At 53.1% G+C, this 57,361-nt stretch carries 54 protein-coding genes and 1 riboswitch (2 of these 55 running past the window's edge); of the genes, 30 read left to right on the top strand and 24 right to left on the bottom strand.

Annotated features, from left to right (window positions below):
• Positions 1-98: the 3' portion of a molybdopterin-synthase adenylyltransferase MoeB gene (gene moeB / locus BZK40_RS11435; protein WP_057067348.1), read on the top strand. 652 nt of this gene lie to the left of the window's left edge; 98 of the gene's 750 nt are visible here — the last part of the coding sequence; its start codon lies off the left edge, out of view; its stop codon occupies positions 96-98.
• Between the two features lie 86 nt (positions 99-184).
• Here the strand turns inward: moeB and fsa are convergent, their stop codons facing one another.
• Positions 185-847: a fructose-6-phosphate aldolase gene (gene fsa / locus BZK40_RS11430; RefSeq protein WP_032942786.1), complete on the bottom strand. Its 663-nt coding sequence runs from the start codon at positions 845-847 to the stop codon at positions 185-187.
• A 132-nt stretch (positions 848-979) separates the two neighbouring features.
• Between fsa and BZK40_RS11425 the strand changes: the two genes are divergently transcribed.
• The 4 genes from BZK40_RS11425 (at position 980) to BZK40_RS11410 (ending at position 6,772) form a co-directional block, all read left to right on the top strand.
• Positions 980-1,879: a glycyl-radical enzyme activating protein gene (locus BZK40_RS11425; protein ID WP_079934654.1), complete on the top strand. Its 900-nt coding sequence runs from the start codon at positions 980-982 to the stop codon at positions 1,877-1,879.
• A gap of 5 nt (positions 1,880-1,884) precedes the next feature.
• Positions 1,885-4,317 (top strand): glycyl radical protein, encoded by a 2,433-nt coding sequence (locus tag BZK40_RS11420; protein WP_079934653.1) that lies wholly within the window; start codon positions 1,885-1,887, stop codon positions 4,315-4,317.
• 224 nt (positions 4,318-4,541) lie between these two features.
• Entirely contained in the window at positions 4,542-5,357 is an 816-nt protein-coding gene (locus tag BZK40_RS11415) for a Cof-type HAD-IIB family hydrolase (RefSeq protein ID WP_079934652.1), read from the top strand.
• 152 nt (positions 5,358-5,509) lie between these two features.
• Entirely contained in the window at positions 5,510-6,772 is a 1,263-nt protein-coding gene (locus BZK40_RS11410; protein WP_079934651.1) for a DUF1479 domain-containing protein, read from the top strand.
• Positions 6,773-6,850: 78 nt separating this feature from the next.
• Here the strand turns inward: BZK40_RS11410 and BZK40_RS11405 are convergent, their stop codons facing one another.
• A complete protein-coding gene (locus BZK40_RS11405) occupies positions 6,851-8,443 on the bottom strand; it encodes an ABC-F family ATPase (protein ID WP_008784214.1) in 1,593 nt (530 codons plus the stop codon).
• A 232-nt stretch (positions 8,444-8,675) separates the two neighbouring features.
• On the opposite strand from BZK40_RS11405, the gene ldtB reads away from it, so the two are divergent.
• On the top strand, positions 8,676-9,596 hold the full coding sequence (ldtB, locus tag BZK40_RS11400) for a L,D-transpeptidase (RefSeq protein ID WP_008784213.1): 921 nt from the start codon (positions 8,676-8,678) through the stop codon (positions 9,594-9,596).
• Between the two features lie 94 nt (positions 9,597-9,690).
• Here the strand turns inward: ldtB and BZK40_RS11395 are convergent, their stop codons facing one another.
• Together BZK40_RS11395 and mntR are read right to left on the bottom strand one after the other, a co-directional pair.
• Entirely contained in the window at positions 9,691-10,800 is a 1,110-nt protein-coding gene (locus BZK40_RS11395; RefSeq protein WP_079934650.1) for an anion transporter, read from the bottom strand.
• Positions 10,797-11,270, bottom strand: a complete 474-nt coding sequence (gene mntR / locus BZK40_RS11390; RefSeq protein WP_003831586.1) for a manganese-binding transcriptional regulator MntR — start codon at positions 11,268-11,270, stop codon at positions 10,797-10,799. Before mntR ends, BZK40_RS11395 begins: the two co-directional genes overlap by 4 nt.
• Before the next feature lie 186 nt (positions 11,271-11,456).
• Here mntR and mntS point away from each other — a divergent pair, with 186 nt between their 5' ends.
• Both mntS and BZK40_RS11380 read left to right on the top strand, forming a co-directional pair.
• Entirely contained in the window at positions 11,457-11,585 is a 129-nt protein-coding gene (gene mntS / locus BZK40_RS11385) for a manganase accumulation protein MntS (protein ID WP_003831584.1), read from the top strand.
• Positions 11,586-11,861: 276 nt separating this feature from the next.
• Positions 11,862-13,442, top strand: coding sequence for a phosphoethanolamine transferase (locus tag BZK40_RS11380; RefSeq protein WP_048235776.1), 1,581 nt, complete (start codon positions 11,862-11,864; stop codon positions 13,440-13,442).
• A gap of 139 nt (positions 13,443-13,581) precedes the next feature.
• Here the strand turns inward: BZK40_RS11380 and ompX are convergent, their stop codons facing one another.
• Complete coding sequence (gene ompX, locus BZK40_RS11375; RefSeq protein WP_048214619.1) at positions 13,582-14,097, bottom strand: outer membrane protein OmpX; 516 nt, start codon at positions 14,095-14,097, stop codon at positions 13,582-13,584.
• Between the two features lie 411 nt (positions 14,098-14,508).
• Here ompX and rhtA point away from each other — a divergent pair, with 411 nt between their 5' ends.
• From rhtA to ybiO, 6 genes are all read left to right on the top strand, one after another.
• Positions 14,509-15,396, top strand: coding sequence for a threonine/homoserine exporter RhtA (gene rhtA, locus BZK40_RS11370; protein ID WP_008784209.1), 888 nt, complete (start codon positions 14,509-14,511; stop codon positions 15,394-15,396).
• 303 nt (positions 15,397-15,699) lie between these two features.
• The gene (gene dps / locus BZK40_RS11365) at positions 15,700-16,203 is read left to right on the top strand and encodes a DNA starvation/stationary phase protection protein Dps (RefSeq protein ID WP_003035253.1); all 504 of its coding nucleotides are present in this window, start codon (positions 15,700-15,702) and stop codon (positions 16,201-16,203) included.
• Between the two features lie 365 nt (positions 16,204-16,568).
• Positions 16,569-17,315, top strand: coding sequence for a glutamine ABC transporter substrate-binding protein GlnH (gene glnH, locus BZK40_RS11360; protein WP_003035251.1), 747 nt, complete (start codon positions 16,569-16,571; stop codon positions 17,313-17,315).
• Positions 17,316-17,452: 137 nt separating this feature from the next.
• Positions 17,453-18,112: a glutamine ABC transporter permease GlnP gene (glnP, locus tag BZK40_RS11355; RefSeq protein ID WP_003035248.1), complete on the top strand. Its 660-nt coding sequence runs from the start codon at positions 17,453-17,455 to the stop codon at positions 18,110-18,112.
• Positions 18,109-18,831, top strand: coding sequence for a glutamine ABC transporter ATP-binding protein GlnQ (glnQ, locus tag BZK40_RS11350; RefSeq protein ID WP_048226011.1), 723 nt, complete (start codon positions 18,109-18,111; stop codon positions 18,829-18,831). Before glnP ends, glnQ begins: the two co-directional genes overlap by 4 nt.
• 118 nt (positions 18,832-18,949) lie before the next feature.
• Complete coding sequence (gene ybiO / locus BZK40_RS11345; RefSeq protein WP_079934649.1) at positions 18,950-21,187, top strand: mechanosensitive channel protein; 2,238 nt, start codon at positions 18,950-18,952, stop codon at positions 21,185-21,187.
• On the opposite strand, the gene rlmF is transcribed toward ybiO, so the two are convergent.
• Complete coding sequence (gene rlmF, locus BZK40_RS11340) at positions 21,184-22,110, bottom strand: 23S rRNA (adenine(1618)-N(6))-methyltransferase RlmF (protein ID WP_016152368.1); 927 nt, start codon at positions 22,108-22,110, stop codon at positions 21,184-21,186. The two genes, ybiO and rlmF, sit on opposite strands and share 4 nt — an antisense overlap.
• 211 nt (positions 22,111-22,321) lie before the next feature.
• Between rlmF and mcbA the strand changes: the two genes are divergently transcribed.
• The 5 genes from mcbA (at position 22,322) to ybiJ (ending at position 26,784) form a co-directional block, all read left to right on the top strand.
• Positions 22,322-22,582: a DUF1471 family periplasmic protein McbA gene (mcbA, locus tag BZK40_RS11330; protein WP_079934648.1), complete on the top strand. Its 261-nt coding sequence runs from the start codon at positions 22,322-22,324 to the stop codon at positions 22,580-22,582.
• Positions 22,583-22,874: 292 nt separating this feature from the next.
• The gene (locus BZK40_RS11325) at positions 22,875-25,160 is read left to right on the top strand and encodes a catecholate siderophore receptor Fiu (protein ID WP_079934679.1); all 2,286 of its coding nucleotides are present in this window, start codon (positions 22,875-22,877) and stop codon (positions 25,158-25,160) included.
• Between the two features lie 43 nt (positions 25,161-25,203).
• On the top strand, positions 25,204-25,881 hold the full coding sequence (ybiX, locus tag BZK40_RS11320; protein ID WP_079934647.1) for a PKHD-type hydroxylase YbiX: 678 nt from the start codon (positions 25,204-25,206) through the stop codon (positions 25,879-25,881).
• Positions 25,882-25,956: 75 nt separating this feature from the next.
• On the top strand, positions 25,957-26,223 hold the full coding sequence (locus BZK40_RS11315) for a DksA/TraR family C4-type zinc finger protein (protein WP_079934646.1): 267 nt from the start codon (positions 25,957-25,959) through the stop codon (positions 26,221-26,223).
• Positions 26,224-26,523: 300 nt separating this feature from the next.
• Positions 26,524-26,784, top strand: coding sequence for a DUF1471 family protein YbiJ (gene ybiJ / locus BZK40_RS11310; RefSeq protein WP_003831561.1), 261 nt, complete (start codon positions 26,524-26,526; stop codon positions 26,782-26,784).
• A 97-nt stretch (positions 26,785-26,881) separates the two neighbouring features.
• Here ybiJ and BZK40_RS11305 read toward each other — a convergent pair whose 3' ends face one another.
• The 5 genes from BZK40_RS11305 to BZK40_RS11285 all read right to left on the bottom strand — a co-directional run bounded on the left by BZK40_RS11305 (position 26,882) and on the right by BZK40_RS11285 (position 34,263).
• Positions 26,882-27,967, bottom strand: coding sequence for a malate/lactate/ureidoglycolate dehydrogenase (locus BZK40_RS11305; protein ID WP_079934645.1), 1,086 nt, complete (start codon positions 27,965-27,967; stop codon positions 26,882-26,884).
• Positions 27,968-28,129: 162 nt separating this feature from the next.
• Positions 28,130-29,098 carry a DNA-binding protein YbiB gene (gene ybiB / locus BZK40_RS11300; protein ID WP_048214626.1) on the bottom strand — a complete coding sequence of 323 codons (969 nt, stop codon included), beginning with the start codon at positions 29,096-29,098 and terminating at the stop codon, positions 28,130-28,132.
• 29 nt (positions 29,099-29,127) lie between these two features.
• Positions 29,128-31,278, bottom strand: coding sequence for an ATP-dependent DNA helicase DinG (gene dinG, locus BZK40_RS11295; RefSeq protein ID WP_079934644.1), 2,151 nt, complete (start codon positions 31,276-31,278; stop codon positions 29,128-29,130).
• A 177-nt stretch (positions 31,279-31,455) separates the two neighbouring features.
• Entirely contained in the window at positions 31,456-32,877 is a 1,422-nt protein-coding gene (locus BZK40_RS11290) for a DASS family sodium-coupled anion symporter (protein ID WP_079934643.1), read from the bottom strand.
• A 33-nt stretch (positions 32,878-32,910) separates the two neighbouring features.
• Positions 32,911-34,263, bottom strand: a complete 1,353-nt coding sequence (locus BZK40_RS11285) for a class-II fumarase/aspartase family protein (RefSeq protein WP_008784199.1) — start codon at positions 34,261-34,263, stop codon at positions 32,911-32,913.
• A gap of 202 nt (positions 34,264-34,465) precedes the next feature.
• On the opposite strand from BZK40_RS11285, the gene BZK40_RS11280 reads away from it, so the two are divergent.
• Positions 34,466-35,200 carry a GntR family transcriptional regulator gene (locus tag BZK40_RS11280; protein ID WP_008784198.1) on the top strand — a complete coding sequence of 245 codons (735 nt, stop codon included), beginning with the start codon at positions 34,466-34,468 and terminating at the stop codon, positions 35,198-35,200.
• 67 nt (positions 35,201-35,267) lie between these two features.
• On the opposite strand, the gene rhlE is transcribed toward BZK40_RS11280, so the two are convergent.
• Positions 35,268-36,614 carry an ATP-dependent RNA helicase RhlE gene (rhlE, locus tag BZK40_RS11275; RefSeq protein ID WP_003845409.1) on the bottom strand — a complete coding sequence of 449 codons (1,347 nt, stop codon included), beginning with the start codon at positions 36,612-36,614 and terminating at the stop codon, positions 35,268-35,270.
• 221 nt (positions 36,615-36,835) lie between these two features.
• Between rhlE and cecR the strand changes: the two genes are divergently transcribed.
• From cecR to BZK40_RS11250, 5 genes are all read left to right on the top strand, one after another.
• Complete coding sequence (gene cecR / locus BZK40_RS11270) at positions 36,836-37,513, top strand: transcriptional regulator CecR (RefSeq protein WP_003831550.1); 678 nt, start codon at positions 36,836-36,838, stop codon at positions 37,511-37,513.
• Complete coding sequence (gene hlyD / locus BZK40_RS11265) at positions 37,510-38,505, top strand: secretion protein HlyD (RefSeq protein ID WP_003831548.1); 996 nt, start codon at positions 37,510-37,512, stop codon at positions 38,503-38,505. Before cecR ends, hlyD begins: the two co-directional genes overlap by 4 nt.
• Positions 38,498-40,234, top strand: coding sequence for an ATP-binding cassette domain-containing protein (locus BZK40_RS11260; RefSeq protein WP_003831546.1), 1,737 nt, complete (start codon positions 38,498-38,500; stop codon positions 40,232-40,234). Before hlyD ends, BZK40_RS11260 begins: the two co-directional genes overlap by 8 nt.
• Positions 40,227-41,360 (top strand): ABC transporter permease, encoded by a 1,134-nt coding sequence (locus BZK40_RS11255; RefSeq protein WP_003831545.1) that lies wholly within the window; start codon positions 40,227-40,229, stop codon positions 41,358-41,360. The genes BZK40_RS11260 and BZK40_RS11255 overlap by 8 nt, the downstream gene beginning before the upstream one ends.
• A 115-nt stretch (positions 41,361-41,475) precedes the next feature.
• On the top strand, positions 41,476-42,582 hold the full coding sequence (locus BZK40_RS11250; protein WP_008784194.1) for an ABC transporter permease: 1,107 nt from the start codon (positions 41,476-41,478) through the stop codon (positions 42,580-42,582).
• On the opposite strand, the gene BZK40_RS11245 is transcribed toward BZK40_RS11250, so the two are convergent.
• Positions 42,544-42,954, bottom strand: a complete 411-nt coding sequence (locus tag BZK40_RS11245; protein ID WP_003831542.1) for a YbhQ family protein — start codon at positions 42,952-42,954, stop codon at positions 42,544-42,546. The genes BZK40_RS11250 and BZK40_RS11245 overlap by 39 nt on opposite strands.
• Before the next feature lie 132 nt (positions 42,955-43,086).
• Here BZK40_RS11245 and BZK40_RS11240 point away from each other — a divergent pair, with 132 nt between their 5' ends.
• From BZK40_RS11240 to BZK40_RS11230, 3 genes are read left to right on the top strand one after another with little or no spacing between them, the layout of a single operon-like run.
• Positions 43,087-43,848: an endonuclease/exonuclease/phosphatase family protein gene (locus BZK40_RS11240; RefSeq protein ID WP_079934642.1), complete on the top strand. Its 762-nt coding sequence runs from the start codon at positions 43,087-43,089 to the stop codon at positions 43,846-43,848.
• On the top strand, positions 43,845-45,086 hold the full coding sequence (gene clsB, locus BZK40_RS11235; protein WP_008784192.1) for a cardiolipin synthase ClsB: 1,242 nt from the start codon (positions 43,845-43,847) through the stop codon (positions 45,084-45,086). Before BZK40_RS11240 ends, clsB begins: the two co-directional genes overlap by 4 nt.
• A complete protein-coding gene (locus BZK40_RS11230; RefSeq protein ID WP_079934641.1) occupies positions 45,086-46,048 on the top strand; it encodes a lysylphosphatidylglycerol synthase domain-containing protein in 963 nt (320 codons plus the stop codon). Before clsB ends, BZK40_RS11230 begins: the two co-directional genes overlap by 1 nt.
• A gap of 100 nt (positions 46,049-46,148) precedes the next feature.
• Here BZK40_RS11230 and BZK40_RS11225 read toward each other — a convergent pair whose 3' ends face one another.
• From BZK40_RS11225 to moaA, 6 genes are all read right to left on the bottom strand, one after another.
• Positions 46,149-46,853: a Bax inhibitor-1/YccA family protein gene (locus BZK40_RS11225; protein WP_003831536.1), complete on the bottom strand. Its 705-nt coding sequence runs from the start codon at positions 46,851-46,853 to the stop codon at positions 46,149-46,151.
• A 41-nt stretch (positions 46,854-46,894) separates the two neighbouring features.
• Positions 46,895-47,347, bottom strand: a complete 453-nt coding sequence (gene moaE / locus BZK40_RS11220; RefSeq protein ID WP_008784190.1) for a molybdopterin synthase catalytic subunit MoaE — start codon at positions 47,345-47,347, stop codon at positions 46,895-46,897.
• Position 47,348: 1 nt separating this feature from the next.
• The gene (gene moaD, locus BZK40_RS11215; RefSeq protein ID WP_003831530.1) at positions 47,349-47,594 is read right to left on the bottom strand and encodes a molybdopterin synthase sulfur carrier subunit; all 246 of its coding nucleotides are present in this window, start codon (positions 47,592-47,594) and stop codon (positions 47,349-47,351) included.
• Entirely contained in the window at positions 47,587-48,072 is a 486-nt protein-coding gene (gene moaC / locus BZK40_RS11210; RefSeq protein WP_003035188.1) for a cyclic pyranopterin monophosphate synthase MoaC, read from the bottom strand. Before moaC ends, moaD begins: the two co-directional genes overlap by 8 nt.
• Before the next feature lie 2 nt (positions 48,073-48,074).
• Positions 48,075-48,587, bottom strand: a complete 513-nt coding sequence (moaB, locus tag BZK40_RS11205) for a molybdenum cofactor biosynthesis protein B (RefSeq protein ID WP_003035187.1) — start codon at positions 48,585-48,587, stop codon at positions 48,075-48,077.
• 19 nt (positions 48,588-48,606) lie between these two features.
• Complete coding sequence (gene moaA, locus BZK40_RS11200) at positions 48,607-49,596, bottom strand: GTP 3',8-cyclase MoaA (RefSeq protein WP_032934386.1); 990 nt, start codon at positions 49,594-49,596, stop codon at positions 48,607-48,609.
• Positions 49,584-49,729: riboswitch (molybdenum cofactor riboswitch) on the bottom strand. Its footprint overlaps the gene before it by 13 nt.
• Positions 49,730-50,058: 329 nt before the next feature.
• Here moaA and yvcK point away from each other — a divergent pair.
• Positions 50,059-50,967, top strand: coding sequence for a uridine diphosphate-N-acetylglucosamine-binding protein YvcK (gene yvcK, locus BZK40_RS11195; protein WP_003831525.1), 909 nt, complete (start codon positions 50,059-50,061; stop codon positions 50,965-50,967).
• A 121-nt stretch (positions 50,968-51,088) separates the two neighbouring features.
• On the opposite strand, the gene uvrB is transcribed toward yvcK, so the two are convergent.
• A complete protein-coding gene (gene uvrB / locus BZK40_RS11190) occupies positions 51,089-53,110 on the bottom strand; it encodes an excinuclease ABC subunit UvrB (RefSeq protein WP_079934640.1) in 2,022 nt (673 codons plus the stop codon).
• A 768-nt stretch (positions 53,111-53,878) separates the two neighbouring features.
• Between uvrB and BZK40_RS11175 the strand changes: the two genes are divergently transcribed.
• A complete protein-coding gene (locus BZK40_RS11175) occupies positions 53,879-54,601 on the top strand; it encodes an ABC transporter ATP-binding protein (RefSeq protein ID WP_079934639.1) in 723 nt (240 codons plus the stop codon).
• Here BZK40_RS11175 and bioD read toward each other — a convergent pair.
• The 4 genes in view from bioD to bioB are tightly spaced (each overlapping or abutting the next) and all read right to left on the bottom strand, a layout consistent with a single transcriptional unit that may run on beyond the window.
• Positions 54,567-55,265 (bottom strand): dethiobiotin synthase, encoded by a 699-nt coding sequence (gene bioD, locus BZK40_RS11170; protein WP_079934638.1) that lies wholly within the window; start codon positions 55,263-55,265, stop codon positions 54,567-54,569. The genes BZK40_RS11175 and bioD overlap by 35 nt on opposite strands.
• On the bottom strand, positions 55,258-56,013 hold the full coding sequence (bioC, locus tag BZK40_RS11165) for a malonyl-ACP O-methyltransferase BioC (RefSeq protein ID WP_071445159.1): 756 nt from the start codon (positions 56,011-56,013) through the stop codon (positions 55,258-55,260). The genes bioD and bioC overlap by 8 nt, the downstream gene beginning before the upstream one ends.
• Complete coding sequence (gene bioF / locus BZK40_RS11160) at positions 55,997-57,154, bottom strand: 8-amino-7-oxononanoate synthase (RefSeq protein ID WP_079934637.1); 1,158 nt, start codon at positions 57,152-57,154, stop codon at positions 55,997-55,999. The genes bioC and bioF overlap by 17 nt, the downstream gene beginning before the upstream one ends.
• Positions 57,151-57,361: the end of a biotin synthase BioB gene (gene bioB, locus BZK40_RS11155; RefSeq protein WP_008784180.1), read on the bottom strand. It continues 830 nt past the right edge of the window; only the last 211 of its 1,041 coding nucleotides appear in the window; its start codon lies off the right edge, out of view — the gene reads right to left on this strand; it ends in the stop codon at positions 57,151-57,153. The genes bioF and bioB overlap by 4 nt, the downstream gene beginning before the upstream one ends.

Here is a 57,361-nt window from a genome sequence, read left to right as displayed (position 1 = left end):
CGGCATCCGGAAAAATCGTCATGTACGATGCCATGACCTGCCAGTTTCGCGAAATGAAGCTGATGCGCAACCCGGGGTGTGAGGTTTGCGGGCAGTAAAAAAGTCGGGTGGCGGCTTCGCCTTACCCGACCTACAACGGCTCCAACGTAGGCCGGGTAAGCGTTAGCGCCACCCGGCAACAGCATCAGATCGACGTGCGTCCAAATGCACTCTGCCAGTCGTGCTCAAACTTCGCGACGGCAGCATCAACCGCCGGAGAGCTAATCATCTGCTGAGCAACGTCCAGCGGTAGCGTGATGGACTCGCAGCCCGCCAGCAGACAATCCAGTGCCTGACGCGGTGTTTTAAAACTGGCTGCCAGTACTTTGGCGTGCGGGGCATGCATTTTCAGTAACGTCTGCAGGTCGGCCACCGTCTGAATGCCATCCCCTCCTTGCGCATCCACGCGGTTAACGTATGGCGCAACGTATTCCGCACCCGCCAGAGCAGCCAATAACCCTTGAGCTGCACCGTATACCGCAGTACCTAACGTCGGGATCCCTTCTTCTTTCAGCAATTTTATAGCCGCCAGACCTTCTGCTGTCACCGGCACTTTGACCACGATATCAGCAATGATTGCCCGTAGCTTACGCGCATCGCTGACCATCCCTTCGGCGGTGGTCGCCATCACCTGAGCAAACAGACGCCCTTGCCCTCCCATCGCTTCCTGCAGTTGCGGCAGTAGTACTTCCAGCGTCTGGTTCCCTGCCGCCACAATGCTCGGGTTAGTGGTCACCCCTGCCAGCGGGAAAATGCGCGCCAGAGCTTTTACCGCATCAACATCAGACGTATCTAAATAGAGTTCCATAACCTTTCCTCAAACGAATAATTAGCATGAATAAAAGGTAGCACGGCGAAACCTCACGGTTAGTTGACGCATGTCAATATAACTTTCATTCGAAAGTAATTTAATCTTTATACGAAAGAAGAGAGGTCGCTTATGATTTTTAATATCCAGCGCTACTCCACGCATGATGGTCCCGGTATTCGTACGGTGGTGTTCCTTAAGGGATGCTCCCTGGGCTGTCGGTGGTGCCAGAATCCGGAAAGCCGCGCCCGCACGCAGGACCTGCTTTATGACGCGCGTTTGTGCCTCGACGGTTGCGATCTCTGTGCTCAGGCTGCACCCGCGGTGATTGAACGGGCGCTGGGCGGATTACTTATTCATCGCGAAAAACTGACCGATGACGCTCTCACCGTACTGACCGACTGCTGTCCGACTCAGGCGTTAACCGTCTGCGGAGAGGTAAAAAGCGTGGACGATATCATGGCGACCGTATTGCGAGATAAACCGTTTTACGACCGCAGTGGCGGAGGCCTCACCCTGTCCGGCGGTGAACCGTTTATGCAGCCAGAGCTGGCAGCTGCTTTGCTCAAAGCCAGCCACGACGCAGGCATTCATACCGCGGTGGAAACCTGTCTGCATGTCCCGTGGAAGTATATTGAACCATCATTAGCTGACGTCGATTTGTTTCTCGCCGATCTAAAACACGTGGCGGATGCGCCGTTTAAACAATGGACCGATGGGCGTGCCTCTCGCGTACTGGAAAATCTAAAAAAACTGGCTGCCGCCGGTAAAAAAATGATTATCCGCGTACCGCTGATTCAGGGATTCAACGCAGACGAAGCCGCTATTCAGGCCATTACCGATTTTGCCGCCGATGAGCTTCACGTCGGTGAGATCCATTTTTTGCCCTACCACACCCTTGGCATCAACAAATACCACTTACTCAGTCAACCCTACAACGCACCGGATAAACCGCTTGATGCGCCAGCACTGCTCGAATTTGCCCAGCAGTACGCCAGCCTTAAAGGTTTAACCGCGACCCTACGAGGATAATCGCCATGACCACTCTGAAACTGGACACACTCAGCGACCGTATCAAAGCGCATAAAACGGCCCTGATCCACATCGTGAAACCACCGGTTTGTACCGAGCGCGCCCAGCACTATACCGAGATGTATCAGCAACACCTGGATAAGCCTATCCCGGTACGTCGTGCACTGGCACTAGCTCATCATCTGGCGGAACGCACCATCTGGATCAAACATGACGAACTGATCATTGGTAACCAGGCAAGCGAAGTGCGTGCCGCGCCTATTTTCCCGGAATACACCGTCTCCTGGATTGAAAAAGAGATCGACGACCTCGCCGACAGACCGGGCGCAGGCTTTGCGGTAAGCGAAGAGAACAAACGTGTATTGCATGAGGTGTGCCCATGGTGGCGTGGTCAGACCGTGCAGGATCGCTGCTACGGGATGTTCACTGATGAGCAGAAAGGGCTGCTGGAAACCGGCATTATCAAAGCCGAAGGTAACATGACCTCCGGCGACGCACACCTGGCGGTAAACTTCCCGCTGCTGCTGGAAAAAGGTCTCGACGGCCTGCGTCACAAAGTCGATGAACGTCGCTCCCGCATCAATCTGACATGTCTGGAAGACCTCCATGGCGATCAGTTCCTGAAAGCGATTGATATCGTGCTGGAAGCCGTCAGCCTTCACATTGAGCGCTTTGCCGCGCTGGCGCGTAAAATGGCGTCCACGGAAACCCGCACCAGCCGTCGAGATGAACTGCTGACCATGGCGGAAAACTGCGATGTGATCGCCCATGAGCCGCCAAAAACGTTCTGGCAGGCATTGCAGTTGTGCTATTTCATCCAGCTGATCCTGCAAATTGAATCAAACGGTCACTCGGTGTCGTTTGGTCGTATGGATCAATACCTCTACCCGTTCTATCGTCGCGACGTCGAGTTGAACCAGAGTCTGGATCGTGAGCACGCCATTGAACTGTTGCACAGCTGCTGGCTGAAACTGCTGGAAGTGAACAAAATCCGTTCCGGCTCCCATTCGAAAGCCTCGGCGGGCAGTCCGCTGTATCAGAACGTGACCATTGGTGGTCAAAACCTGATCAACGGCCAGCCGATGGATGCCGTCAACCCGCTCTCCTACGCGATTCTGGAGTCCTGCGGCCGTCTGCGTTCTACGCAGCCAAACCTGAGCGTGCGTTATCACGCGGGGATGAGTAATGACTTCCTTGATGCCTGCGTGCAGGTGATCCGCTGCGGTTTCGGGATGCCAGCCTTTAATAACGATGAAATCGTCATACCGGAATTCATTAAGTTGGGCATTGAACCGCAGGATGCCTATGACTATGCGGCCATTGGGTGTATCGAAACCGCAGTCGGCGGGAAATGGGGCTACCGTTGCACCGGCATGAGCTTTATTAACTTTGCCCGCGTGATGCTGGCGGCACTGGAAGGTGGGCGTGATGCCACCAGTGGCAAAGTCTTTCTGCCACAGGAAAAAGCGCTCTCGGCTGGTAACTTCAACAATTTCGACGAAGTGATGGATGCCTGGGATACGCAAATCCGCTACTACACGCGTAAATCCATAGAAATTGAGTATGTCGTCGACACCATGCTGGAAGAGAACGTGCACGATATTCTGTGTTCCGCGCTGGTAGACGACTGCATTGAACGGGCGAAAAGCATTAAGCAAGGCGGCGCGAAGTATGACTGGGTATCGGGTTTGCAGGTGGGTATTGCCAACCTCGGTAATAGCCTGGCAGCAGTGAAGAAACTGGTCTTTGAACAGGGCGCTATTGGTCAACAACAGCTGGCCGCCGCGCTGGCCGATGATTTTGACGGTCTGACCCATGAGCAGTTACGCCAACGACTGATCAACGGCGCGCCGAAATACGGCAACGATGACGATAGCGTTGATACGCTGCTGGCCCGCGCTTATCAGACCTATATCGATGAACTGAAACAGTATCATAATCCGCGTTACGGACGTGGCCCGGTTGGCGGCAATTACTACGCCGGGACCTCATCTATTTCGGCAAACGTGCCGTTCGGCGCAGCAACGATGGCAACGCCGGATGGCCGTAAAGCACACACTCCGCTGGCAGAAGGCGCAAGCCCGGCCTCCGGTACGGACCATCTCGGCCCAACGGCGGTAATTGGTTCGGTGGGTAAACTGCCGACCGGTTCGATTCTCGGCGGCGTGCTGTTAAATCAGAAGCTCAACCCGGCCACGCTGGAAAATGAATCCGATAAGCAAAAGCTGATGATCCTGCTGCGTACCTTCTTCGAAGAGCACAAAGGCTGGCATATTCAGTACAACATTGTCTCCCGTGAAACGCTGCTGGAAGCCAAAAAACACCCGGATCAATATCGTGACCTGGTGGTGCGTGTCGCAGGCTATTCCGCCTTCTTCACCGCCCTGTCTCCGGATGCGCAAGACGACATCATCGCGCGTACTGAACATATGCTGTAAACAATATTGTCGGCCGGATGAGATTCCACACCGCCATCCGGCACGCCACCCTCCCCATTGCCGGATACGCTGACGCTTATCCGGCCTACAACGACTCTCCCCGTAGCCGGGTAAGGCAAAGCTACCATCCGGCTTTTTACTTTCATTCGAAATTAAATTTGTGCTACAGGTCACATTGTTATTAGAATGTTTCTGGTTGCAGTAATCGCCAGGAGCCTATCTTTATGACCATCAAAGTTATCGTCACCGATATGGACGGAACTTTTCTCGACGACGCCAAGAAATACGATCGTGCACGTTTTATGGCGCAGTATCTGGAACTGAAAAAACGAAATATCGAATTTGTCGTGGCCAGCGGTAACCAGTATTACCAGCTGATCTCCTTTTTCCCGGAGCTCAAAGAGGAAATTTCTTTTGTCGCTGAGAACGGGGCTTTGGTCTTTGAACATGGCAAACAGCTGTTTCACGGCGAGCTTACCCGCCACGAATCCCGTATTGTCATTGGTGAACTGCTAAAAGATAAGCAGCTCAACTTTGTGGCTTGTGGGCTGCAAAGCGCTTACGTTAGCGAAAATGCGCCGGAGTCCTTTGTCGCATTGATGTCAAAACACTACCATCGCCTGAAACTCGTAAAGGATTATCAGGATATCGATGATGTGCTGTTCAAGTTCTCGCTAAATTTACCGGACCAACAAATCCCATTGGTTATCGATCACCTGCATGCTGCGCTGGACGGCATTATGAAGCCAGTCACCAGCGGCTTCGGGTTTATCGATCTGATCATTCCGGGCCTACATAAAGCCAACGGGATCAGCCGCCTGCTTAAACGCTGGAACCTGTCACCGCAAAACGTAGTCGCCATTGGCGATAGCGGAAACGACGCGGAAATGCTGAAAATGGCGCACTACTCTTTCGCCATGGCCAACGCGGCAGAGAATATCAAAGCGATTGCTCGCTATCAGACCGACGACAATAACCATCAGGGCGCGCTGAACGTAATTCAGGCTGTGCTGGATAACACCTCCCCTTTTAACGTCTAATCCTGCCAACCGGGGTATCCCTCATCCCGGTTTTCACTCTTTTTCTATTTTGCTCACTCCATCAAGTTTTAAACTTGCGTTAACTAAATTTTAACTTATATTATCATCTGTAAGTTAGTTAAGTTTCGAATGAAAGTTAATGCGAGGTGGATATGGCTTTTACTTTTACCAGCGACACGCTGCCTGCCGATCACAAAGCGGCAATCCGGCAGATGAAACAGCAACTGCGGGCACAGCTTGGGGATGTTCAGTTAATCTTCAATCAGTTGAGCGATGCTATCGCCACCCGCGTGGCGGAAATCAACGCCCTCAAAGCGCAAGGTGCCCCAGTGTGGCCAGTGATATCTTATGCAGATATCAAAGCGGGCCACGTAAGTGCAGAGCAGCGTGAAGATATTAAGCGTCGCGGATGCGCAGTCATTAAAGGTCATTTCCCTCGCGAACAGGCTCTCGGATGGGACAGCTCAATGCTGGACTATCTGGACCGCAACCACTTTGACGACGTCTATAAAGGACCCGGCGATAATTTCTTCGGTACTCTGAGCGCATCACGGCCTGAAATCTACCCCATCTACTGGTCCCAGGCGCAGATGCAGGCCCGCCAGAGTGAAGAAATGGCCAATGCACAGTCGTTCCTCAATCGTTTGTGGACCTTTACAAGCGAAGGTAAACAATGGTTTAACCCGGATATCAGCGTTATTTACCCTGACCGCATTCGCCGTCGACCGCCGGGAACCACGTCTAAAGGGCTGGGCGCGCATACGGATTCCGGCGCGCTGGAACGCTGGCTTCTTCCGGCATATCAGCAGGTCTTTGCTCATGTTTTCAATGGCAAGCTGGAAGATTACAATCCGTGGCAGGCGGCGCATCGCACTGAGGTAGAAGAGTACACGGTGGATAACACCACCAAATGTTCGGTATTCCGTACCTTCCAGGGCTGGACTGCACTGTCCGATATGCTGCCAGGTCAGGGATTGTTGCATGTGGTCCCGATCCCTGAAGCGATGGCGTATGTGCTGTTACGCCCATTGCTTGACGATGTGCCGGAAGATGAACTTTGCGGCGTCGCGCCCGGCCGGGTGCTGCCGATTTCCACGCAATGGCATCCTCTGCTGATTGAAGCGTTAACCAGCATTCCACAACTGGACGCCGGAGACTCCGTCTGGTGGCATTGTGATGTGATTCACTCCGTCGCACCGGTGGAAAATCAGCAGGGTTGGGGTAACGTGATGTACATTCCTGCCGCACCGATGTGCGAAAAGAATCTGGCCTACGCCCACAAAGTGAAGGCCGCGCTGGAAAAAGGTGCATCACCGGGTGATTTTCCACGGGAGGATTATGAAACTAACTGGGAAGGACGCTTCACGCTGGAGGATTTGAATATCCACGGTAAACGCGCGCTGGGGATTGTTTAATTTTATATCCCCTTATCCCTAAGTATCTCGTGTTACAGGTGCAACCATCACACCTGTAACACGAGAACGACGGGAGACTTATTCGACGCCTTTACTACGCAGGTAATCTTCGTAGTTACCGGTGAAGTCGATTACGCGTTCCGGCGTAATTTCAATCACGCGGGTTGCCAGCGAGCTGACGAACTCACGGTCATGAGAAACGAAGATCAGCGTGCCCTGGTACATTTCCAGCGCCATGTTCAGCGACTCGATAGACTCCATATCCAGGTGGTTGGTCGGTTCATCCATAACCAGGATATTCGGTTTCTGCATCATCAGCTTACCGAACAGCATGCGTCCTTTTTCACCACCGGAGAGGACTTTTGCAGGTTTCTTGATATCGTCCTGGCTGAACAGCAGACGACCAAGGAAGCTACGTACTACCTGCTCATCATCGCCTTCCTGCTTCCACTGACTCATCCATTCGAAAACGGTCAGATCGTTTTCGAACTCGTATTCATGATCCTGCGCGTAGTAACCGACCTGGGCGTTTTCAGACCACTTAACGGTACCGTTGTCCGGCTGTAAGTCGCCAACCAACGTTTTCAGCATAGTGGATTTACCCACGCCGTTGGCACCAATGATGGCAACCTTCTCCCCTACTTCCAGCAGCAGGTTGAAGTTTTTAAACAGCGGGCCTTCATCAAAACCTTTCGCCAGCGCTTCCACTTCCAGCGCGTTACGGAACAGTTTCTTATCCTGTTCGAAGCGGATGAACGGGTTCTGACGGCTGGACGCTTTCACTTCGTCGAGCTTAATCTTATCAATCTGACGCGCACGAGAAGTCGCCTGTCGAGATTTAGACGCGTTGGCGCTAAAGCGGCTGACGAAGGATTGCAGATCGGCAATCTGTGCTTTCTTCTTGGCGTTATCGGCCAGCAGACGTTCACGCGCCTGGGTTGCCGCCGTCATGTATTCGTCGTAGTTACCCGGATAAACACGCAGTTCGCCGTAGTCCAGATCCGCCATGTGCGTACAGACCATGTTCAGGAAGTGACGGTCGTGTGAAATGATGATCATGGTGCTGTCACGCTCGTTCAGCGTCTGCTCCAGCCAACGGATGGTGTCGATATCCAGGTTGTTCGTTGGTTCGTCGAGCAGGAGAATGTCCGGGTTAGAGAACAGCGCCTGCGCCAGAAGCACACGCAGCTTCCAGCCGGGTGCGACTTCGCTCATCGGGCCGTAATGCTGTTCTACCGGAATACCTACGCCCAGCAGCAGTTCACCCGCACGCGCTTCCGCAGAGTAGCCGTCCATTTCGCCATACTGAACTTCGAGGTCAGCAACTTTATAGCCGTCTTCTTCGCTCATCTCGGCCAGGGCGTAAATGCGATCGCGCTCCTGCTTCACTTCCCACAGTTCAGCGTGACCCATGATCACGGTGTCGAGCACGGTGAACTCTTCAAAGGCGAACTGATCCTGGCGCAGCTTACCAATGCGCTCGTTAGGATCGAGGGAAACGTTGCCCAGCGTCGGTTCGAGATCGCCGCCGAGAATTTTCATAAAAGTGGATTTACCGCTACCGTTCGCGCCAATCAGGCCGTAACGGTTGCCGCCGCCAAATTTGACGGAAATATTTTCAAACAGCGGCTTACTGCCGAACTGCATGGTGACGTTGCTGGAAACTAACACTGGCGTATCCTGAAAGAGAAAGAAATATGTGACAAACCGCTTATTATGCCATAAGTCTGCAAGAAGATCGCGTCTTCATGCGGAAGGGAAAAAGTGAAACCAAAAGGAAAAAAATGTGATTTAGTACACATCCGAATTCCTTGTTGCTCAGATTGCACATATAATGCGTGCCCAACACTACATAAATCTCAACCCACTAGCCTGCCTGGCACTGAATCTCGCATACATGAATATGAATATGAAATTAACAACGCTTTTCGCGGCGGCACTCGCAATAGTTGGTTTTTGTAATACCGCTTCAGCCGTCACGTACCCGCTGCCGACTGATGGTAGCCGTTTGATTGGCCAAAACCAGGTCATTACTATTCCTGAAGGCAACACCCAACCGCTGGAGTATTTTGCGGCAGAGTATCAGATGGGTCTGTCTAACATGCTGGAAGCCAACCCGGGCGTGGATACCTTCCTGCCGAAAGGCGGCACCGTGCTGAACATTCCTCAGCAGTTGATCCTGCCGGATACCGTGCATGAAGGTATTGTTATCAACAGCGCTGAAATGCGTCTGTACTACTACCCGAAAGGCACCAACACCGTAATTGTTCTGCCGATCGGTATCGGCCAGCTGGGCAAAGACACGCCAATCAACTGGACAACCAAAGTAGAACGTAAAAAAGCGGGCCCAACCTGGACGCCAACGGCGAAAATGCATGCGGAATACCGCGCTGCGGGCGAGCCGCTGCCAGCCGTTGTTCCGGCAGGTCCGGATAACCCGATGGGACTGTACGCGCTGTATATCGGTCGCCTGTATGCCATCCACGGCACCAATGCTAACTTCGGCGTAGGCTTACGCGTCAGCCACGGTTGCGTGCGTCTGCGTAACGACGACATCAAATTCCTGTTTGAAAATGTGCCAGTCGGCACCCGTGTACAGTTTATTGATGAGCCGGTAAAAGCCACTACCGAACCAGACGGCAGCCGTTACATCGAAGTACATAACCCACTGTCTACGACTGAAGCACAGTTCGAAGGCGGAGAAATCGTACCGATTACCCTGACCAAGAGCATTACCAGCATCACCGGCCAGTCTGACGTCGATCAAGCCGTCGTTGAGCAGGCGGTACAGAACCGTTCAGGTATGCCGGTTCGTTTGAACTAATCTGCTATATATGCCCGATGGCGCTACGCTTATCGGGCCTACCAACGCAGTAGGCCGGATTAGGCGCCAGCCGCCATCCGGCACATCACATCAATTACATCAACAGCAGCAAACCATACCCCACCAGCGCCGCCCATATCAGCATCGGTACCGAATACCAATGAAAACGCCACCAGATCCGTCGGTCGTTTGCCATCCGTAACGCAATGAGATTCGCCAGCGATCCCGGCAACAGACCAAAGCCGCCCACATTAACCGCCCAGGCCAGCAGCAGCGTCGGCGGGACATAGTTCAGCAGCAAAATCGTACTGGGCACATTACTGATAAACTGCGACAGGCCAATAGCCGTTAACCAAAGTCCCGGTGCTGAGAGCGTGCCAATCTGGTGGGAAATCCCCTGCAAGGCCGGGAGCTGCGTCAGCAAATGCACATCAATGAACATCGCCATAAATACTAACAGCAACGTCCAGTCCACGCTGAGGATCACGCGACGCGCCAGTACCATGAACCCTGCCGCCACAATAGCCAGACCCCACAGCTCTTGCTTTAACTCCAGCGCCGCCAGGAAGATGATATACAGCGCCAGACAACTCCATACCAGGCGTGGTTGCCAGCCAGGCGCGCGCGTACCGGTATGATAGTGCAACGCTTTATGCGGGAAACTGAACCAGCACAGCACCACCAGCGTCAGCATCATGGCCCCCGCAAGCGGCGCCATTTGCCAGGTAAACGCGGTAAACGATAAGCCTGAGCGTCCCCACATCAGAATGTTTTGCGGATTACCTATTGGCGTGAGCAACGATCCGGCGTTTACCGCCAGCGCCTCAAAGATAATCAGGCGATTCACCGGAATGGCACATAATTTTTTCAGGGTGATGGTCAGCGGAACAACAATAAACAATGCAACGTCGTTGGTCAGAAACGTCGACAACAACGCCGCCGCCAGCACCATAAATATCGCCAGCTGGCGCTCTGTTTTGAAGCGGCGGGTCATCTTGCGACCTAACACATCGAAATAACCGCTTAGCTCCACGCCTTTGGTCAGTAACATCAGGCCGCTAAGCGTGATTATCGTGTGCCAGTCAATCGCCCCTGGCCAAGACCGGGGCGTAAATGGCGTGAACAGACTCAGTACAACCCCAACGATGATTAACAGCTGGAAAAAACGATCGCGCTGTAAAGCACGTAATAAAGGAAAACTCATTCAGAGCCCGTTCCTTGCTGTTGCGTAAACCGGCTAAAAGCCTCCAGCGTTTCCTTACTGACGTGATGCTCCATCCCCTCCGCGTCGCGACGGGCAATTTCCGGGCTGATGCCTAACATCAACAGGAAATTTTCCACAATCTGATGACGTTCCCGGCTCTCCTGGGCCAGTCGTTCACCTTCTGCAGTTAAGAACACCCCACGCCACGGGATCATTTCAATCAATCCGACTGAAGCTAGGCGCTTAAGCATTTTAGCAACCGTCGGCTGGGAAACCCCAAGTCGCGCTGCCATATCCACCTGGCGCGCTTCACCTACCTCAATAATGAGATCGGAAATCAGCTCTACGTAGTCATCAATCAGTTCGCGGCGATGCGCCTCCCGGACCTGACGAAATCCTTCAACGTGTTCTTCGACATTCACCAATTGCGTCACTTTTTTTGTTGTTGGCATACCTGCGCGACGACTCATTCTGCTTCCTCGTTACTGTGACGCGTTAACGGCATCTGATTAGAGAGCGCTCATTGTAAACCAGAGTTGCGTGGGCACAAAAAATTAACGTTTTAGCAATAGCTATATAATATAGCCTGTGCTATATCTGTATATAATAAAGACATCCCTCAAGGACTGATGGGATCGTGAAGTCAGGAGGTTTACATGAATGAATTTAAGAGGTGTATACGCGTGTTTAGCCACTCTCCCTTTAAAGTACGGTTGATGCTGATCTCTATGCTGTGTGACATGATTAACAGCAAACCAGAGCAGGATAAACCTTCAGAAAAATAATGCGGCGTCGCGGTACGCCGCTTCATTTTCCTGCCGTCATTCGGGTACGGTGGTGGTTTTCGTCTCAATAACCCTTCTTTTTGTCAGTTTTGCCACGTCCCTCGCAAAACAATTTCTTTGTAGTAGTTGACCTTCTCTTGCGCACACTCTATCTTTTCGCAGCCCTGCGTATATTGCGGCTCGCGGATGCGGACCCTATCCCTCTTCTCGCTCTCTCAGGCAGGCAATGACCCTTAGCGCCAGGGTAAGCACATGGCGTTTTTGTAACAGTGGCATATGAATTTAACCCTCAAAGATTCAATCATTGCTCGTAGCCGGGCAATTAGTCCGTGGACTGGCCTCTATTTCTTACAGTCTCTGCTAATAAACCTTGCTCTGGGCTATCCGCTTAGCCTGCTCTATAGCGTTGCTTTCACCTGTATATTGATGCTGCTGTGGCGTAGCGCGCCGCGCGCGCAGAAAGCACTGATTGGCATTTGCTCACTCATTGCGGCAATGTACTTTCCGTTCGGCCAGGCTTACGGCTCACCGAACTTCAATACCTTGCTGGCGCTGCACTCAACCAATATGGAAGAGTCAACAGAGATCCTGACCATCTTCCCCTGGTACAGTTATCTGGTTGGGGTGTTTATTTTTGCCCTTGGCGTTATCGCCGTACGCCGTAAAAAAGATGTGCAGCAGCGCAGCTGGAATAAGTTCGACAGCATTTGTTTGCTGTTTAGCGTTGTCGCATTCTTTGTTACCCCGGTACAAAACCTGGCCTGGGGCGGCGTGTTCAAGCTGAAAGACACTGGCTATCCGGTTTTCCGTTTCGCCAAGGACGTTATCGTCAATAACAACGAAGTGCTCGACGAACAAGAGCGTATGGCGAAACTGTCGAGCGTAAAAGACAGCTGGACGGTAACCGCCGTTAAACCGAAGTATCACACCTACGTCGTGGTAATCGGTGAAAGCGCCCGCCGCGATGCGTTAGGCGCGTTTGGTGGTCACTGGGATAACACCCCGTTTGCCAGCTCCGTTAACGGCTATATCTTTGCGGATTACATTGCTGCCAGCGGTTCAACGCAAAAATCGCTCGGCTTAACGCTTAATCGGGTAGTGGATAATAAACCCCAGTTCCAGGATAACTTTGTCACCCTGGCTAACCGCGCGGGCTTTCAGACATGGTGGTTTTCCAATCAGGGACAGATTGGTGAATACGATACGGCCATCGCCAGCATTGCGAAGCGCGCTGATGAGGTTCAGTTCCTCAAAAGCGGTGACTTCGAAGCGGATAAAAACACCCGTGACGAAGCGCTGTTGAAGATGACTGCCCAGGTGCTGGCAACCGAGCGCACCCAGCCACAGCTCATCGTGCTGCATTTAATGGGCTCGCATCCGCAGGCCTGTGACCGAACGCAGGGTAAATACGAGACTTTCGTCCAGTCAAAAGAGACATCTTGTTATCTGTACACCATGACGCAGACGGATGACCTGCTGCGCCAGCTTTACGAGCAGTTACGTAACAGCGGTAATAGCTTCTCGATGGTCTATTTCTCCGATCATGGCCTCGCGTTTAAAGAGCGGGGAAAAGAGGTGCAGTACCTGGCGCATGACGATCAGTTCCAGCAGAATTTCCAGGTGCCTTTCATGGTGCTGTCGAGCGATGATAAAGCGCATCGGGTGATTAAAGCCCGTCGCTCCGCCAATGATTTCCTCAGCTTTTTCTCGCAGTGGACAGGGATAAGCGCAAAGGAAATCACCAACAACTACCGCTTTATCTCAGAGAAAAAAGCCGGGCCGGTGTACATCACCAACTTCAAACTGCAGAAGGTGGACTACAACCATCTGGGTACCGATATTTTCTCAACCAAATAATACGTTGTCGGCCGGATAAGGCATTTTGCTACCGATGCCTGATGCGCTGCGCTTATCAGGCCTACAACGACATTCCTTCCTGCATTACACGCAAAAAAAATCCGCCCCAAGAGGCGGATTTTTCATATCACCGAAGTGATTAGAAGCGGTAACCCACGCCAGCAATCCAGGTGCCAACGTCAACGCTACGAATACGGCTCTGCTCGTAGGAGAAGTCCAGAGCAACGTTTTCGATCGGGTTGAACTGCAGACCAGCACCGTAAGAGAAACCGTAGTCGCTGGTGCTGTGGTTGTCAGCCGGAGATGCTGCGTTCTGGAATTTACCGTAACCAACACCCACTACACCGTAGATGCTTGCCCAGTCGTTCAGACGGTAAGCCGGACCAGCAGTGATGCCGTAGTACTGGGTTTTGTTGTAGTCGCCAGAAGCATCGGTACGATCTTTTTCAGTGTAAGTGAAGGAACCGATAACACCCAGCGGGTTGTTGTCCTGCTCGTAGCGATACTTCAGGTTGAAACCGTTCATTTTGTTCGCTGCGCCCTGAGCATCGCTCTGAGCGTAACCACCGGTAACGGTAGAAGTAGCAGCTACAGCAGTACCTGCGGAGAAAGCCAGAACAGCGGCCAGTGCTGAAAGACATGCAATTTTTTTCATAACCACCTCAAATGTGCTTCAAGTAAATCTTAAGTTTTAAATATACCAAAAATTGATGGGAAACTCTTTGCGATTCGCGATGTCTAATGGGGTCTTTCATGTAACAGAACATTTCAAAAACCCGCTATCTCTTTCAATTAACATCACTTTTTCAACTGAAAATACCATTATTGCGCGCACAATATGGCACATTCATCCAGAACATTCCTAATCACACAGATTATTAATCCATCATTTTCATGCCATTGTACGGAACTGAGCAATTTTTTTTTCAACGAATACTCAACCAGTTGAGCGTAATTCCATTACACTCGCTGTTTTACTTTTCTATACATAAAATCATCTGCGTCGGAACAATGCTGAAGCGTGGCACAGATGGAGACGTGTAATCATCATTTGACAGGAGAAAGGATGCCGGGGTTGTCACGTAAAGCGCCAGTCTGGTTGCCTATTTTGGTTTTGCTTATTGCTATGTCCTCCATTCAAAGCGGAGCATCACTGGCAAAATCGTTGTTCCCACTCGTCGGTGCGCCGGGCGTTACCGCGCTGCGCCTTGCGCTGGGTACGCTCATTCTTATCGCTTTCTTTAAGCCCTGGCGTTTACGATTCGCCAAAGAACAACGCCTGCCGCTACTGTTTTATGGCCTGTCTCTGGGCGGGATGAACTATCTTTTCTACCTGTCTATCCAAACCGTCCCACTGGGAATCGCCGTGGCGCTGGAATTTACCGGCCCGCTCGCGGTAGCGCTGTTTTCATCCCGACGCCCGGTGGATTTCATTTGGGTTGCGTTGGCAGTACTCGGGCTCTGGTTCCTGCTGCCTCTGGGTCAGGACGTTTCTCACGTAGATTTAACCGGCGCAGCGCTGGCGCTGGGGGCTGGCGCCTGCTGGGCCATCTATATTCTTACCGGGCAGCGAGCCGGGGCGGAACACGGTCCGGCAACCGTCGCAGTAGGGTCATTCATTGCAGCTCTGGTATTTGTACCAATCGGCGCACTCCAGGCCGGAGATGCCCTGTGGCACTGGTCCATACTGCCGTTAGGTCTGGCCATTGCAGTCCTCTCTACTGCGCTTCCCTATTCACTGGAGATGATTGCGTTGACGCGCCTGCCTACGCGTACTTTCGGTACATTGATGAGCATGGAACCCGCGCTGGCAGCGGTTTCCGGAATGATCTTCCTCGGTGAAACGCTGACGCTTATCCAGACGCTCGCTCTGGGCGCCATTATTGTCGCATCAATGGGCTCTACGCTCACTATTCGTAAAGAGCCACAAATAAAACAAGTCGACGTGAATTAACCACGTATTATTCTGCATGGTTTGCATAATCATGCAGAATATCCAATTGTAAATCTGCGTGATAATAATTCTAATAAATATAATTTTCTCATCCGCATATTTCATTTAAACTTAAAATTAACATAAAAATAACACCACGCAAGTAACAAAACCCTCATCACATTGATTTTATTTGATATTTTATATTCACCCTTGTCTTCGCTATTAAAGTGATAGGCAACACCGGAAACAAAAATCCAAATTTAGCGCTATACTTAATTCCGTTGAAGAGTTGGGACATAAATATCAAGAGGATATGAAAATATGAGTACCGCGAAACTGGTAAAAACAAAAGCATCCGCCCTCCTTTATACCCGCAACGATGTGTCTGATAGCGAAAAGAAAGCGACCGTAGAACTGCTGAATCAGCAAGTAATCCAGTTCATTGACCTGTCATTGATCACCAAACAGGCTCACTGGAACATGCGCGGTGCAAACTTCATTGCAGTACATGAAATGCTGGATGGCTTCCGTACAGCTCTGACCGATCACCTCGACACCATGGCTGAACGCGCCGTACAGTTGGGCGGTGTGGCACTGGGCACAACTCAGGTTATTAACAGCAAAACGCCTCTGAAAAGTTACCCGCTGGATATCCATAGCGTACAGGACCACTTAAAAGAGCTGGCCGAACGTTATGCCGTAGTTGCAAACAGCGTACGTAAAGCTATCAGCGAAGCAAAAGACGAAGATACCGCGGATATCTTTACCGCAGCTTCTCGCGACCTCGATAAATTCCTGTGGTTTATCGAAGCCAACATTGAGTAACAGCAGACATAAGAATTACCTATATAACCCTCGCTTCGGCGGGGGTTTTGCACATCTATGGTGCATAACATTGATCATTCGTCACTCCAAAGTAAATTATTTGTAATAATCACTTCACACAATCGTTAACGAAAGATTGTTTTATCAACAATTTTTACGCTAAATAGTCATACCGTTTGCACCGTGACTGGTTCGCACCAAATGAGTGCCCCAAAACAGTGCAGATTATTCGCTATGCCCTACTTATTGTGCAGAGAAACGAGACACCCTCTTGTTAAAACAATGAGTTGCAAAATTGGCACGATTTTTTCATTAAGCCATATGTTCTCGCAGGGGATCGCCCCGTGGATATAAAAGGAAATCCTATGAAGTCTGTATTAAAAGTTTCACTGGCTGCACTTACCCTGGCTTTTGCGGTGTCCTCCCATGCCGCAGACAAGAAACTGGTTGTCGCAACCGACACCGCGTTTGTACCGTTTGAATTCAAACAGGGTGACAAATACGTTGGTTTTGATGTGGATCTGTGGGCTGCCGTGGCCAAAGAACTGAAACTGGATTATGAACTGAAACCGATGGATTTCAGCGGCATCATCCCGGCTCTGCAAACCAAAAATATCGACCTGGCACTGGCAGGTATCACCATCACCGATGAGCGTAAAAAAGCGATCGACTTCTCCGACGGCTACTACAAAAGCGGTCTGTTAGTGATGGTCAAAGCGAATAACAACGACGTCAAAAGCGTAAAAGATCTGGACGGTAAAGTCGTTGCAGTTAAGAGCGGCACCGGTTCCGTTGATTACGCGAAAGCGAATATCAAAACCAAAGACCTGCGTCAGTTCCCGAATATCGATAACGCATATATGGAACTGGGCACCAACCGCGCAGACGCTGTACTGCACGACACACCAAACATTCTTTACTTCATCAAAACAGCTGGCAATGGTCAGTTCAAAGCTGTAGGCGAATCGCTGGAAGCCCAGCAGTACGGTATCGCCTTCCCGAAAGGCAGCGACGACCTGCGTGAAAAAGTGAACGGCGCGCTGAAAACGCTGAAAGAGAACGGTACTTACAACGAAATCTACAAAAAATGGTTCGGTACTGAACCTAAATAATAACCGGCAGCGTTGCCCGGTGGCGTGATGCTTACCGGGCCTACGCCTGGATTTTTGAGACCTGTAGGCCGGATAAGCACAGCACATCCGGCAAAACGGGCATTTGAATATTTACACCACGGTAACAGGAACGACATATGCAGTTTGACTGGAGTGCCATCTGGCCCGCCATCCCGCTTTTGATTGAAGGCGCCAAAATGACCCTGTGGATCTCGGTCCTCGGTCTGGCTGGCGGTCTGATAATCGGACTTGCAGCAGGGTTTGCGCGCACTTTCGGCGGTTGGATCGCCAACCACGTAGCGCTGGTGTTTATCGAAGTCATTCGCGGTACGCCAATCGTTGTGCAGGTAATGTTTATTTACTTCGCTCTGCCAATGGCATTTAACGATTTACGCATTGACCCCTTTAGCGCCGCCGTTGTCACCATCATGATCAACTCCGGGGCCTATATTGCGGAAATCACCCGCGGTGCGGTGCTCTCAATCCATAAAGGGTTCAGCGAAGCCGGTTTGGCGCTTGGACTTTCACGCACAGAGACTATCCGCCACGTTATTTTACCCCTCGCACTGCGTCGTATGCTGCCACCGCTGGGCAACCAGTGGATCATCAGCATTAAAGATACCTCGCTGTTTATTGTCATTGGCGTCGCTGAACTGACCCGTCAGGGCCAGGAAATCATTGCCGGTAACTTCCGCGCACTGGAAATCTGGAGCGCCGTTGCGGTGTTCTATCTGATCATTACGCTGGTGCTGAGCTTCATTCTGCGTCGTCTGGAAAGAAGGATGAAAATCCTGTGATTGAATTTAAAAACGTTTCTAAGCACTTTGGTCCAACCCAGGTGCTGCACAATATTGACCTGAACATTGAGCAGGGTGAAGTAGTGGTGATTATCGGGCCGTCAGGATCCGGTAAATCTACCCTGCTGCGCTGCATTAACAAACTGGAAGAGATAACCTCCGGTGATCTGATCGTCGACGGTCTGAAAGTAAACGATCCGAAGGTAGACGAGCGCTTAATCCGTCAGGAAGCCGGAATGGTGTTTCAGCAGTTCTACCTGTTCCCACATCTGACGGCACTGGAAAACGTCATGTTCGGACCGCAGCGCGTACGCGGGGCGAATAAAGAACAGGCCGAGAAACTGGCGAAAGAGCTGCTGGCAAAAGTGGGTCTGGCCGAACGTGCACATCACTACCCTTCTGAACTGTCCGGTGGTCAACAACAGCGTGTGGCTATTGCCCGTGCGCTGGCAGTAAAACCGAAAATGATGCTGTTTGATGAGCCAACCTCAGCACTCGACCCGGAACTGCGTCATGAAGTTCTGAAAGTGATGCAGGATTTGGCGGAAGAAGGGATGACCATGGTGATTGTGACCCACGAAATTGGCTTTGCCGAAAAAGTGGCTTCACGCCTGATTTTCATTGATAAGGGACGAATTGCCGAAGACGGTAATCCGCAGGCCCTGATTGAAAATCCCCCCAGCCAACGCTTACAGGAATTCTTGCAGCACGTTTCCTGATAGCTCAACCTCCCTTCGCCCGAAGGGAGGTTTTTCACCAGAATCCTCTCATTTCAATTCCCTCCCGCTCTGACATCTATACTTATCCTTTTGAATTTATTTTCTCATGGGAGGAGTCATGCGCTGGATCCTGTTCATCTTTGTTTGTCTGTTGAGTCTTCCGACTCAGGCAGTGACGATACCAGGCGTCACCACGCCAACGTCAACCAACGCACAAACCGCCCCGGCAAAGGAGCCGGATGTTGAACAGAAGAAAGCGGCCTACGGCGCACTGGCTGATGTACTGGAAAATGACACCTCGCGGAAGGAACTGATCGATCAGTTACGCAAAGTGGCGACAGCGCCCCCTGCCGAGCCGGTGCCAACCATTGTTCCACCCACATTAACAGAAGAAAAAACGGTGCTGGAAAACGTCACGGATGTCACACGGCACTACGGTGAGGCGCTCTCCAGCCGCTTTGCCCAGCTTTATCGCAATATTACCGATGCACCGCACAAGACCTTTAACCCGCAAACGTTCACCAATGCCCTGACTCATTTTTTAATGCTGGCGGCGTCAGTGTTCGGGTTTTACTGGCTGATCCGCCTGTGCGCGCTGCCGCTGTATCGCAAAATGGGGCAATGGGCGCGGCGGAAAAACCGTGAACGCAGCAACTGGCTCCAGCTTCCGGCGATGATAATCGGCGCATTCATTATCGATTTGCTTCTGCTGGCGCTGACATTGTTTGTCGGGCAAATACTGAGCGACCGAATGAACGCCGGCAGTCGCACGATCGCCTTTCAGCAAAGCCTGTTTCTCAATGCCTTTGCCCTTATTGAATTCTTCAAAGCCATTCTGCGTCTGATATTTTGCCCAACGGTGGCCGAACTGCGCCCGTTTAACATTCAGGATGCCGGTGCTCGCTACTGGAATCGGCGTTTGAGTTCATTAAGCAGTTTGATTGGTTACGGGCTTATAGTTGCCGTTCCCATTATCTCCAATCAGGTCAATGTGCAGGTCGGCGCGATGGCCAACGTCATCATCATGCTGTGTATCACGCTATGGGCGCTGTACCTGATTTTCAGAAACAAGAAAGAGATAACGCTGCATTTACAGAATCTGGCAGAAAGATCGTTAGCTTTTTTCAGCCTGTTTATCCGCGCCTTTGCGTTGGTATGGCACTGGCTGGCCAGCGCCTACTTCATTGTGCTGTTTTTCTTTTCGCTGTTTGATCCGGGCAACAGCCTGAAATTCATGATGGGCGCTACGCTGTGCAGCCTGGTAATCATTGGAATTGCCGCCTTTGTTTCCGGCATGTTTTCCCGCTGGATAGCCAAAACTATTACCCTTTCGCCACACACCCAGCGCAACTATCCGGAACTCCAAAAGCGGCTGAATGGCTGGCTGTCGACGGCGTTAAGCGTGGCCAGGATCCTGACGGTGTGCGTTGCGGTCATGCTGCTATTGAATTCCTGGGGACTGTTCGACTTCTGGAACTGGCTGCATTACGGCGCAGGAGAAAAAACGGTGGATATTCTGATCCGTATCGCGCTGATTTTATTCTTCTCCGCCATCGGCTGGACGATCCTCGCCAGCCTGATTGAAAATCGCCTGGCTTCCGATATTCATGGCCGCCCGCTACCCAGCGCTCGTACCCGAACCCTGTTGACGCTGTTTCGCAACGCGCTGGCGGTGATCATCAGCACGATCACCATCATGATTGTGCTGTCGGAAATTGGCGTTAATATCGCCCCATTGCTGGCCGGGGCCGGGGCGCTGGGGCTGGCAATCTCTTTCGGCTCGCAAACGCTGGTAAAAGATATTATTACCGGGATTTTTATTCAGTTTGAAAATGGCATGAACACCGGCGACCTGGTGACCATCGGTCCACTCACCGGTACGGTTGAACGAATGTCCATTCGTTCTGTGGGCGTGCGTCAGGACACCGGGGCGTACCATATTATTCCCTGGTCATCGATAACGACCTTCGCCAACTTTGTGCGTGGAATTGGATCGGTCGTCGCCAATTACGACGTAGACCGCCATGAGGATGCGGATAAAGCGAATCAGGCGTTGAAAGACGCGGTTGCTGCGGTGATGGAAAAAGATGATATTCGCGGGCTGATTATCGGCGAACCGTCGTTTGCCGGGATTGTAGGATTAACCAATACGGCATTCACGCTACGGGTCTCGTTTACCACCTTACCGCTGAAGCAGTGGACGGTACGTTTTGCGCTCGACAGCCAGGTGAAGAAATACTTCGATCTGGCCAACATACGCGCCCCGGTACAGACGTATCAAGTGTTACCTGCACCAGGGAATGGTCCTGCGTCGGCGGCAAGCGAACCACTACCGCCAACCGAGCCAACGCTTTAGCGTTTACGCGCCATAAAACGACGACGCTGATCGTTATCCATAAAGGTCCAGGCAATAAAGCGACTCTGCTTTTGTCCCTGGGCCATCTCTTTCTTGACCACTTTCACCGCGCCCGCATCCGTTAATGCGTGGTACAGCGGAGGCAAGTTCTCGCCGCGAGAAACCAGTGTAGTAAACCACATCACCTGGCGACCAAAGGCCTGGCTTTCAGCAATCATTTTCTTGATGAACGCCACTTCACCGCCTTCACACCACAGCTCCTGCTGCTGTCCGCCAAAGTTCAGCGCATCGTCTTTGTCCTGTCCCAGATTACGGCGTTTGCGCTCGCTTCCGGCACGGGCTGAGGCCGCAGAATCATGGAATGGCGGGTTACACAATGTGGCTTCATATTGCTCATTTTTGTGAATGATGCCGTTGAAGATTGCCGTTGCATCTTTCTGGCGACGCAGACGAATAGCACGGGTTAATCCCGGATTGGCGTTGACGATCGCCTGAGCGCTGTTAAACGCTTCGCTACTGGTTTCACTACCCGTGAATCGCCAGCCATATTCATGCACGCCGATCAGTGGATAAATACAGTTTGCCCCCACTCCCACGTCCAGCACGCTCGCATTTGCCGGAATGGTTCCGCTGGTTTCACCCAACAGGTCGGCCAAATGGTGTATGTAGTCAGCACGACCAGGCACCGGCGGGCACAGAAAACCATCTGGAATATCCCAGTTTTTCACCGCATAAAAATGCGCCAGCAGTGCTTTATTGAGCGCCTTTACTGCCTGCGGATTCGCGAAATCAACACTCTGCTCGCCGCCGGGCGTGAGGGTGAGAAATTGCGTCAGCTCGGGCGTAACCTGGCATAAAGTCGCAAGATCATAACGGCCATTGTGGCGGTTGCGTGGGTGTAATCCCGGTTTCTGGGGGGACATAGCATTCTCCTTTTAACAGCGGCGTAAGATACCCGCATAACGCCACGCGGTAAACACACTCATCAAGGAAATTTGATTTTTTATGCCTGTTTCATGGCAAATAAATCGTTCAAAAAACAGACGACTGATCATCGATTTTTTGCGGTAAATATCATCCGCAGGCGGCCTAAACTTATCAGGCACCACCTGTTGTTTCTCAGAGGATATCACCATGAAGAAATGCCTCGCATTACTTGCCGCTACCGTACTTACCGGCATGACATTTGCCTCCTTTGCTGCACAGCCATACACCAGCCCAGCTACCGGTCAGCTACAAGCTTCCGGCACCGTATCCGCTACCGGCGCCTCTAATCTGAGCGACCTGGAAGACAAGCTGGCAGAGAAAGCGAAAGAGCAAGGGGCAAAAGGCTTTGTCGTTAATTCTGCTGGCGGTAAAAATCAGATGTACGGCACCGCAACTATCTATAAGTAACCCCCTTCCTTAGCCCAACTGCATTCGTCCCGGATGCAGTTTTCTGCGCGCTGTTCACTTCATTGCAGTTCAATTTGTAATCAATATGTTGGCATTTTGAATCCAATGTAAATAAATGTATTTATTTTTGAATTAATGAATGCTAAAACGTCGCACTGATTAGTAATGCTTATCAAAATCATTATCAATTACACATTCATTTCCGCGAGGCCTGCAGGGTATAACATCCATAGAGATGTCCCTTCGCGCGAGTGAAACCGTCCACTCAAAAAATAATAAGTCACTCATTAACATGGATAAAAATCGCAACTTGCCGTCCAGTAGCTTTCACTCACTGACTTTTTTTGCCGGTCTGTGCATTGGCCTGTCCCCTATAGCTCAGGCTGTCGCTGCGGACGACCAGGATAAAAAACAAGAAGACACTCTGATCGTTGAAGCGGCCAAACCTTCGCTGTACGCCCCAACACAGTCTGCCGACCCTAAATTCTCCCGTCCGGTGGCGGATACAACCCGCACCATGACGGTGATTTCTGAGCAGGTGATTAAGGATCAAGGCGCAACAAATCTGACCGACGCGCTGAAAAACGTCCCGGGCGTTGGCGCATTTTTCGCCGGTGAGAACGGTAACTCCAGCACCGGTGACGCGGTTTACATGCGTGGTGCGGATACCTCGAACAGTATTTATATCGACGGTATCCGTGATATTGGCAGCGTCACGCGCGACACCTTCAATACCGAACAGGTGGAAGTAATCAAAGGTCCTTCCGGTACCGACTATGGACGTAGCGCACCGACTGGCTCTATCAATATGATCAGCAAGCAGCCACGCACTGACTCAGGAATCGATGCATCGGCCAGCGTCGGTAGCGCCTGGTTCCGCCGTGGTACGCTGGACATTAACCAGGTCATCGGCGAGACCACCGCCGCACGTTTAAACCTGATGGGTGAAAAAACGCATGATGCTGGTCGCGATAATGTTAAGAATGAACGTTACGGTGTGGCCCCCTCTCTCGCTTTTGGCTTAGGGACTGAGAACCGACTGTACCTGAACTATCTGCATGTCACCCAACACAACACACCGGATGGCGGCATCCCTACCATTGGCCTGCCGGGATACTCCGCACCTTCTGCGGGGACTTCTGCACTGAATCATTCAGGCAAAGTGGACACGCATAATTTCTACGGTACAAACTCGGATTACGACGATTCGACAACCGATACCGCGACGATACGTTTTGAACATGACCTGAACGACAGCACCACTATTCGCAACACCACCCGCTGGTCGCGCATTAAACAGGATTATCTGATGACGGCGGTGATGGGCGGCGCGTCTAACATCACCCAACCCACCAGCAGCGTCGACAGCTGGACCTGGTCACGCCTGGCAAATACCAAGGATGTCAGCAATAAGATCTTGACCAACCAGACCAACCTGACCTCAACGTTCTACACGGGATCCATCGGTCACGACATCAGCACCGGCGTGGAGCTGACGCGCGAAACACAAACCAACTATGGCGTGGCGCCGATCACCCCACCACCGGTGAATATCTATCACCCCGACAGCAATGTGAATATCGGCGGATTGTCTCGTAACGGCGCCAACGCTAACGGGCAAACAGACACCTTCGGTGTATACGCTTTTGATACGCTACAAATTACCCGTGAATTCGAGCTGAACGGTGGTATTCGCCTCGACAATTACCGCACGGAATATGACAGCGCCACCGCTTGTGGCGCTTCCGGTCGCGGCGCAGTCGCGTGCCCGACAGGCGTGGCCAAAGGTTCCCCGGTCACCACTGTAGATACTGCCAAATCAGGCAATCTGGTGAACTGGAAAGCTGGCGCGCTGTATCACCTGACCGATAACGGTAACGTGTACATCAACTATGCCGTTTCTCAGCAACCGCCGGGCGGCAGCAACTTTGCTCTTGCTCAGGGCGGCAGCGGTAACAGTGCGAACCGTACCGATTTCAAACCGCAGAAAGCGAAAACCAGCGAGATCGGCACCAAATGGGAGGTGCTGGATAAGCGCCTGCTGTTAACCGCCGCGATTTTCCGCACAGATATTGAGAATGAAGTTGAGCAGAACGACGACGGTACCTATTCCCAGTACGGAGAGAAACGCGTTGAAGGCTACGAGCTCTCGGTAGCAGGTAACATCACTCCCGCATGGCAGATTATTGGGGGTTACACCCAGCAACGCGCGACCATCCACAGCGGTAAAAACGTTGCTCAAGATGGATCCTCTTCCCTGCCATATACACCGGAACATGCATTCACGCTGTGGAACCAGTATCAGGCTACCGATGATATCTCCGTTGGCGCAGGCGCTCGCTACGTGGGCAGTATGCATCGCGGTTCCGACGGTGCGGTGGGTACGCCATCCTACACTGAAGGTTACTGGGTCGCTGACGCCAAACTGGGCTATCGCGTGAATCGCAATCTGGATTTCCAGCTAAACGTCTATAACCTGTTCGACACCGATTATGTATCTTCCATAAACAAGAGTGGATACCGCTATCATCCGGGCGAGCCAAGAACTTTCCTGCTCACCGCCAATATGCATTTCTAATCCATCGCGTGGGGCGTAAGCCCCACTTTCAGGAGAAACACTGATGATGTACCACATTCCCGGCGTTCTGTCGGCGCAGGATGTAGCCTGGTTTCGCGAACAACTGGACGCTGCCGACTGGGTTGATGGCCGCGCAACCACCGGCGCTCAGGGGGCGCAGGTTAAAAACAACCAGCAGGTGAATACGCAAAGTGAACGCTACGGCGTTTTACAACAGGCGGTACAGACTGCGGTAAATAACAGCGCGCTTTTCTTCGCCGCAGCACTACCGAAAACGCTCTCCACACCGCTGTTTAATCGCTACCAGGACAACGAGACCTACGGTTTTCACGTTGACGGTGCGGTGCGTAGCCATCCGCAAAACGGCTGGATGCGCACGGACCTTTCCGCAACTTTATTCCTGAGTAACCCGAATGATTATGAAGGGGGAGAACTGCTGGTCAATGATACTTACGGCCAGCATGCGGTGAAGCTTCCGGCAGGCGATCTGGTGCTTTACCCTTCCAGCAGCCTACATTGCGTTACGCCAGTGACCCATGGCGTTCGTGTGGCGTCTTTTATGTGGATACAGTCGATGGTCCGTGACGACAAAAATCGCGCCATGCTTTTTGAACTGGATAAAAACATTCAATCCCTGAAGGCTCGCGATGGGGAGAGCAGCGAGATCCTGTCATTACTCAATCTCTACCATAACCTGCTGCGCGAATGGTCTGAAATCTGATACTGCTAGCGCGTGGTCGTTTTTCAACCATCACCTTCGCTATACTTAGTCTGTAGACATCAGCAGGAGGTACACATGGCATCCGGATGGGCAAATGACGACGCGGTTAACGAACAGATCAACAATACTATTGAAGATGCTGTTGCCCGCGCTCGCGGTGAGTTACCGACGGGGGAAAGTCTGTATGAATGCGAAGAATGCGGCAATCCTATCCCTCAGGCCAGACGTGAGGCCGTGCCAGGGGTACGCTTGTGCATCACTTGCCAACAGGATAAAGATTCACATATCACATCATTTTCAGGATATAATCGCAGAGGTTCGAAAGATAGCCAGCTACGTTGACTTATCTTTACCAAAAGTTTCAGCGCATACGATTTCCTTTACGAGCACGCTTTTTTGCACCCTGTGTAGCAAAATGTGCCGTTGTCGCCTTCTCTGTAAAGCGCAATGACAAGAACTGTAAATCCCTCACTCGAATTTATTAATATTCAATAAGTTATTTGTCATTCAATTTTTTTGATTGATGTCGTCAATTCTATTCGATTTTCTCTCACCAAAAAAAACGTGATACTTATCACATCGACGGAACAACGTCTTCTTAAAGAACACTGACTAACAGAACAACCCTGCGAGAGATTAATCATGAAAAATATCAAATTTGCTGTTGCTGCCATCGCCCTGTCCACCCTGTCATTTGGCGTTTTCGCTGCCGAGCCGGTTTCCTCTACTCAGGCGCAAAACATGAACAAAATTGGTGTGGTATCTGCTGACGGCGCCACTACGCTGGACGGCCTGGAAGCCAAACTGGCTGAGAAAGCGAATGCTGCTGGCGCAACTGGGTACAGCATCACTTCCGCTATCGGCAAAGATAAAATGAGCGGCACCGCGGTTATCTATAAATAACCGAAAGATTACCTGTACGACCCAATGCTCCAACCCTCATTGACCCTGTTTGTTACCCTTTGTTTGCCCGTCCGCCACTGGACGGGCTTTTTTTTGCCTATTGTTTCAGCCGTTGACAGAATTCCTGCAACACGGCGTCTGGCATCCCAATTTGCAGTGCCGCCTCACAAATCGCTTGCCAACTTCCGGCATCCAGCGGAATACCGTGTTCCAGCCGTTCCTCGCGAGTATTCACCTCCCACTCCCCAGGCAACAGGATCGGGGCATCTTCAGCATGCGGCGACGCTTTCACCCACTCAGCAAATGCCGCGACCTGGTTGTCGCAGTCCGGCGCGCCGAACAGTTGTGGATTCATAATGATGGTGGTCATACAGTTAATGATGGCGTCCGCGCTGGTCTGCAGGCTCTCTTCATGTGTGGTTTTACCGCCAGAAAGCGCACCGCCCATAATTTCGCACATCGCCGCCAGCGCATACCCCTTGTGCTCGGCAAAGGTCAGCAACGACCCCAGCGGAGAAACCTGCATTACCGCAGGATCGGTAGTGGGAACACCCGCCACATCAATCAGGCATCCTGGAGCCACCGGCTCGCCCTTATGCCATGCCACACGGGTTTTGCCAAACGCGATGGCGCTGGTTGCATAGTCCAGCAACAGTGGGAAGGTATTTTTACGTGGAAACACGACGCAGAAAGGATTGGTGCCAAAACGGCTATCGCGCCCATGAAACGGTGCGACCATCGGGATCCCCACCACATTCACAAAGTGTACCGAGACAAAACCTGCCGCCGCACATTGCTCCGCCCAGTAGCCAATACGGCCGATATGGTGCGAATTATGTAATGCCACGGCAGCGATTCCGTACTGACGCGCTTTTTCGATTCCAAGCGTGATTGCCTCGTGCGCCGCCACCTGACCAAACGCACAGTCGCCGTCAAGCGTAATCACCGCCCCCACATCCTTTACCACTTTGGCATGACGGTTGATCTGCAGATGCCCCTGCGAGAATGAACGAATATAGCTTGGGATCATACCGATGCCATGGGAGTCGTGACCGGCGAGGTTAGAGGCTATCAGATGGTCGGCCACCAGCCGCGCCTCCTGATCATTGCTTCCCATCTGATGAAAAACGGCCTGGATAAAGGCGTGCAGCGTTGGCACATGGAAGCGATGTCCACTGTTCATTGTTATCTCCTGTTGTGTCGCGTGTTTGTTGTGTTTCTTATTTTTCAACAAACTATGCTGCGCCACGGTGCGCTGGAGGTCAATAAACGTGCAGAAATTTCACATTGCCTAAAAGAGAGAACCGACAGGCCAGGCAACAGGCCCGTCGGGATAACAAATGGTTTAGAAACTTTGCTCGACGCGGGCAAGTCCTTCAGCCAGTGAGGCGGACTCACCGGTTGCCACCAGGCAGCAGGCCATCTGGATTTTCAACGATGCCGGAACAGGCTCACTGCCAGCCAGACAACGCTCAATCCAGCGCGCGGTGGTTTCCGGATCTTTTGCTACCGGTAGCGGTACCGGCTCGTCAGGCATCTCGCTCTGTCGGTCTTGTAGCACTCGCACACCGGATGAATCTATCAGGCTTATCTGCGGGCAGCGCTGCGGGTTGGCATACACTTCGCCCTCGGTACCATGCATCAACAGGCCGCGCCCACCGATATCGCCGAAGAACTTCGCCACGCGCGAAACATATTCCGGGTGGGACACGCTGGAAAGACGCAGCGCGGCATCTTCAGCAAACGGCGTGGCTAATTTAGCCAGCGTATGTGCACTGTTACGCACCCCCATGCGCCAGCGCATCGCCAGCTGTTTCTCCAGCGGAGGGCACAGCGCGCTCACCGGAATAAACACCGGCTCATGACCATCCAGCTTTGCCTGCGCCTGCCCGGCATGCAGCGTTGGCGTAATCCCCATCAGTTCGAAAATGGTTTCAGTCAGTACGCGGGTTGGATCCTCGCTGACGCCGTGCACCACCACCGGAAAACCGAGTTTATGCAGTAAAATCGCCAGCAGCGGAGTCAAATTCGCCTGCTTGCGCGCGCCATTGTAGCTGGGAATGACAATCGGCATGGGTTTGGTTACCGGCGGAGTCAGGCGAATGGTGTGGTTTTGCATCGCTTCGTAAAAGCCCAGCATCTCCGCTTCACCTTCGCCCTTGATACGTAGCGCAATCAGTACCCCTCCCATCTCAAGGTCAGGTACGTCGCCGTTCATCATATGGGTATACAGTCCGCGAGCAGTATCCTTATCCAGGTCACGCGCGTGATTTTTTCCTCGCCCAATCTCTTTAATGATTTTGCGGTAATCCATCGATAACTCCTTGCCTGTTGCTCGCATCGTTAACGCCGACGGCGGCGCGTGGGTTTCGCTTTTTCTTTTGGTTTTACTATAACGTCTGGCACAGCAGGTTGCTCTATCGGAAATATGGGTAACGCGTTCAGTAAACGCTTGCCATAGCTTTTGGTCAATAAACGCTTGTCATAAATAACCACTTCTCCCCAGCAGCCATGGCTACGGATGAGTCGCCCAACCTGCTGGATCAAATTGAATGACGCCGCAGGCAAGCTCTGCACCTCGAAGGGGTAGCGGTTCAGACTTTTCAACCACTCGCCCTCGGTGATCACCACCGGGCTGTCGATAGGCGGAAAAGCAATTTTGTGAATATGCACCTGAGTCAGCAGGTCGCCTTTCAAGTCCAGACCTTCAGCAAAAGATTGCAGCCCAACCAGCACACTGCGCTCGCCGTTGGTCACCCGTTTGCGGTGCAACTCCACCAGACGGTAGCGCGGCTGATCGCCCTGCACCAGCAACAGCAGGCGCAGATCGGTAACATGCTCAAGAAAACGCTGCATCGCGCGACCGCTGGCAAAGAGTACCAGCATGCCCTGATGCTTTTTACTCTCCAGCTGTTCGCGAAAATAGGCGGCCATTTCCGCGATATGCTGCTCTTCGTTATCAATTAACGGTTCGTAGCGCATCTGCGGAATGACGATTTTGCCCTGTTCAACGTGATTAAACGGTGAATCCAGCGCGACAAACCGGTCCCCTGCTTTTTCTTTCAGACCGCTCATCTCCTGCAAACGCGAGAAGCTGTTGAGCGAGCGCAGCGTTGCGGAAGTGACAATAATATGCGGGACGCTACGCCACAGCAGTCGTTCGAGCTGATCGCTCACACGGATCCCCACGCAGTGGAACCAGACGTGGATCTGCCCGTCACGCACCTCGCGCGTCGCCCATTTACTCACCGGCGCGCCTGACGATTGCGCGAGCGATGCCAGCCGCCACAGTTTGCTTTGCGCCTTAAACATGCCCAGCGCCCGGTTCATCTGCAAAATAACCCGATGCAGACGCACGATATCGTGAGTGCCGGTTTTTTCGCTGAGATCGTTGAGGAACAGTTCCGCCAGACCGCGCAGCATTTCTGTTAGCTTTGCCAGACGCTGACAAATCTCCATCACTTCCGTAGGCAATTCGCCCATCGCGAAGCGGTGTTCTGCCTCCTGGGTAGCGGGCATATACAGATTAAGAATGTTATTGAGCGATGAAATCAGCTCATACAGTTCCTCACAGTGACCGTTCAGACGCTCGGCATTTGCCAGTGGCGGCGTGGTCTTCGGGCGAAACTGCTCCAGGCAGGTAGCCACTAATTTGCAAAATAGATCCAACTGAAGTCGATACCAGGGGGCGCTGATTTCTGCGCTCATCTCCAGCGCATCGCGCGCGACATCCGGCAAATGGTGGCCTTCATCAAGTACCAGCAACAGGTTTTTCGGCTCCGGCAAAACGGCTTCGCTTTCCATGGCCGCCATTACCAGCGCATGATTAGCCACGACCACTTCAGCTTCCTGAATCTCCCGGCGGGCGACAAAAAAAGGGCATTCACGATAGTAGTGACAGTTGCGATTCAGACAGCTGGCTTTATCGGTGCTCAGACGCTGCCAGAGTCCGTCGTCGATAGCGATATCGGTGTGGTCGCGCAGCCCGTCCCACTTGTAGCTGTCGAGATCGCCTTTTAGCCTGGCGCAGCGCTTTTGTTCTTCCTGGTTGTTGGGCGTCAGTTCATCGTCGAGAAAAGCCAGCAGATCCTGCTGATTGGGTTCAGTGCTGGCCAGCGCCGCTAAGTTACGCGGGCAGACATAGCGTCCGCGACCAAACGCAGCGGTAAAACGCAGGTCGGGGATAATTTTGCGCAGCAGCGGTAAATCTTTGCTGTAGATCTGGTCCTGCAAAGCGACGTTGGCGGTACTGACCACCAGCGTTTTTTGTTCTTCGCGCGCGATGGCAATACCGGGAATCAGATACGACAGGGTTTTCCCCACTCCGGTCGGTGCTTCAATCGCCAGATGCCGCCCTTCTTCCCCGGAGAGCGTTTTCGCGACGTCAGCAATCATCTGCCGCTGCGGCGCACGGGGGATAAAGTCGGGGATCTGTTCCTGAAGCGCCTTGTACCAGGCGGCGATTTGCGCTTTTAGCGCAGCCGTAAGTGCCATGAGAAAACCTGAAATACTGTATAAACAGCCACTATTGTGGCACATTTCAGGCGTTGGATGTACCTTTTTCCCCCATTCTGGAAAGCGCTTCGCAGCTCTGGCTTAAATTACCGGATGGCGGCTTACACCTTATCCGGCCTACAGTCAGGTATATTGCAGGCCGAATAAACGTGTCGGTTAATAGTATCCCAGCAGCTTCCACCACAGCATGCCCACTGCAAAAATGATAATCACATTTGCCGTTACCACACAGAGGTTAATTTTATAAAAACGCGGTCGTTCAAAATAGCCCTGGGCAAAATAAATAGGACCAGGTCCGCCACCATACTCGGTATTCCCCCACATCAGATTACTAAAGATGCCGAAGCAAATAGCGACCATCATCGGCGGTGCACCCGCAGCGATCGCCGTGGCCGCGAAAGGAGCATACAACGCAGCTACGTGCCCGGTAGCCGTAGCAAAGAGATAGTGGACATAAATGTAAAGGATCCCCAGCACAATAAAGGACTCAATCGCACCAAACCCTTGAATACCGCTGCCTAACTTTACTGTCATCCATTTAATAAAACCCAGATCGGCAAGTCCGGTCGCCAGGCTAATAATGACGCTAAACCAGATAACCGTATCCCAGGCTGCATGGTCATTAAGCAAACTTTTCCAGCTAACAGCACCCGAAGCAAACAGATAAGCAGCCAGCCCCAGCCCGACAGATGTGGCAGACAATCCAGTAATCAAACTGGTGCCCCAGCCAACCAACGCCAGCACAAAACCAAACGCGACCTTTTTCTCGTTGCTGCTCATCGAACCGAGCTCACCGAGCGCCTGCTTACCCATCGCTTTTGCCTCTGGCGTACGCTTAAGCTCAGGATCCAATAATTTATAGACCAGTAGCGGCATCAGACAGAAACAGACCATCGCAGGGACCACTGCGGAAATAAACCATCCGCCCCAGGTTATCTCCATACCCAATGACGATTTCGCCAGGCTCGCTACCAGCGGATTCGCCGCCATCCCGGTGAGAAATATCGCCCCGGTAATCGGCGTAAACTGGAAACACACCATGGTTAAGAAATCACCAATGCGCTTGCCCGTTCCCCCTGGAGCGGAGCCCAACACATCATTGATGGAGCGAGTAATGGGAAAAATTATGCCCCCGGACCGCGCAGTTACTGACGGCATTGCCGGGGCCATAATCAGATCGGAAACCCCCAGTGAGTAAGCGATACCCAGGCTGCTGCCGCCAAAGAGCGATAACATTTTATACGCGATACGTTTCCCCAGTCCTGACGTCACAAACCCCAGAGACAAGACGTAGGCACAGAAAATGAGCCATACCGTACCGGACGCAAACCCTGACAGCGCCTTTGCCTCTGGCAACGTTTTGGTGAAAATAACCACGCAAAGTGCAATCAACATCACCGCCCCCGAAGGGAGCGGCTGGGTAAGAATGGCGGCAATGGTCGCGGCAAATATCGCGAACATATGCCAGGCCTGAGGCGTTAGACCATCAGGAACAGGATAAAACCAAATGATCGCGCCTATCGCCAGCGGTATCAGGAACGACAGAATGGATTTTCCCGTGACAGAATTCGTTGACATAAAAATATCCTTATTCCGTTAGCCCGAGAGCAATCATTTCCGCGACATGTATCTTGCTAATACCTGATCCACCATCGCCGGTGCCATTCCAAGGTAATTTGCCGGGTCGGTCAGTTTTTCAATCAACTGTGGGTCCAGCCGTTCAGAGACAGAGGGCATCGCATTCAGCACATCAGCCAATCGCCCACCCTGTTCGTTGACGATACGGCAGGCGTCGTACACCACGTCATGTGCATCCTGACGACCAATGTACGGGGCCAATCCCATCATGACTGCCTCAGCCACAATCAATCCGTTGGTCATACCGAGGTTACGTTTCATCGCCTCTTCATCAACCACCAGCCCCGCCAGCATAAAGTTGGCCTGATGCAATGCCCCCGCGCTGAGCACGAAACTTTCTGGGATAGCAATCCATTCGGCATGCCACGGCCCGGTTGCACGCTCCAGATCTTGCACCATCGCATCAAGCATCAACCCTGCCTGTTGGCGAACGCCTTTGGCACAGGCCAGCATCAGCTCGCTGGAAATAGGGTTGCGTTTCTGCGGCATGGTACTGCTGGCGCCACGCCCTTTAACAAACGGCTCATACAGTTCGCCAAACTCGTTTGCTGCCAGCAGCATTACGTCGTAGGCAATCTTGCCCAGCGACCCGGTAATCACCGCTAACAGGTTCACCGCTTCGGCAAAACCATCACGCGCGACGTGCCAGGTGGATGTTGGGACATTTAGCCCAAGCTCTTCCATCATCGCTTTTTGTACCGCCAGCCCTTTATCCCCCAGCGATGCCAGCGTACCGGCCGCCCCCGCAAATTCGCCGACCAATACACGAGGACGCGCTTGGGAAAGACGTTCCGCGTGGCGTTCAAACATATCCAGCCAGATGGCCGCTTTGTAACCGAATGTCACGGGCAAAGCCTGTTGTAAATGGGTTCTCCCGGCCATCGGCGTATCACGGTAGCGGCGTGAAAGATCGGCCAGCGTGGCGCGGAGTTTGTCCATATCGGACTCAATGAGCGCAAAAGCATCACGAATTTGCAGAACCACTGCGGTGTCCATAATGTCCTGAGTGGTTGCCCCCCAGTGCACATAACCGCCGGACTCGCCTGCCTGTTTAGAAATCTGGTGCACCAGCGGTAGGATCGGATAACCCACAATTTCGGTTTCATGGCGCAATAAATCAAAATCGAGCGTGTCAGCATTACATTTTTCTGCAATTTCCTGCGCCGCAGCCTCGGGTATCACACCGCAGCGTGCCTGGGCTTTGGCTAATGCCACTTCCACTTCCACGTATTTGCGCACCAGCTCGCGATCGTCAAACACCGCGCGCATCGCCGGTGTGCCGAAAGAGTCCCTGAACAGAACAGAATCAAGTACATTCGAAGCCATAAATCCCCCTGGAAAATCTGATAATGATAAGATGCGTGTTTACGGCAGTTTGTTGGATATTCAAATGCCGCCACAATGTCCAGACATAAACAAATGTCCGTGCATTTAAATGTACGGACATTTATAGTATTCATAAGAAATGTAGGGAATAGTCCGTACAAATTTTCGTGATAAAGATCACTAATATTTTGATGAAACTGCGATGAAAGAATCTCTGTACAAGCGAATAGCACGTGAACTGGCGCAGCAAATTGCGGTGGGAACCTTTGCCCCCGGTTCGCTGTTTCCTACGGAAATGGAACTGTGTGAAACATGGCAGGTCAGCCGCCACACCATGCGTGAGGCGTTAAGGGAATTAACAGAGCAAGGTCTGATATCACGGCGTAAAGGCGCGGGAACTCGCGTTTGCGAACCTAAGGCTAACGGCGTCAATCACCCGCTATCGCATCTTGAGGATCTGTTGCTGCTGGCCAAAAACAATCTGCGCGTCATCAAGAAAATCGATGAGATTGTGGCGGACATAGAGTTGTCCCAGATGATTGGCTGCCCGCCAGGTTCCCGTTGGCTGCACATTGCCAGCACTCGCGAAGATGCGCAAAACCCCGACGCGCCAATCTGCTGGACGGACAGCTATGCCAGCACGGATTACGCCAAACTGCGTACGTACATCCGTGACGACCCACACTCGTTAATCAGCGATTTGATCGAAACCCATTACGGTATTAAAAGCCATGAGGTGCATCAGACCATTACGGCTGTCGGCGTGCCCAAAAAGGTGGCAAAGATTCTCAATGTAGCACCTGATTCGCCAGCGATGAGAATCGTGCGTCGTTATCTGGACAGGGACGGGAAAGTATTTGAGACGACGATTTCGATTCACCCGGCAGGACGATATACCTGCTCAATCGTACTGAAATCGCAAAGTTCGAGGGAGTGATTGACCTATCCGGCCTACACAGTGTGTAGACCGGATAGCATGTTTATACTGCCATACAGTAAGGGAATTACTGCGCTGTAGACGGTTTGCGCGGACGGCGCGGTGGACGAGGCTTGTCACCTGCCGGTTTGCCTTCGCCATTACGCGGCTTCGCTTTTGGCGCACCGCCATCCTGACGACGCGGCTGCTGTCCGCGCCCTGCTCCTCCCTGCCCGCGCCCACCGCCGCCGCCACGCTGCTGACGACCGTTCTGGATCGGCTCAGCTTTAATGGACGGGTCTGGCTCGTAGCCTGGCGTTGCAATACGCGGGATCTCTTTTTTCAGCAACTTCTCGATATCACGCAACAGCTTGTGTTCATCGACGCACACCAGAGACAACGCTTCGCCGGTAGCGGCCGCACGACCGGTACGACCAATGCGGTGCACGTAGTCTTCCGGGACGTTTGGCAGCTCGTAGTTCACCACGTGCGGTAACTCTTCAATGTCCAGACCTCGCGCGGCAATATCGGTCGCTACCAGCACGCGAATATCACCGGATTTAAAATCAGCCAGCGCACGCGTACGCGCACCCTGAGATTTATTACCGTGGATAGCCGCACTGCGGATGCCGTCTTTATTCAGCTGCTCTGCCAGATGGTTCGCGCCATGTTTGGTACGGGTAAACACCAACACCTGCTGCCAGTTGCCCTGACCAATCATCTGAGATAGCAGTTCGCGTTTACGTTTTTTATCAACGAAATGAACGTGCTGAGTAACCTGCTCTGACGCGGTATTACGACGCGCCACTTCAATTTCCAGCGGGTTGTGCAACAGTTTTTCGGCCAGCGATTTAATGTCATCAGAGAACGTTGCCGAGAACAGCAGGTTCTGACGTTTTGCCGGCAGTTTTGCCAGAACGCGACGAATATCGTGAATAAAGCCCATATCCAGCATGCGGTCAGCTTCATCCAGTACCAGGATCTCAACCTGATCCAGTTTCACCGCATTCTGGTGTTCCAGATCGAGCAAACGACCCGGAGTGGCGATCAGCACATCTACGCCGCCACGCAGCTTCATCATCTGCGGGTTAATGCTGACGCCGCCGAAGACCACCAGCGAGCGAATATTCAGATACTTACTGTAATCACGGACGTTTTCGCCAATCTGGGCCGCCAGTTCGCGGGTTGGCGTGAGGATCAGCGCACGAACCGGACGACGGCTTTTACCATGCGGCTGATTGGTGATCAGGTGCTGTAACAGCGGCAGGGTAAAACCTGCCGTTTTCCCCGTACCGGTCTGGGCGCTGGCCATCAGATCGCGGCCTTCCAGCACGGCAGGAATAGCCTGCTGCTGAATAGGGGTAGGTTCACGGTAACCCTGCTCGGCAACGGCACGTAAAATTTCAGGGTTTAAACCAAGGGAATCAAAAGACATAACAACTCCGAACCGCCCTGACCGTTACCGGTGTCGTTTTCAGGGAGATACATACAATAGAGATGACAAAAACCACAATGTCATGAAGGGGCGGAGTGTAGCAGTTTTTGTGATGTGCCGCATAAATTATCCCTTCACTGGAAAATAATGCTTCGGACTGGACAAGGCTGCACATCAGTCATAATCTTAATCAATCGATTGATTAAGATCAGAGTCGTGCCATGAATACACCCACCATGACAACCAAAGGTGAACAGGCGAAGAACCAGCTCATTGCCGCCGCATTGGCGCAATTCGGCGAGTATGGTCTGCACGCCACGACGCGCGATATCGCTGCACAGGCCGGGCAAAACATTGCGGCTATCACCTACTATTTTGGCTCAAAAGAGGATTTATATCTCGCCTGCGCCCAGTGGATTGCGGATTTTATCGGTGCACAGTTTCGCCCGCACGCTGAAGAGGCCGAGCGTTTATTCGCCCAACCAGAGCCGGACCGTGGCGCGATGCGCGAACTGATCCTGCGCGCCTGCAAAAATATGATCATGCTGTTAACTCAGGACGACACCGTTAACCTGAGCAAATTTATCTCGCGCGAACAGCTTTCCCCCACCGCGGCTTATCAACTGGTGCACGACCAGGTTATCAATCCGCTGCATACACATCTGACGCGCCTGATTGCCGCCTATACGGGCGGCGATGCCAATGATACCCAAATGATTCTGCATACCCACGCCATACTCGGCGAGGTGCTGGCTTTTCGTCTGGGGAAAGAAACCATTCTGTTGCGTACAGGCTGGTCACAATTTGATGAGGATAAAACCGCGCTGATTGACCAAACGATCACCTGTCACATCGATCTTATTCTGCAAGGTTTAACGCAAAGGAGTCTGGAGTCATGAAAAAACCTGTCGTTCTCGGGCTGGTTATCGCGGCCCTCGTTGCCGTGATTGCCGGTGGAACGTGGTGGTATCAGAGTCGGCAAGATAACGGCCTGACGCTATACGGCAATGTCGATATCCGTAGCGTCAACCTGAGTTTTCGTGTCGGCGGCAGGCTGGCCTCGCTGGCGGTTGACGAAGGCGATGCGATTACCGCCGGCCAGGTGCTGGGTGAACTGGACCGCGCACCGTATGAAAACGCATTGATGCAGGCGAAAGCCAATGTAGCTGCCGCACAGGCACAATACGATCTGATGCTGGCAGGGTATCGCGAAGAAGAGATCGCGCAAACCGCGGCGGCAGTCAAACAGGCGCAGGCCGCCTATGATTACGCGCAGAACTTTTACAATCGGCAGGTCGGATTGTGGAAAAGCCGCACCATTTCAGCCAACGATCTGGAAAACGCCCGTTCATCTCGCGATCAGGCGTTAGCTTCGCTGAAATCCGCGCAGGATAAACTCACGCAATATCGCAGCGGTAATCGTGTGCAGGACATCGAGCAGGCAAAAGCCACGCTCGAACAAGCTCAGGCCGAGCTGGCACAGGCAGAGCTTAATTTGCATGACACCACGCTGACCTCGCCGTCTGACGGCACGCTTCTCACCCGTGCAGTTGAACCCGGCAGCATGCTGAACGAAGGGGGCACGGTACTGACGCTGTCGCTCACGCGTCCGGTTTGGGTTCGTGCTTACGTTGACGAACGAAATCTGAGCCAGGCGCAGCCAGGACGTGAGATCCTGCTCTATACCGATGGCCGCCCGGACAAACCGTATCACGGCAAAATCGGCTTCGTTTCTCCTACCGCCGAATTTACCCCGAAAACGGTCGAGACTCCTGACCTGCGTACCGACCTGGTTTATCGCCTGCGAATTGTCGTCACCGACGCGGACGATTCGCTGCGCCAGGGAATGCCGGTAACGATAAAGTTTGGCGATGAGGCACGGCATGAATGACGCCGTCATTACGCTTAAAGGGCTGACGAAAAACTTTGCCGGAATGGAAAAACCGGCCGTCGCCCCGCTCGACTGTACCGTCCATGCGGGCTACGTGACCGGGCTTGTCGGGCCGGACGGCGCGGGCAAAACTACGTTGATGCGAATGCTGGCGGGATTATTAAAACCTGATGCCGGAAGTGCTGCGGTGATTGGTTTTGACCCCATCAAAGACGACAGCGCACTACATGCGGTGCTGGGCTATATGCCGCAGAAATTTGGTCTGTACGAAGATTTAACCGTCATGGAGAACCTCAATCTCTATGCCGACTTACGCAGCGTCACCGGTGAAGCGCGAGAAAAAACCTTTGCCCGACTCCTGGAATTCACCTCTCTGGGACCATTTACCGGACGACTGGCTGGCAAGCTTTCTGGCGGCATGAAGCAGAAGCTCGGGCTTGCCTGTACGCTGGTTGGCGAACCCAAAGTGTTGCTGCTGGATGAGCCAGGCGTGGGTGTCGACCCTATTTCCCGTCGCGAACTGTGGCAAATGGTCCACGAGCTGGCCGGGGACGGCATGCTGATCCTCTGGAGTACGTCGTATCTGGATGAAGCAGAGCAATGCCGTGATGTGCTGCTGATGAACGAAGGTGAGCTGTTATACCAGGGCGATCCTACTCAGCTTACGCAAACCATGGCAGGTCGCAGCTTCCTGATGAGCAGTCCACAGGAAAACAACCGCCGACTGCTGCAACGCGCGTTAAAGCTGCCGCTGGTCAGCGACGGAATGATTCAGGGCAAATCCGTCCGTTTAATCCTGAAAAAAGAGGCTACGGCTCAGCAGATCCAAAACGCTGACGGCATGCCGGAGATAACCATCAACGAAACAGCCCCCCGCTTCGAAGATGCCTTTATCGATTTACTCGGCGGAGCCGGAACATCGGAGTCCCCACTGGGCGCTATCCTGCATACCGTGGAAGGCACGCCAGGCGAAACGGTGATCGAAGCCAAAGCGCTGACCAAGAAATTTGGCGATTTTGCCGCTACCGACCACGTAGACTTTGCCGTGCAACGCGGCGAGATTTTTGGTCTGTTAGGCCCCAACGGCGCTGGCAAATCCACCACCTTTAAAATGATGTGCGGCCTGCTGGTCCCCACCTCCGGCAAAGCGCTGGTGCTGGATATGGATCTTAAAGTCAGCTCCGGCAAAGCGCGTCAGCATCTGGGCTATATGGCGCAGAAATTCTCCCTGTACGGTAACCTGACGGTTGAACAGAATCTGCGCTTTTTCTCCGGCGTCTACGGCCTGCGCGGTCGGGCGCAGAAGGAGAAAATCGATCGTATGAGCGAGGCATTTGGCCTGAAAAGTATCGCTTCCCACGCCACCGACGAACTGCCGCTGGGCTTTAAGCAGCGTCTGGCGCTGGCCTGCTCGCTGATGCATGAACCCGACATTCTGTTCCTTGATGAACCCACTTCCGGGGTCGATCCCCTCACCCGTCGTGAGTTCTGGTTGCATATCAATAGCATGGTGGAAAAAGGCGTCACGGTGATGGTGACCACCCACTTTATGGATGAGGCAGAATACTGCGATCGCATCGGGCTGGTGTATCGCGGCAAACTGATTGCCAGCGGTACGCCAGACGACCTGAAGGCTCAGGCTGCCGACAGCGACACGCCGGACCCGACCATGGAACAGGCGTTCATCACGCTAATCAATGACTGGGATAAGGAGCATACGCATGAGTAACTCCGCTCTCTCCTGGCGTCGCGTCCGCGCGCTGTGCGTGAAAGAGACGCGCCAGATCGTCCGCGATCCCAGCAGTTGGCTGATTGCTGTGGTGATCCCGCTGCTGCTGCTGTTTATCTTCGGCTATGGGATCAACCTCGACTCCAGCAAGCTGCGGGTAGGGATTTTGCTCGAACAGCAGAGTGAAGAGGCGCTGGATTTTACCCATACCATGACCGGTTCGCCGTATATTGACGCCACCATCAGCGATAATCGGCAGGAACTGATTGAGAAAATGCAGGCCGGGCGCATTCGCGGTCTGGTGGTGATCCCAGTGGATTTTGCCCAGCAGATGGCGCGACCTAACGATGTCGCCCCGATCCAGGTGATCACCGACGGCAGCGAACCGAATACCGCCAACTTTGTGCAGGGTTATGTCGAAGGCATCTGGCAAATCTGGCAGCAACAGCGGGCAGAAGATCGTGGGGAATCGTTCAAACCTTTGATCGACGTGCAAACCCGCTACTGGTTTAACCCGGCGGCCATCAGCCAGCACTTTATTATTCCCGGGGCGGTCACCATCATCATGACGGTCATTGGCGCCATCCTCACCTCATTAGTGGTGGCGCGCGAATGGGAGCGCGGCACCATGGAAGCGCTGCTGTCTACCGAAGTCACCCGCGTCGAGCTGCTGCTGTGCAAATTGATCCCGTATTACTTTCTGGGCATGCTGGCGATGCTGCTGTGTATGCTGGTGTCGGTGTTTATTCTTGGCGTGCCCTACCGTGGCTCGTTGCTGATCCTGTTTTTCATTACCAGCCTGTTTCTGCTCAGTACGCTCGGCATGGGGTTGCTTATTTCCACCATCACCCGCAACCAGTTTAACGCCGCGCAGGTTGCGCTGAATGCCGCCTTCCTGCCCTCGATTATGCTGTCGGGTTTTATCTTCCAGATAGACAGCATGCCCGCGATTATCCGGGCGGTAACCTACATTATTCCGGCACGTTATTTCGTCAGTACCCTGCAAAGCCTGTTTCTGGCGGGAAATATTCCGGTGGTGCTGATTATCAACGTGCTGTTTTTAATCGCTTCGGCGGTGATGTTTATCGGCCTGACGTGGCTTAAAACCAAACGTCGGCTGGATTAAATTCGTGTATGGATAATTGTAGCCGTAGGCCGGATAAGGCGTTCACGTCGCCATCCGGCATTATGCCTGATGCGCTTAGCTTATCAGGCCTACAAACTGGACTGAGAGGACAGGCATGTTTCATCGCTTATGGACATTAATTCGCAAAGAGCTGCAATCGCTATTACGCGAACCGCAGACGCGAGCCATTCTGATTTTACCGGTGCTGATTCAGGTTATCCTGTTCCCGTTCGCGGCAACGCTGGAAGTGACCAACGCCACTATCGCTATCTATAACGAAGACAACGGTAAACATTCGGTTGAGCTTACCCAGCGCTTCGCCCGCGCCAGCGCCTTTACGCATGTTCTTCTGTTGAAAAGTCCGCAGGAGATCCAGCCCACCATCGACACGCAAAAAGCCCTGCTGTTGGTGCGTTTCCCGGCCAATTTTTCGCGTAATCTGGATACCTTCCAGCAGGCTCCCATGCAGATTATCCTCGACGGACGTAACTCCAACAGCGCGCAAATTGCCGCGAATTACCTGCAGCAAATCGTTAAGGAGTATCAGCAGGAGCTGATGGACGGCAAGCCGAAACCGAACAACAGCGAGCTGGTAGTGCGTAACTGGTATAACCCGAATCTGGATTACAAATGGTTTGTGGTTCCGTCGCTGATCGCCATGATCACCACCATCGGCGTAATGATCGTTACTTCACTCTCGGTTGCCCGCGAGCGCGAGCAAGGCACGCTGGATCAACTGCTGGTTTCCCCGCTTACCACCTGGCAGATTTTCATCGGCAAAGCTGTGCCCGCGCTAATTGTGGCTACTTTTCAGGCCACCATTGTGCTGGCGATCGGTATCTGGGCTTATCACATTCCGTTTGCCGGTTCATTGGGGCTGTTCTATTTCACAATGGTGATTTACGGGCTGTCGCTGGTTGGCTTTGGTCTGCTGATTTCGTCACTGTGCGCCACCCAGCAGCAGGCGTTTATCGGGGTATTTGTGTTTATGATGCCGGCGATTTTACTCTCGGGCTATGTCTCACCGGTCGAAAACATGCCGGTCTGGTTGCAGAATCTGACGTGGATAAACCCGATCCGCCATTTTACGGACATCACGAAACAGATTTACCTGAAAGATGCGAGTCTGCAGATTGTCTGGGGAAGCTTGTGGCCGCTATTAGTGATAGCGGCCACGACCGGATCAGCGGCGTATGCGATGTTTAGACGCAAGGTGATGTAGCTTTTTGTCCTTCGCCAGCAGCGAGACCACGGCGGGTCCGGCAAGGATGACCAGCCCCGCCAGTGCCAGCAAGACGTTGTTTTGCAGCACGCGTGACAGCAGCCACAGCACGATCATGGCGGCACCGAAATACCACGTCGTGGTCAACTCTTCCAGCACATCAGCCACGTCGCGCCAGCGCTGTTCGTGGTGACGTTGCAATGCAAGCATCAATAAAACCGTAACGCCGTACACGACGCACAATCCCAGGCCGACATGCACCAGTCTGCCGCTCATCCAGCCCATTACCAGCAACGCCACTACCAGTAAATGCAACACTATCTGCCAGCAACTTAGACCCGTTGCGACACGAACACGTTGTTGCCACCTCATGGCTATTCTCCTGAAGGATTTTCGACTAATTGTTCAGAGTACCGGACTTTACGGAAAATTCCGCAACACCGCATCTTTTTGTGACGACGACTACACTATTTTAATCAGGAAAGTGACGCCAACGGGAGAATCATGGCCAGACAAACAGAACGGTTTTCATTCAATGTGCTCACCATTAATACTCATAAAGGGTTTACCGCCTTCAATCGGCGTTTTATTTTGCCTGAGCTGCGAGAAGCCGTCAGAACGGTCGGTGCGGACATTGTGTGCCTACAAGAGGTAATGGGCGCACACGAGGTGCATCCACTGCATGTGGAAAACTGGCCGGACACCACGCACTACGAATTTCTGGCGGACACTATGTGGAGCGACTTCGCCTACGGGCGTAACGCCGTGTACCCGCAAGGACATCACGGTAATGCGGTGTTGTCGCGGTATCCCATTGAGCATTATGAGAATCGTGATGTGTCAGTCGGCGCGAGTGAAAAGCGCGGAGTCCTTTACTGCCGCATTGTACCGCCAATGCTCTCCCTCCCCATTCATGTGATGTGTGTGCATCTCGGCCTACGTGAAGCTCACCGCCAGGCCCAGCTCTCGATGCTGGCAGACTGGGTTAACGCCCTGCCCAACGCGGAGCCCGTGGTGATTGCTGGAGATTTTAACGACTGGCGGCAAACGGCCAATCGCCCGTTGAAAGCCAAAGCTGGCCTTGACGAGATTTTTACCCGCGCCCACGGTCGCCCGGCGCGAACGTTTCCGGTGCAGTTTCCCCTGCTGCGCCTGGACAGGATCTATGTGAAAAACGCGAATGCCAGTACCCCAACGACGCTTGCGCTGCGTCACTGGCGACATTTGTCCGATCATGCCCCCCTGAGTGCGGAGATTCATTTATGAAATATGGCTGGCGTGAAGGCAATCAAATTCAACTGCTGGAAAACGGCGATCAATTCTATCCCGCCGTCTTTGACGCCATTGAGCAGGCACAGCAAAAAATTATCCTTGAGACTTTTATCTGGTTTGAAGATGCGGTAGGAAAACAGCTGCATGCCGCGTTGCTCGAAGCCGCCCGACGAGGAATCAAAGCAGAGGTGCTGCTGGATGGCTACGGCTCGCCGGATCTGAGCGACAGTTTTGTTGAAGAGCTGACCGTAGCCGGTGTTGTTTTCCGCTACTACGATCCGCGTCCGCGTCTTTTTGGAATGCGCACCAATCTCTTTCGCCGTATGCATCGAAAAATAGTGGTCATTGATGACCGTGTTGCCTTTGTCGGCGGCATCAATTACTCCGCTGAACATATGTCGGATTACGGCCCGGAGGCCAAGCAGGATTACGCCGTGCGCGTTGAAGGTCCAGTCGTTGCTGACATTCTGAACTTTGTACTGGAAAACCTGCCCGGGCAAAGCGCCGTACGACGCTGGTGGCGACGTCATCACCGGGCAATCGACAATCATCGCCCCGGCGAAGCGCAGGCGCTGTTTGTCTGGCGCGATAACGAAGAGCATCGCGATGATATTGAACGCCATTATCTTAAAATGCTGACCCAGGCCCGACGGGAAGTGATCATTGCCAATGCCTATTTCTTTCCCGGTTATCGCCTGCTGCATGCCCTGCGTAAAGCAGCACGACGCGGCGTTCGGGTAAAACTCATTGTGCAGGGTGAGCCGGATATGCCGATTGTGAAAGTGGGTGCCCGCCTGCTGTATAACTATCTGGTTAAAGGTGGCGTCCATGTCTACGAATACCGCCGTAAACCTCTGCATGGCAAAGTGGCGCTGATGGACGATCACTGGGCGACGGTGGGCTCCAGCAATCTTGATCCGCTGAGCCTGTCACTGAATCTGGAAGCGAATCTGATTATTCATGACCGCACGTTTAACCAGACCCTGCGCGACAACCTGAACCCTATTATTGCGCAGGACTGCAAGCGGGTAGATGAATCCATGCTGCCAAAACGCACCTGGTGGAACCTGACTAAAAGCGTGTTGGCCTTCCACTTTTTACGCCACTTCCCGGCGCTGGTCGGCTGGCTTCCGGCGCATACCCCGCATCTGGCCGAGGTAGAGCCGCCCGCGCAGCCCGCTCTGGAAACTCAGGACCGTATACAAACTGAGGATGCAGGAGGGAAATCCTGATGGCAAAAAATCACCGACGCTGGCGGTTAGCGAAAAAGATCCTCACATGGTTATTTTTTATTGCGGTGATCGTGTTGCTGGTCGTTTATGCCAGCAAAGTCAACTGGCAGGAAGTGTGGACGGTAATTCGCGATTACAACCGGATCGCCCTGCTCAGCGCCGTGGGGTTGGTGATCGTCAGTTATTTACTTTACGGTTGTTATGATCTGCTCGGGCGCTACTACTGCGGGCACAAGCTGGCAAAACGCCAGGTCATGTTGGTGTCGTTTATCTGTTACGCGTTCAACCTGACGTTAAGCACCTGGGTGGGCGGTATTGGGATGCGATATCGGCTCTACTCGCGTCTCGGGTTGCCGGGGGGCACAATAACGCGGATTTTTTCGCTGAGCATTACCACTAACTGGCTGGGCTATATTCTGCTGGGCGGTTTTATATTCACCTTCGGCGTCGTCGAACTGCCCGCTCACTGGTATATCGATGAAGGCACATTGCGCATTTTAGGCATAGCGCTGCTGCTGATTATTGTTGTTTATCTGTGGTTTTGCACCTTCGCTAAACATCGTCACATCACCATCAAGGGCCAAAAGCTGGTGCTCCCCTCCTGGAAATTTGCCCTCGCGCAGATGGCGATATCCGGGACTAACTGGATGGTTATGGGGGCGATTATCTGGTTGTTGCTGGGTCAGAATATTAACTATTTCTTCGTGCTTGGCGTGCTGCTGGTGAGCAGTATTGCCGGGGTTATTGTGCATATTCCGGCAGGGATCGGCGTGCTGGAGGCGGTTTTTATGGCGCTGCTGGCGGGAGAGAATACGTCTCAGGGCACGATCATTGCTGCCCTGCTCGCGTATCGCGTGCTGTACTATTTTATTCCGCTACTGCTGGCGCTGATGTGTTATTTGCTGTTGGAGAGTCGGGCGAAAAAGCTACGGGCAAAGAACGAGAAGGCGATGGCGAAATGATGGTGCTTATAGTGCCGGATGCGGCTTAACGCCTTATCCGGCCTACTTTCGATACACAACTGTAGGCCGGATAAGCGCAGCGCCATCCGGCAACAGACAATTAACGACGATTGCCGAAAATACGCAGCAGCATCAGGAACAGGTTGATGAAGTCCAGATACAGCGTTAAGGCCCCAAGAATTGCGTATTTACGCAGATTGGAGCTGTCTCGCAGGTCGATCTGCTCACCGATATTTTTCAGCTTCTGCGTGTCATAGGCGGTCAGACCGACAAACACTATCACCCCGATATAGGTCACCGCCCACATCAGCGCTTCGCTCTTCAGCCAGAAGTTAACCAGCGAAGCCAGCACAATACCGATCAGCGCCATAAACAGCATATTGCCGAAGCCGCTCAGATCGCGCTTGGTGGTGTAGCCATACAAACTCATGATCCCGAACATCCCGCCAGTGACCACGAAGGTGCTGGCGATAGACGAGTAGGTATAGACAATAAAGATGCTTGATAGCGTCAACCCGGTTAATGCCGAATAGAGCATAAACAGCGTGGTCGCCATACCCGCGCTCAGCCTTTGCACCATGCCGGACAGAACAAACACCAGCGCCAGTTGAGCGATGATCAGGCCAAAGAAGGTGATTTTGCTGGAGAAGACAAACATCATCACCGCGGGCGTATTTGCCGCATACCAGGCGATAAACGCCGTCAGCAACAGTCCGCAGGTCATCCAGCCGTACACCTGCGCCATATACGTTTGCAGGCCGGAACGGGCCTGTACAATAGAATCGGATCGTGGGAATCGGTCCATGACAATCTCCTGAATCAGTATGAGCCTACAACAATTGTACTCTACCAGCGTTTTGCTGCTAGCTTATCACTGTCGCGGGCATCAACCCAGCGCTCACCTTCCGGCGTGGCCTCGCGCTTCCAGAACGGCGCGCGGGTTTTCAGATAATCCATAATGAACTGCCCGGCATCAAACGCGCTGCTGCGATGCGCGCTGGTCACGCCAACAAAAACGATTTCGTCACCCGGCCACAGTTCGCCAATGCGATGGATCACCGTCACCCGACCCAGCGGCCAGCGCGAACGCGCTTCGTCGACAATCTCCGCCAGCGCTTTTTCGGTCATTCCCGGATAGTGTTCCAGCGTTAACGCCTTAACGCTGTCACCGAGATTGTGATTGCGCACTTTACCGGTGAAAGTGACTACCGCGCCGTCTTCATCGCGCTCTGCCAGCCAGGGATACTCATCCCCGACGCTGAACGGCGCATGGCCAACAACAATTCGCGTTTCAGCCATTTTAGCCTCCGGTTACCGGCGGGAAGAAAGCGACTTCATCACCCGCGTTAAGAGGATGGTCAAAACTGACCAGCGTCTGATTCACCGCCGCCAGCAGCTTGCCGTCTTCCAGTGCCAGCGCCCAGCGATCGCTTTGCGCCGCCAGATGCTTGCGCAGCGCTTCTACCGTTGCAAACTCGGCGGCAACTTCTAACGCATCGGTGTTCACCAGTTCCCGTACCTGAGCAAAGAAAAGAACCTTAATCATGTGCATCCACCTTAAAATCACCCGATTTGCCGCCGCTTTTTGCCAGCAAACGCACCGGACCAATCACCATATCCTTTTGCACCGCTTTGCACATATCGTAGATGGTCAACGCCGCCACGGAGGCTGCCGTTAACGCTTCCATTTCAACGCCGGTTTTACCGGTCAGGCGACACAGCGTTTCAATGCGCACGCGGTTGTGCTCCGGCTCGGCGTGCAAATTGACTTCGACCTTGCTCAACATCAGTGGGTGACACAGTGGGATAAGATCCCAGGTCCGTTTGGCAGCCTGAATACCGGCAATACGCGCCGTGGCGAAAACATCACCCTTATGGTGACTGCCGTCGATGATCATCGCCAGCGTTTCGCTACGCATGGTTACAAATGCTTCTGCACGCGCCTCGCGTACGGTTTCCGCTTTGGCGGAGACATCCACCATATGCGCTTCGCCAGCGGCGTTAATATGAGTCAGTTGCGACATACTTATTTCTTCAAATGTGGGTGGAAATTACACGGACGCGTACGGGCATCAAGCTGCGGCGCAATGATATTTTCCCAGGCAGTACGACACGCTTTGGTCGAACCCGGCATGGCAAAAATCAGCGTTTTATTCGCCACCCCGGCAATCGCACGGGATTGCAGCGTCGCGGTGCCAATCTCTTCAAACGACAGCATACGGAATACTTCGCCAAACCCTTCGACTTCTCTGTCGAACAGCGGTTGCAGCGCTTCCGGCGCCTGGTCCCCTTCGGTTAAGCCAGTGCCACCGGTAATGAGCACCACCTGTACATCGTCACTGGCAATCCAGGCAGAAACCTGGGCGCGGATGGCGTAGCGGTTCTCTTTGACAATCGCCTTATCGACAATCTGATGACCCGCTTCTTGCGCCGAGTCACGCAGATAATGGCCGGAGGTGTCATCTTCTTCGCCGCGACGGTTGGAAACAGTAAGAATAGCAATGCGTGTCGGGATAAATTCAGCGCTTACCTGACTCATGAAAAACTCCTTTTAGCGATCAGCCGCCAATGTAAGATAAGTTTTGCGTAATACCGGTATTGTTCTGATGCAGGAAATGGGTCTGCTTTTTCTCCAGCAGCGCGGCTGAAATACGTTCTTCCAGCGCCGGTTGCTGAGCATCGTCTTCCAGCAAATCACGCAGGCTTACGCCGCCTTCACCAAATAAACACAGATGAAGCTTGCCGACAGAGGAAACGCGCAGACGATTACAGGTGGCGCAGAAGTCTTTCTCATAAGGCATGATCAGACCAATTTCGCCAACATAATCAGGATGACAGAAAACCTGAGCCGGGCCGTCGCTACGCTGTCGGATCTGGTGGATCCAGCCGCGACGCAGCAACTCATCGCGCAGTACCTGTCCGGAAATATGGTGTTTACGGAAGAGAGAACTGCCCTCGCCCGTTTCCATCAGTTCAATAAAACGCAGTTGGATTGGTCGAGGTTGGATCCACGCCAGGAAGGTATCCAGTTGATGATGGTTTACGTCGCGCATCAGCACGGTGTTGACTTTCACTTTTTCAAAACCGGCATCAAAGGCAGCATCAATGCCTGCCATCACCTGCTGAAACTTGTCCTGTCCGGTAATGGCGTGAAACTGACGGGCGTCGAGGCTGTCGACGCTGACGTTGAGCGCGGTAAGTCCGGCATCGCGCCAGGCGGCGGCATCGCGCGCCAGACGATAACCATTGGTGGTTACCGCAATCTGGCGGATGGCGTCGTTTTCGCGCACGGCGGCGATAATGTCAGTGAAGTCGCGACGCAGTGAAGGTTCGCCCCCCGTCAGACGCACTTTTTCCGTTCCCAGACTGGCGAACGCACGCGTGACACGGCGAATTTCATCAACGGTTAAAAAGCCGTTATTGGTGACACCGCCGGGCTTATAGCCATCCGGCAGGCAGTAGGTGCAACGAAAGTTACACACATCGGTAATCGACAAACGTAAGTAGTAAAACTTACGTGCGAAAGCATCGGTAAGTTGAGAGCCCATGTACACCTTTCCAAATACGGGAGACGTAGTCATTTCTTCCTGCGCCCTGGTGACAAACTTTTTCAAGTCTTGTCACGGCCAAAGCACCGTATCATTTGACCCAGGTGCAGAGGCTAGAGTGTTTATACTCATCATACTTCGAGTTGCAGATGCGTTGGCTTCCGACAACTCAAATTATTAAGAGTACTTTGTGGTTATGCCGATACTAGCGTGTAAATGGCGCTTTTGCCATGTACACTTTCGCTGTATAAATATGTATATAGCGACATGATCGTGCAATTTCGCTACAGAATAAGCAAAAATCACAGTTTTGCATTGATATACATCATCTTGCCATCAGGTGAGTGTCGTCAGAAAGGAGTAGATCGCAGAAAAAAATTACGGCAGATGCCGACTGGATAATTGCTGAAAACACGCTATTTACGTTACTGTAGCGCCGATCAATTGATATCAGGAAAATATATGCGCACTCGCACGCTGGCAGATCTGGACCGCGTTGTCGCTCTCGGCGGAGGGCATGGATTAGGACGCGTTCTCTCCTCTCTTTCCCCATTAGGTTCCCGCCTGACGGGTATCGTCACCACCACCGATAACGGCGGGTCGACAGGTCGTATTCGTCGCTCTGAAGGAGGGATTGCCTGGGGAGACATGCGTAACTGTCTGAACCAGTTAATTACCCAACCCAGCGTTGCATCCGCTATGTTTGAGTATCGTTTTGGCGGTAATGGCGAACTTTCCGGGCATAATCTCGGAAATCTAATGTTAAAGGCGCTCGATCACCTCAGCGTGCGGCCTCTGGAAGCTATCAATTTAATTCGTAGCCTGCTGAAAGTTGACGCACATTTAATTCCGATGTCGGAGCTGCCGGTGGATCTGATGGCCATTGATGACCAGGGACACGAAGTTTATGGCGAAGTGAATATCGATCAGCTCACCGTCCCACCTCAGGAACTGATGCTTTCGCCAAAAGTCCCGACTACACGGGAGGCCGTTGAGGCTATCGCTGAAGCGGATTTAATTTTGATAGGCCCCGGCAGTTTTTACACCAGCCTGATGCCGATTCTGTTACTCGATGAAATGTCACAGGCATTACGTCGCACACCGGCTCCGATGGTCTATATAGGCAATCTTGGGCGCGAATTAAGCCTGCCAGCAGCGAGCCTGACGCTTAGCGATAAGCTGGCCATTATTGAACAGTACGTCGGGAAGAAAGTGATTGATGCGGTGGTTGTGGGGCCGAAAGTGGATGCTTCCGCCGTTACCGACCGCGTTGTGATCCAGGAAGTGCTGGAAGCCAGCGATATTCCCTACCGCCATGACCGCCAGCTATTGCATAGTGCGCTGGAGAAAGCAGTGCAGGCGCTGGGCTGAACGGATTTGCCTGATACGCTGCGCTTATCAGGCCTACAAAACGAATTGCTCCGGCATCCGGCCTACGTACGCTATCTACCCCGTAGGTCGGATAAGGGTTTACCCCGCATCCGACACCGCCTTACGATGCCGCAATAAACAACTCGCGCAACTGATGCAACTGGTCACGGATTGTCGCGGCCTCTTCAAATTCGAGATTCTGCGCGTGTTGCATCATCTGCCCTTCCAGCTCGTGAATCTTCTGCTGCAGCGCTTTTGGCGTCATATCCAGTTCGACAACCTCAGACTTCGCGCCTGCGCGTGACTTCCCTTTGCCTTTCGCTTTGGTCTTCGCAATAGTCTGACCCAGCGCCAGAATATCGACCACTTTCTTGTTGAGCCCCTGCGGCGTAATACCGTGTTCTTCGTTATAGAGCTGCTGCTTCTCACGGCGACGTTCGGTTTCACCAATCGCTTTAGCCATAGAGGCGGTAATTTTATCGCCGTAGAGAATCGCCTTACCGTTGATGTTACGCGCCGCACGACCAATGGTCTGAATAAGTGACCGCTCAGAACGCAGGAACCCTTCTTTGTCTGCGTCCAGAATCGCCACCAGGGAGACCTCAGGCATGTCCAGACCTTCACGTAACAGGTTGATACCCACCAGCACGTCAAACTCGCCCAGACGCAGGTCACGAATGATTTCCATACGTTCCACGGTATCGATGTCAGAGTGCAGATAACGCACCCGTTCACCGTGCTCTTCAAGATACTCGGTGAGATCCTCCGCCATCCGTTTGGTGAGCGTGGTGACCAGCACACGTTCGTTAATCGCCGCACGGGTGCGGATCTCAGATAGCAGATCGTCAACCTGCGTCGCCACCGGGCGCACCTCAATGACCGGATCCAGCAGGCCGGTCGGTCTTACTACCTGATCGACCACATCATCACCGGATTTCTCCAGCTCATAGTTGCCCGGCGTCGCCGAAACGTAGATGGTTTGCGGGGCCAGCGCTTCAAACTCTTCAAATTTAAGCGGACGGTTATCCAGCGCAGACGGCAGACGGAATCCGTATTCGACCAGGGTTTCTTTACGCGCCCGGTCACCGCGATACATGCCGCCAATTTGCGGGATAGTCACGTGAGATTCATCCACCACCAGCAGGCCATCGGCAGGCAGGTAATCAAACAGCGTCGGCGGTGGCTCACCCGGACCACGCCCGGACAGATAGCGGGAATAGTTTTCAATCCCCGAGCAGTAACCCAGCTCGTTCATCATTTCCAGATCGAACTGGGTACGCTGACTTAAGCGCTGTTCTTCCAGCAGTTTGTTATTTGCCAACAGGACTTTTCGCCGCTCTGCCAGCTCAACCTTAATTTCTTCCATCGCCTGAACAATACGTTCGCGCGGCGTCACGTAGTGCGTTTTGGGATAGATGGTAAAGCGCGAAATAGTGGATTCGACCTGTCCGGTAAGCGGGTCAAACAGCGACAAACGTTCGACCTCTTCATCAAACAGTTCCACGCGCAACGCGATGTCGTCAGATTCCGCCGGGAATATGTCGATCACTTCACCGCGCACGCGGAAGGTCCCGCGCTGGAATGCCTGATCGTTACGGGTATATTGTAGCTCCGCCAGACGACGCAGGATCGCGCGCTGGTCGATAATCATCCCCACCGTCAGGTGCAGCATCATTTTCAGGTATAGATCCGGGTCACCCAGACCATAAATCGCGGAAACCGACGCCACGACGACGACATCCCGTCGCTCAAGCAACGCTTTGGTTGCTGACAGACGCATCTGCTCAATGTGTTCGTTAACCGAAGCATCCTTCTCGATGAAGGTGTCAGAACTTGGCACATAGGCTTCCGGCTGATAATAGTCGTAGTAGGAGACGAAATACTCCACCGCGTTATCCGGGAAGAACTCTTTCATCTCACCGTACAACTGCGCGGCAAGCGTCTTATTGGGGGCCAGCACCATGGTAGGGCGCTGTAGGTCCGCAATCACGTTCGCGATGGTGAATGTTTTCCCCGACCCCGTCACCCCCAGCAACGTCTGATGCGCCAGACCATCCTCCAGACCTTCTTCCAGGCGACGTATCGCCTCAGGCTGATCGCCAGAGGGTTTAAAAGCGGAATTTAGTTTGAACGGTTTACTCATGAGCAGCTACCTGAAGCAATGGGCGGGCAGGTGTGTAATTTTACTCGCAGCAGTATATTTTGCCAGTAAAATATACTGGATGAAAAAACAGTAACGCGCCAGAATATTTCTGTTACGCCAGCAAAATGGCCGTGACTACAGGCTAAAATTTGTCCGCAGGCAAGATAAAACACCAGCAAAAATGTGTTATCCCCAAACCAATGACTTTTTTAACATTTGTCAAGCTACCCGATGAAAGTTTTGTGGCAACACATGACACTTCTGCGACAGCCATTGCATTTATCTAACACACTGTAATTTAATGATTATTATCTCAAGCCGTCTTTCGCATCAATTTAGTCGCAGGCCGCGTCTTCTCTCGCTTACCTTGTGTTTTCTAACTCTAATACACAAGGTTATCCACAGGAATAGTGGATAACTGCCTCCAGCCCGTACGGACTGTAGCCTGGCAAAAACGTCCTGATGATCTTTTCTGGTGGGATAAAAAAAAATTATCGCTATTTTTTGATATTTATCAGCTAACGAAGCGACCTGGGATAGCCGAGATCTTGCTCGCATTTTCATCATTTTCCTGCCTGCACCATCACAACGCCACCAGGCACTGACAATGTGCACACTGCGGCTCTCATCCACAACAAGCCGGATACCGCAACCCGCTCAATACTCTATTCTGCTGTATTTTCCCCTAATTCCGCTTCTGGCAAGAGATTTGCAGTTTTCTCCCGACCATCAGCCCGCGAGGCGGATATCATCATGAGGGAGAAATCTATGTTGAGTCTTCGTGCAGTGAATCACTATTACGGTAATCAACACTCGCTTTGGGATGTCGATCTCGACCTGTTGCCCGGCAAATGTACCGCCGTGCTGGGTCTTCCAGGGATGGGAAAAACCACGCTGGCCAATTGCATCACAGGCAATTTACCGATTGAGAGCGGAACCATGTTCTGGCATCAGGCTGGCGCACCACCTTGCGATCTGCTTCAGATTCCGGCGGCAAAGCGCATTGCGCTGGGTATTAACTGTGTATCACAGGAACGGCGAATCTTTTCGCAGCTGACGGTAGAGGAAAATCTGCACATTGCGCGCCAGGCGGTTGAGGAAAGCGAAGCGATGAACAGCAGCGATATTTACCGCCTGTTTCCGCAGCTGTTTGTACTGCGTCAGGCCAAAGGGGTGGCATTGTCAGAGGAAAATCAGCACCTGCTTGCACTCGCCAGTGCGCTGGTCACTCGCCCGCGCCTGCTGATCCTCGATGAGCCGACGCGAGGAGGTGGCCAGGCGTATATCCACAAACTGGGGAATCTGATTGTGAGGCTAAGCCAGGAGCTTGGCATCGCCATTATGCTCGCGGAGCAGAGCCTGCCGTTTATTCGTCGGGTCGCCGACTGCTATTGCTTGTTACATCGTGGCCGCAACGTGGCTCAAGGACAAATAACACAATTCAGCGACCCGCTAATCAACGACTGGTGGATGCCAGAGACAAAACGCTAAGATCGATATAACGACCTGTCGATGCTCGTTCCGGCTCTTCTGCCAGCCAGGGTATTTCCCCCAGTAGCGGAGCCGCAAGTACACGTCTGAGCGTTGCCATATATTCAGCATGACGCTTGCCGGGTGGCGTCACATCATTGGCAACCCATCCGGCAAGTTTCAGTCCGGCCTGCTGCACCGCCTGGGCGGTCAGCATAGCGTGGTTGATGCACCCGAGCTTAACGCCAACCACCAGAATCACCGGCAGTTGCTCTGCTGTTACCCAGTCAGCAAATCTCAGCGTTGGCGAAAGCGGCGTAAACCACCCGCCAGCGCCCTCCACCAGTACCCACTCAGCCTGCTCTTCAAGCAAGCGTAAACCCGCAGACATCACTGAAGCCTGAATGGGGCGTCCTTCGTCAGCACTGATGATATGCGGTGAGGTAGGTTCGGCGAAGGTATACGGATTGATGGCCGCATAATCCACTGCCACAACGCTGTTGCGCTGTAGAGCCAGCGCATCGCTGTTTCGCAGACCTTCAGCCGTCATTTCACTGCCTGACGCCACCGGCTTATAGCCGACCGTTCGCAACCCCAGCTGTCCCGCCGCCTGAAGCAACGCACAGCTGGCGATAGTTTTACCTACTTCGGTGTCCGTCCCGGTGACAAAATATGTGTTAGTCACGTTGAATTACTCCCAAAAAAAGATGATAGGTCAGCGGATATTTCCCCTGCTGACAAGGCCAGGCGAGCTGTAACTGGCGCAACTGCGAGCGGGTCAGCACACGCTGCTCACGTCCATCATGCAAATGCGTCGCGCCAATGCCCTTCAGCGAGCGCATGGCGCTCAGTGCATCATCAAACCACAGCGTGACGGCATGAGACTGGTATTCAACGTCCCAGCCGCACAGAGCATTTTCCAGTTGCTCCACGGGCAAAAAACGGTTGGCATGCTCCCGGTCATCAACTGCTCGCCACGCCTGACGAAGTTCCGGCATCGACCCTTGCGCCAGCGTACTAAACGCCACCGCCCCGCCAGGACGCACCACCCGGTATAGCTCGCGTAACGCGCCGCGCAGGTCGTTGCACCACTGCACGGCCAGATTGCTCCAGGCCAGGTCGAAAGTGGCAGCGGCCTGCGGAATGGCTTCGATATCCGCCAGCAGATAGTGATGGGCGACATCGTGACGCTGCGCTTGCGTAAGCATTTGCGCCGACAGATCCAGAGCACAGACCTCGCTCCCCTGCTCCCGCCAGTAGCGACTCATACGCCCAGGCCCACAGCCCGCGTCCAAAACCCGTGAGAACGCCCGGCCATCGAGTTGTGCCAGTAACGCATCGGCGCTCTGACGCTGAAGCTCCGCATGTTGCTCATAGTGCATAGCCGCGCGACCAAACGCAGCGGCAATCGCCTGCTTATTGACCTGCGCCATGCAGCACCTCCAGTAAGTTGTCGATATCCTGGACTTCATGCGCCTGGGTCAGCGTAATCCGCAGCCTGGCCGTCCCAACCGGCACCGTCGGTGGACGAATCGCCGTCACCCAGCACCCCTGTTGCCGTAACGTCTGTGCCAGTTGCAAGGCTTTATGATTGTCGCCAACGATCAGCGGTTGAATAGCGCTGTCTGAATGTGCCAGCGTCAAATCCGTAGTATTCACCCCTGCGCGAAAACGCTGGATCAGCATCGCCAGCTTTTCTCTGCGCTCATCGCCTTCGCGGCTGCGGATCACCGCCAGCGCGGCGCGCAAGGCCTGAGCCTGGGCTGGCGGCATGCTGGTGCTGTAGATCAGATGACGGGCAAACTGCAGCAGATAATCGGCCACGCTATCAGAACACAGGATCGCCGCACCGCTGACGCCGAACCCTTTGCCAAATGTCACCACCAACAGCTCAGGTTTCACCTGCTGTCGGGAGCACGAACCACGCCCTTCCTCACCGCTTACGCCAATCCCATGCGCATCATCCACCAGCAGCCACGCGCCCTGCCGTTTCGCCACCGCGTGGATTTCTGCCAGCGGCGCGCTGTCGCCATCCATGCTGAACACGCCTTCGGTGACCACCAGCTGCTGCCCCGGACAGGGGGCTGTCAGCAGACGCTCCAGATGTTGCGAGTCGTTATGAGTAAAGCGACGTAACACGGCAGGGCTAAGACTGGCAGCCTCCAGCAGCGAGGCATGGCTGAGCCTGTCGGCAACAATCTTGTCATCTTTTCCCATCAGTGCGGCAATGACCGCCTGATTGGCGGCAAAACCAGAGATGAACAACAGCGCCCGGGAATAGCCGAGCCACTGCGCCAGGTCTTCTTCCAGCGCCTGATGAGCAACGGAATAACCGCTGACATGGCCCGAGCCGCCACTGCCGACGCCAAAATGCTCAGCGCCCTGCTGCCACGCGCAGATAATCTGCGGATGGTGGCTTAAGCCGAGGTAGTCGTTGCTGGAGAAATTCAGATACTGGCGACCGTCGGCCTGCAGCCAGCGCCCGGCACCCTGCGTCACTGCATAGCGCTGACGCAACGCATCAGCACGACGACGCGCTGTTAGCGCATCGTCAATTTTTTGCTGCCAGGTCATACGGTTGCCGCGTTGTAGTAATCGTCGGTATCCGGGGTACGCAGCGCCTGCTCCAGACGTTGTTGCTGTTCGTTATCGCCCGCCAGTACCGCCGTTTGCTGCGGGTTAAGACCCAGCTTGCGAAATAACAGCAAATCCTTATCTTCGTTCGGGTTCGGGGTGGTCAGCAGTTTGCAGCCGTAGAAAATCGAGTTGGCCCCGGCCATA

Source organism: Citrobacter portucalensis (assembly GCF_002042885.1).
Taxonomy (GTDB): Bacteria; Pseudomonadota; Gammaproteobacteria; order Enterobacterales; family Enterobacteriaceae; genus Citrobacter; species Citrobacter portucalensis.
The sequence above is the reverse complement of the archived record's forward strand: the minus strand, read 5'-3'. Positions and strand labels throughout refer to the sequence as shown.

Bases quoted from the DNA above. Each gene is read 5' to 3' on its own strand.
- BZK40_RS11410 (WP_079934651.1), top strand. From the start codon at position 5,510: ATGGCTTTTACTTTTACCAGCGACACGCTGCCTGCCGATCACAAAGCG.
- rhtA (WP_008784209.1), top strand. From the start codon at position 14,509: ATGCCGGGGTTGTCACGTAAAGCGCCAGTCTGGTTGCCTATTTTGGTT.
- BZK40_RS11255 (WP_003831545.1), top strand. From the start codon at position 40,227: ATGAGTAACTCCGCTCTCTCCTGGCGTCGCGTCCGCGCGCTGTGCGTG.
- dinG (WP_079934644.1), bottom strand. From the start codon at position 31,278: ATGGCACTTACGGCTGCGCTAAAAGCGCAAATCGCCGCCTGGTACAAG.
- mntS (WP_003831584.1), top strand. From the start codon at position 11,457: ATGAATGAATTTAAGAGGTGTATACGCGTGTTTAGCCACTCTCCCTTT.
- mntR (WP_003831586.1), bottom strand. From the start codon at position 11,270: ATGAGTCGTCGCGCAGGTATGCCAACAACAAAAAAAGTGACGCAATTG.
- BZK40_RS11305 (WP_079934645.1), bottom strand. From the start codon at position 27,967: ATGAACAGTGGACATCGCTTCCATGTGCCAACGCTGCACGCCTTTATC.
- BZK40_RS11285 (WP_008784199.1), bottom strand. From the start codon at position 34,263: ATGGCTTCGAATGTACTTGATTCTGTTCTGTTCAGGGACTCTTTCGGC.
- moaB (WP_003035187.1), bottom strand. From the start codon at position 48,587: ATGAGTCAGGTAAGCGCTGAATTTATCCCGACACGCATTGCTATTCTT.
- BZK40_RS11225 (WP_003831536.1), bottom strand. From the start codon at position 46,853: ATGGACCGATTCCCACGATCCGATTCTATTGTACAGGCCCGTTCCGGC.
- ybiJ (WP_003831561.1), top strand. From the start codon at position 26,524: ATGAAAAATATCAAATTTGCTGTTGCTGCCATCGCCCTGTCCACCCTG.
- dps (WP_003035253.1), top strand. From the start codon at position 15,700: ATGAGTACCGCGAAACTGGTAAAAACAAAAGCATCCGCCCTCCTTTAT.
- moaE (WP_008784190.1), bottom strand. From the start codon at position 47,347: ATGGCTGAAACGCGAATTGTTGTTGGCCATGCGCCGTTCAGCGTCGGG.
- BZK40_RS11280 (WP_008784198.1), top strand. From the start codon at position 34,466: ATGAAAGAATCTCTGTACAAGCGAATAGCACGTGAACTGGCGCAGCAA.
- BZK40_RS11315 (WP_079934646.1), top strand. From the start codon at position 25,957: ATGGCATCCGGATGGGCAAATGACGACGCGGTTAACGAACAGATCAAC.
- ybiX (WP_079934647.1), top strand. From the start codon at position 25,204: ATGATGTACCACATTCCCGGCGTTCTGTCGGCGCAGGATGTAGCCTGG.
- BZK40_RS11415 (WP_079934652.1), top strand. From the start codon at position 4,542: ATGACCATCAAAGTTATCGTCACCGATATGGACGGAACTTTTCTCGAC.
- rhlE (WP_003845409.1), bottom strand. From the start codon at position 36,614: ATGTCTTTTGATTCCCTTGGTTTAAACCCTGAAATTTTACGTGCCGTT.
- BZK40_RS11250 (WP_008784194.1), top strand. From the start codon at position 41,476: ATGTTTCATCGCTTATGGACATTAATTCGCAAAGAGCTGCAATCGCTA.
- ompX (WP_048214619.1), bottom strand. From the start codon at position 14,097: ATGAAAAAAATTGCATGTCTTTCAGCACTGGCCGCTGTTCTGGCTTTC.
- BZK40_RS11325 (WP_079934679.1), top strand. From the start codon at position 22,875: ATGGATAAAAATCGCAACTTGCCGTCCAGTAGCTTTCACTCACTGACT.
- fsa (WP_032942786.1), bottom strand. From the start codon at position 847: ATGGAACTCTATTTAGATACGTCTGATGTTGATGCGGTAAAAGCTCTG.
- moaA (WP_032934386.1), bottom strand. From the start codon at position 49,596: ATGGGCTCTCAACTTACCGATGCTTTCGCACGTAAGTTTTACTACTTA.
- rlmF (WP_016152368.1), bottom strand. From the start codon at position 22,110: ATGTCCCCCCAGAAACCGGGATTACACCCACGCAACCGCCACAATGGC.
- BZK40_RS11420 (WP_079934653.1), top strand. From the start codon at position 1,885: ATGACCACTCTGAAACTGGACACACTCAGCGACCGTATCAAAGCGCAT.
- glnH (WP_003035251.1), top strand. From the start codon at position 16,569: ATGAAGTCTGTATTAAAAGTTTCACTGGCTGCACTTACCCTGGCTTTT.
- mcbA (WP_079934648.1), top strand. From the start codon at position 22,322: ATGAAGAAATGCCTCGCATTACTTGCCGCTACCGTACTTACCGGCATG.
- ybiO (WP_079934649.1), top strand. From the start codon at position 18,950: ATGCGCTGGATCCTGTTCATCTTTGTTTGTCTGTTGAGTCTTCCGACT.
- cecR (WP_003831550.1), top strand. From the start codon at position 36,836: ATGAATACACCCACCATGACAACCAAAGGTGAACAGGCGAAGAACCAG.
- hlyD (WP_003831548.1), top strand. From the start codon at position 37,510: ATGAAAAAACCTGTCGTTCTCGGGCTGGTTATCGCGGCCCTCGTTGCC.
- BZK40_RS11425 (WP_079934654.1), top strand. From the start codon at position 980: ATGATTTTTAATATCCAGCGCTACTCCACGCATGATGGTCCCGGTATT.
- bioC (WP_071445159.1), bottom strand. From the start codon at position 56,013: ATGGCGCAGGTCAATAAGCAGGCGATTGCCGCTGCGTTTGGTCGCGCG.
- bioF (WP_079934637.1), bottom strand. From the start codon at position 57,154: ATGACCTGGCAGCAAAAAATTGACGATGCGCTAACAGCGCGTCGTCGT.
- yvcK (WP_003831525.1), top strand. From the start codon at position 50,059: ATGCGCACTCGCACGCTGGCAGATCTGGACCGCGTTGTCGCTCTCGGC.
- clsB (WP_008784192.1), top strand. From the start codon at position 43,845: ATGAAATATGGCTGGCGTGAAGGCAATCAAATTCAACTGCTGGAAAAC.
- BZK40_RS11245 (WP_003831542.1), bottom strand. From the start codon at position 42,954: ATGAGGTGGCAACAACGTGTTCGTGTCGCAACGGGTCTAAGTTGCTGG.
- ldtB (WP_008784213.1), top strand. From the start codon at position 8,676: ATGAATATGAAATTAACAACGCTTTTCGCGGCGGCACTCGCAATAGTT.
- BZK40_RS11290 (WP_079934643.1), bottom strand. From the start codon at position 32,877: ATGTCAACGAATTCTGTCACGGGAAAATCCATTCTGTCGTTCCTGATA.
- BZK40_RS11240 (WP_079934642.1), top strand. From the start codon at position 43,087: ATGGCCAGACAAACAGAACGGTTTTCATTCAATGTGCTCACCATTAAT.
- moaC (WP_003035188.1), bottom strand. From the start codon at position 48,072: ATGTCGCAACTGACTCATATTAACGCCGCTGGCGAAGCGCATATGGTG.
- ybiB (WP_048214626.1), bottom strand. From the start codon at position 29,098: ATGGATTACCGCAAAATCATTAAAGAGATTGGGCGAGGAAAAAATCAC.
- BZK40_RS11175 (WP_079934639.1), top strand. From the start codon at position 53,879: ATGTTGAGTCTTCGTGCAGTGAATCACTATTACGGTAATCAACACTCG.
- BZK40_RS11260 (WP_003831546.1), top strand. From the start codon at position 38,498: ATGAATGACGCCGTCATTACGCTTAAAGGGCTGACGAAAAACTTTGCC.
- BZK40_RS11380 (WP_048235776.1), top strand. From the start codon at position 11,862: ATGAATTTAACCCTCAAAGATTCAATCATTGCTCGTAGCCGGGCAATT.
- BZK40_RS11230 (WP_079934641.1), top strand. From the start codon at position 45,086: ATGGCAAAAAATCACCGACGCTGGCGGTTAGCGAAAAAGATCCTCACA.
- glnP (WP_003035248.1), top strand. From the start codon at position 17,453: ATGCAGTTTGACTGGAGTGCCATCTGGCCCGCCATCCCGCTTTTGATT.
- uvrB (WP_079934640.1), bottom strand. From the start codon at position 53,110: ATGAGTAAACCGTTCAAACTAAATTCCGCTTTTAAACCCTCTGGCGAT.
- BZK40_RS11395 (WP_079934650.1), bottom strand. From the start codon at position 10,800: ATGAGTTTTCCTTTATTACGTGCTTTACAGCGCGATCGTTTTTTCCAG.
- moaD (WP_003831530.1), bottom strand. From the start codon at position 47,594: ATGATTAAGGTTCTTTTCTTTGCTCAGGTACGGGAACTGGTGAACACC.